Genomic DNA, 56437 nt, shown 5'->3' with positions numbered 1-56437 from the left:
GGCCCCGCACGAGCACGCGGAGTGAGGCCGTACCGGTCGCGCGTCCCACCGCAGGGCGGGCACGGAAACCTCCCAGCGGACGCCCGCACTCGACGGCGTCCGGCCGTCGAGGAACGTGAGCGCGTGGGCGGCCGCCAGTCCGGCGACGGTCGTGGCCAGCGTCAGGTCGCAGGCGCGCGCCGCACGCTTCCTCCCGGAGTGCCACTGGGCGACCAGTCGCGGCCAGGCCGGGTCCCGGTCCGTACGGGCCTGATGCAGACAGCCGGCACAACCCGTCTCGCCCGGCAGCACGAGCGGGCCGACGACGCCTGTTCCCTCCACGACCCCGGCGTAGAGGTGCGGTGTGCCCGAGGCGATCAGGGGCTCCGCGGCCGTGGGAGCGGGCGCGTGCACGGACACGTCGTCCCGCGGGGCGATGATCACCAGGGAGAAGCCGGGGGTCTCCGCCCCGGCCGGTGACCTCGGGCTACTGCGGGGTGCGGGGCCCGGGGCGGCCCGGCGCACGGCACGGCGGGCGGACTCGTCCCGGCGCTCTCCGACCGTCTCGGCGGGCAGGCCGCCCGGTGCGACGTCCCCCGGCTCCACGCGGCCGCCGTCCCGCACGTCGACCTCGCCGATGCCCGCGCCCGACAGCAGTGCGGCCAGCGCCGCGCCGACCCGTCCCGCGCCCCGCACCTGGATCCGCAGCCCGCGTCGGGCGGTCAGCTGTTCGATCGCGTCGCCTGGTTCCGCCGTCAGGAGAGACAGCGCGGCGAGGTCGGGGCGCAGCCGGTCCAGGACCTCCTTCCGCTCCCGCAGAGCGGTGGCCTCCGGTCCGCCGCCGCGCGCGTCGTCCAGCAGTCCCGCCCGCGTCAGCCGCTCCACCAGCCGGTCGACATGGCCGTCGGGCAGGTCCATGCGGCGGCCCTCGTCACGCAGCAGCGCGAGCCCGCGGGTGCCGTCCAGCAGGTCGAGGAAACTGCCCGTCGCCGTGTCCACCGGGCCGAGCGTCACCGCGTGCGCCGGTGTCATTCCGAACTGCACCGTGTTGAGGTCGCGCCAGCCGCGCCGCAGCGCGGGCTTCACCATCGGATGCATCAAGGCCCCCGTGTGTCTGGAAACTCGCCGTCACATCGGCGGAGCGGGGGCGTGGGGTGTCCTCGCTCCGCCGACGAGTGCCAGCATGCCCGGCCCCGCTCGAGCCCGCCCAAAGTTGTCCACAGGCAGAAGCATTCATCGTACAAATGCGTCGTACGAGGCAAAAACGGCAGGTCGGATCGGAACCGAACCGCCCCGGAGTCGGGACTTCTCCCATGCACAGCGGGTAACGTCGGGGCGTGTCCGCCGACCCACTGCACCGCGCCGGAACACCACAGCGCAGTACGACGAGCCAGCCGCCGAGCGGCTCACGGGCGAGCGCGATCGAGGTCCGCAGAAGCGCCCGTCGACGTCGGACGGTCTCCGCGTACCGCGAGGGCGATCGCACCATCGTGCTCATCCCTGCCCGGATGTCCGAGGCGGAGGAGCAACGCTGGGTGAGCGTCATGCTCGACAAGCTCGCCGCCCAGGAGAGCCGGCGCGTGCCGGGCGACGCCGAGCTGGCCGAGCGCGCCGAGCGGCTGTCGGCCCAGTGCTTCGGCGGCCGGGCGCGGCCCACCTCCGTCCGCTGGGTGACCAACCAGAACACCCGCTGGGGCTCGTGCACACCGGCCGAGGGCAGCATCCGCCTGTCGCACCGCCTGAAGGGCATGCCCGAGTACGTCATCGACTACGTCCTCGCCCACGAACTCGCGCACCTGCTCGTGCCCGGCCACGGCCCCGACTTCTGGCGGCTGCTCGAGGCGTACCCGCGCACCGAGCGAGCCCGCGGCTACCTCGAGGGCGTCGTCGCCGCCGAACGGCTGCCCCAGCCGCCCGGCACGGGCGAGGAGTGACGGCTGCCCCACCCGCCCGGGCACGAGCGAGGCGTGACCTGCGGCGCACGCGGTGAATCCGCCCCCAGGCGCGTGACGCGGGTTGTGTACCGGGTCTGTACCGACATCGTCCGTCGTCCGACTTTGCCGTTAGCCTGACGCGACGCATTCACAATCGGGATGGGGGACGGTCGTTACGCATGCCCAGGGAATTCCAGCGCGGCCACAAGGCCAGGATCAGTGACCTCACCGCGGGCACCGATCTGTACGTAGGCGTGCAGATCACCGCTCCCGGCCTGACCTTCGACATCAGCTGCTTCGGCCTCGACGCCGACGAGCGGCTCTCGGACGACCGGTACTTCATCTTCTTCAACCAGCCGAAGTCCCCGGAGGAGTCCATCCAGCTCCTGGGCGCCCAGGCGGGCGACACGGAGTCCTTCCGCATCACTCTCGACCGGATCCCGCCGCAGATCCAGAAGCTGTCCTTCACGGCGACCCTCGACGGCGCCGGGCAGATGTCGCAGATCAACCCCGGCTATCTCCGCATCGTCGCGGGCGGCGAGGAAGTGGCCCGCTACGCGTTCAACGGCTCCGAGTTCTCCAGCGAGCGGGCCGTGATGCTGGGTGACATCTACCTGAAGGACGTGTGGCGGTTCGCGGCCGTCGGACAGGGCTTCGACGGTGGCCTGGACGCGCTGCTGAAGAACTTCGGCGGCGAGGTCGCCGAGGACGAGGCGCCCGCGGCGCCGCAGCAGCCGCAGGCCGGCGCAGCGGCTCCCGGCTTCGCCCCGCCCGCGTTCGGCGCACCCTCCGTGCCCGCCCCGGCGCCCGCTCCGGCCCAGCCGCAGCCCGCCGTGCAGGGCTTCGCGCCCCCGCCGGGCGCGCCGCCGGCCCCGGCCCCCGCGCCCTCGGTGCACGCCGCGCCGACCATCGTCGCGCCCCTGGCCCCGCCCGGCGGCGGCCAGGTCCCGCCCCCCGCCCCGGCTCCGGCGCCGTACGGCCAGCCGCCCCAGCAGCAGCCGTACGGCCAGGGCCCCGCGCCGACCGCGCCCATGCCCCCCGGCTACGGCCAGCAGCCCCAGGCCCCGCAGGCCCCGCCCGGCTACGGGCAGCCGCCCCAGCCGCCCGGTTACGGTCAGCAGCCCGGCTACGGCCAGCAGCCCCCGTTCGGGCAGGTCCCGGGCCAGCAGGCGTACGGCGTACAGCAGGGCGCCCCCCAGGGCGGCGCCGGAGTGGCCGCCGCGCTCCAGCAGTTCAAGGAGACGCCCACCGGACAGCGCTGGACACAGCAGAACAAGAAGCTGATCCGCGTCGACCTCGGGATGGGTGGCCAGCCCGTGCTCGCCCGTCAGGGCAGCATGGTCCTCTACCAGGGCAAGGTCGACTTCAGTTACAAGGGCGCCGGGTTCGCCGGCCGGATCGTCGGCAACGCCACCGGTCAGGAGATGCAGCTGATGCGCTGTACCGGCCAGGGACAGGTGTTCCTCGCCGAGAACTCCACGATGCTGCATCCCATCGAGCTCCAGGGCGACGGCATCTGCGTCTCCGCGGAGAACGTCCTCGCCTTCGACGAGAGCCTCCAGTACGAGGTCCGGCGTATCGAGGGGCACGGAATCCCCGGCGGCGCCCTGTTCACCATGCAGTTCACGGGCACCGGCACGATCGTCGTGAAGACGCACGGCACGCCCGTCGTCCTGCCGGTCACCCCGACCACGTTCGCCGACTGCAACGCCGTCGTCGCCTGGTCGTCCGCCGCCCAGGTGGTCGTCTCCAGCCAGGTCCGGATGCGCCGCAACGCGTACCCCGGCGACACCGGGGAGAGCGTCAACCTCCAGTTCCGGGGCGCTCCCGGCAACTTCATCGTCGTCCAGCCGTACGAGGTCTGAGGGAGCCCGTCATGAACCAGCCACTCGCGGGCTATGCCCCCGCACCCGTCACCGCCCGGATGGAGAACCACGGCAACCACATGCTGAAGGTCGCCCTCCAGACCGGGAACGACCTCCTCGCGCGCGTGGGCTCCATGGTCGCCTACGAGGGCTTCGTGCAGTACGAGCCCAACCCGCCGGCCGTGCGCCAGATCGCCCGCGACTGGATGACCGGCGAGGGCGCGCCCCTGATGAAGTGCTCGGGCGACGGCCTGCTCTACCTCGCCGACTACGGCGCCAACGTCGTCGTGATCAACCTCAACGGCGACGGCATCTCCGTCAACGCGACCAACCTGCTCGCCTTCGACGCGCACCTCACCTGGGGCGTCGAGCGCGTCAAGGGGCTCGCGAAGTTCGCCGGCCAGGGCCTGTGGAACACGAAGATCTCCGGGCAGGGCTGGGTCGCGCTGACCTCCCGGGGCAAGCCGATCGTCGTCGACTGCGGCGGCGGGGAGGACGAGACGTACGTCGACCCCGACGCGCTCGTCGCCTGGTCCCCGAACCTCAAGGTGAAGGGCAAGCGCAGCTTCAAGGCGCAGTCGCTCATCGGCCGGGGCAGCGGCGAGGCCTACCAGATGGCCTTCTCCGGCCAGGGCATCGTCGTCGTCCAGCCCAGTGAGGACAGCACCGACCGCCTCCGGGTCCGGGGCTGAGGGGGAGCCAGAAAAGCCATGCAGAGCTCACTTTTCGCGCACAACGACTCGCAGACCCAGGAGCGCTGGAGTCTGCAGAACAAGCAGATGCTCCGGGTCACCCTGGAGGGCCACGACGACATCCTCGCCCGCAAGGGCACGATGGTCGCCTACCAGGGCCTGATGGAGTTCGACGCCGAGTTCCAGAACAACCAGCAGGGACGCGCGCGGGCATACACGGGCGAGGGCCTGGACCTGATGCGCTGCCACGGGCAGGGCACGGTCTACCTCGCGAACCTCGCCCAGCACGTCCATCTGATGGACGTGGAGCAGGACGGCCTGACCGTGGACAGCAGCTATGTCCTGGCCATGGACTCCTCGCTGCACCACGAGGTCATCGCGGTCGACAGCCTCTACGGCATCTCCGGCTCCGGGAAGTACCAGCTCAACATCACCGGGCGCGGCAAGGTCGCCCTGATGACCTCGGGCGCGCCGCTGATGATGCAGGTCACGCCGGACAAGTACGTCAACTGCGACGCCGACGCCATCGTCGCCTGGTCCACCGGGCTGAGGGTGCAGATGCAGGCCCAGACGCACTCCTCCGGGGTGTGGCGCCGGCGCGGTAACACGGGTGAGGGCTGGGAGCTCAGCTTCATGGGCACCGGCTACGCGCTCGTCCAGCCCAGCGAACTGCTGCCGCCGCAGCACGCCCAGGTGGGCACCGGCCTGGCCGCCCAGTACGGCATGGGACAGCAGGGCGTGCGGGCACAGAACCAGGGCAACGCCTGGAGCTGACCGTCCGGAAAACAGACGTAAGGGGCGGCCGCCAAGAAGGTCGCCCCTTACTCGTTCAAGTTCACAGCCGCGCGCGGGTCGCTTCCAGCAGCCGTACGACCGACTCGTCGGCCACGTCCGCCACCTCGTCGTAGTCGAACCAGCGCAGGTCGAGGGACTCGTCGCTGATGGCTTCCACGGCCCCGGCCGGAGCGAGCGCCGCGTACTGGACGTCGTAGTGCCAGGCGCACGGCGTGTGGTGCCGGTCCAGGCGCACCGGGCCGCCGGGGAGCAGGGTCAGCCCCCCGATGCCTGACTCCTCGGTCGCCTCGCGCAGTGCGGCGGCCCGCAGGGTCTCGTCGACCGGCTCGCAGTGGCCCCCCATCTGAAGCCACATCCGCATCTTCTTGTGCAGGGTCAGCAGCACCCGGCCGCGCTCCGGATCGATCACCAGCGCGCTCGCCGTGACGTGGCCGTCCCCACAGGCCTTCCACATGCCGTCCGGGTGCGCCGCGAGATGGTCCAGATAGGACTGGCGCAGCTCTTCCTGGCCCTCGTACCCCTTCAGGACGAGGACCGTGTCGTCGTACAGGCTCACTCGGTGCCGTCGTCCTCGGAGTCGGTGCCGTCGTCGTCCTTCTTGAGGTTCGGCTTCTCGCCGGAGGCGCCGCTCGCCGCCTCGCCGAGCATCTTGTCCAGCTCGGAGAAGTCCAGCTGCTCGCGGTGCACGAAGCCGTCCGGGTCGTCCAGGTCGGACGCCGTGGGCAGCATGTCCGGGTGGGCCCACAGGCCGTCGCGGCCGTCGACACCGCGCGCGTCCGTGAGGGACGCCCACAGACGGGAGGCGTCCCGCAGGCGGCGCGGACGCAGCTCGAGGCCGATCAGCGTCGCGAACGTCTGCTCCGCGGGACCGCCCGAGGCGCGGCGGCGGCGCAGCGTCTCACGCAGGGCGTCCGCGGACGACAGGCGCGGTTTCGCGGCCGCGTGGACCACCGCGTCCACCCAGCCCTCCACGAGCGCCAGAGCCGTCTCCAGGCGGGCCAGGGCGGCCTTCTGCGCCGGGGTGTCCTCCGGCTGGAACATGCCCTGCTGCAGCGCGTCCTGCAACTGCTCGGGGTTCTGCGGATCGAACTGACCGACGACGTCCTCCAGCTTGGCCGTGTCGACCTTGATCCCCCGCGCATAGCCTTCGACGGCGCCGAACAGGTGCGAGCGCAGCCACGGCACATGCGCGAACAGGCGCTGGTGGGCGGCCTCGCGCAGCGCGAGGTAGAGCCGCACCTCGTCCTTCGGTACGCCCAGGTCCTTGCCGAACGCCTCGATGTTCACCGGGAGCAGCGCGGCACGCCCGGCCGGGCCGAGCGGCAGACCGATGTCGGTCGAGCCGACGACCTCGCCCGCGAGCACGCCCACGGCCTGCCCGATCTGCGAGCCGAACATCGCGCCGCCCATCGAGCGCATCATGCCGATCAGCGGGCCGGCCATGGCCTGCATCTCCTCCGGCAGGACATCGCCCATGGCCGCGCCGACGCGTTCCGCGACCGGGTCGACGAGCTCCTTCCACGCGGGCAGGGTCGCCTCGACCCACTCCGCGCGGGACCACGCCACCGCCGTGCCCGCGCCGGACGGCAGGGACGTCGCGTCGTCCAGCCACAGGTCGGCCAGGCGGACGGCCTCCTGGACCGCGGTGCGCTCGGAGGGGCCGATGCTGGAGTCCTTCACGCCGTCGGCGGTGCCCTGGGCGACCGTCTGGCGGGCGATCTGCTTGGCCATGTCCCAGTTCACCGGGCCGCCCTCGTAGGAGAGCATCTGGCCCAGCTGCTGGAACGCGGCACCCAGGTCGTTGGGGTTCAGGGAACCGAACATGGCGGCGAGCGGGTTGTCGGCACCGGGACCGCCCGGGGCGCCGAAGCCTCCGGCGCCGGGCAGCCCGCCGAAACCGAACGGGTTGGCCGGTCCCTGACCACCGCCGCTCTGCGAGTCCTTCTTCTTGCCCTCGTCGCCGTCTTCCGGCTCCTCCGGCGGAAGGCCGAATCCGAATGGGGTGTCACTCACGGGGTTCCTCGGCTGGTAAGGCCACCGGTTCTCGGCCGGCGGCGACTGCCCTGCAACACCACCCAGCGTAGACACCCCGGCTCGATCGGGCCTCGGTGCTTCGCCGACTCCTTGCCTGCGGCAGGATGGATGCCACCTGGTACGTACGCTCTACTCGCGCCCGTATGCCAAGACAACCGCTGGAGACACCTGGTGAGTTCCCCAGATCCGCAGGTTCGCGCAGCGCGAAACCGCTCAACCCCGGGCGGTGCGCGCGGGCCCGTCGTCGCCGTGACCGGCGCCGCGACCGGGATCGGCGCGCTGCTCACCGAGCGGCTCGCCGCGTCGGAGGAGGTCAAGCAGGTCGTCGCCGTCGACGAGCGGCGGGGGGAGTGCGACGCGGCGCAGTGGCACATCCTCGACGTCCGTGATCCGGCGATCGCCGACAAGCTGCGCGGTGTGGACGTCGTGGTCCACCTCGCGCTCGACCTCGACCTGGGGAGTGAAGCCGCCGCCCGGACGGCCTACAACGTGCGCGGTACGCAGACCGTGCTGACGGCCGCCGCGGCGGCCGGGGTGCGCCGCGTGGTGCTGTGCACCTCCGCGATGGTCTACGGCGCGCTCGAGGACAACGAGCTGCCGCTCTCGGAGGACGCGGAGCTGCGGGCGACGGCGGAGGCGACCGGCGTCGGGGACCTGCTCGAGATCGAACGGCTCGCCCGGCGCGCGCCCCGGGCGCACCCGGGGCTCAATGTCACCGTCGTGCGGCCCGCGGTGCTGGTCGGCGGCACGGACACCGCGCTGACGCGCTACTTCGAGTCGCCGCGGCTGCTGGTCGTCGCGGGGTCGCGGCCGGCCTGGCAGTTCTGCCATGTCGAGGACCTGGTGAGCGCTCTGGAGTACGCCGTCCTGGAGAAGGTCGACGGCGAGCTGGCCGTCGGCTGCGACGGCTGGCTCGAGCAGGAGGAGGTCGAGGAACTCAGCGGGATCCGGCGCATGGAGCTGCCGTCGGCGGTCGCGCTGGGCGCCGCCGCCCGGCTGCACCGGATCGGGCTGACGCCGTCCCCGGCCGGGGACCTGGCCTACACGATGTACCCCTGGGTGGTGAGCGGGAGCCGGCTGCACGACGCGGGGTGGCGGCCGCGGTGGACCAACGAGGAGGTCCTCGCGGAGCTGCTGGCAGAGGTGTCCGGACGGCACACCGTGGTCGGCCGGCGACTCGGGCGGAAGGACGCGACGGCTGCGGGCGCGGCGGGTGCGACGGTCGCTCTGCTGGGTGCGGCGGCCGTGGTGCGGCGGGCTCGGAAGGCCCGGCGGCGGTGAGCGTGCGGCGGTGAGCGTGGGGCGGCGGCGGCTTTCTTCGCCCTCACCGACGGCCGACTTTGGAGGTCGCTCCAAAAGGTCACGCGCGTGTGCCGGGCGATCACGCTATTTCGCCCGTTCCCCGGCGTGCGGCACGATGGGGGTATGGCAGCCATCGACGACCATCCGGGTGAGCAGGCAGCGCAGGACCCCATCAAGCTGATCGCCGTTCGTGACACCGCGCTCTCCCTCGACGAGGTCTTCAGGGCTGTCGGGGACCACTCGGCCGGCGGGACGGCGCTGTTCGTGGGCACGGTGCGCAACCACGACGGGGGCGCCGACGTCGACGCGCTCGGGTACTCCTGCCATCCCAGCGCGGAGGCGGAGATGCGGCGGATCGCGGAGAAGGTCGTGGCCGAGTACCCGGTGCGGGCGCTGGCCGCGGTGCACCGGGTCGGGGACCTCGGGATCGGTGATCTCGCCGTCGTGGTCGCCGTCTCGTGTCCGCACCGCGGGGAGGCCTTCGAGGCCTGCCGGAAGCTGATCGACGACCTCAAGCACGAAGTGCCCATCTGGAAGCACCAGACGTTCTCGGACGGCACCGATGAGTGGGTGGGCGCCTGCTGAAAGCCTTCCGTCTCCCTTCCGTCGGCCGCCCGTTCGTCTGCCCGCCTCCGGTTGCGTAACCGCACCCCTGCCGTGAGCGTTGTCCGTGCGAATGGTTAATCTGCTGATCAGTCAGTTGCAGTGGCTCGATGGGGTTGGGAGGTCGGCATGGCTGCGCTCGCCTGGTTGCTGATTCCGCTGATCACCGGGATCGGCGCCGGTCTGTGGGGCAGTTGGGCCAGCAGGACCCGGAAGGCCCGCAGCGACGGCCCCGAGCTGGACGGATACGCCCGCTTCCGGGCGGCCATGGAGAAGCCCCACACGCGTACGTGACCCGGGTGGCAGCCCTGACGGTGCGCTGACAGACGCGTCCCGTACTGTCGAGTCATGCCACGCCGCACCGCGACGATGCTCGCCTCCACCCTGATGCTGATCGCGCTCCTGTGTGCGGGCGTACTCATCCCCGTGCCGTACGCGGAGATGTCCCCGGGGCCGACGGTGAACACACTCGGCGATCACGGCGGCGAGCCGGTGCTCCAGATCTCCGGGCGCAAGACCTACGCGACCAGCGGTCACCTGAACATGACCACTGTGCGGGTCACCAGCGCCGACTACCGGATGAACCTCGTCGAGGCCGTCTACGGATGGCTCGCGCACGACAACAAGGTCGTGCCGCACGACACGCTCTACCCGGACGGCAAGACCGAGGAGCAGTCCACCCAGGAGAACGCCGAGGAGTTCAGCCAGTCCCAGGAGAGCGCCAAGGTCGCCGCCCTGAAGGAGTTGGACGTCCCGGTGACGTCGTGGGTGATCGTCTCGACGGTGGTGAAGGGGTCCCCGGCGGAGGGCCGGCTGCACGCCGGTGACGTGATCAAGGCGGTGGACGGCACGGCGGTGAAGAAGCCGGGCGATGTCGCCAAGCTGGTGACCAAGCACAAGCCGGGGGAGAAGGTCGTCTTCCGTATCGTCCCGGCGAAGGAGCAGGCGGCCGCCGAGAAGGCGAACAAGGCGGCGACCAAGACCCAGGACGTCGCCATCACGACCGCGACCTCCGACGACACCGGCGAGAAGCGGGCCATCGTCGGCATCTCGGCCGGGACCGACCACACCTTCCCGTTCACGATCGACATCAAGCTCGCCGACGTGGGCGGTCCGAGCGCCGGTCTGATGTTCGCGCTCGGCATCTACGACAAGCTCACCCCGGGCAGCCTGACCGGCGGCAAGTTCGTCGCCGGCACCGGGACCATCGACGACGCCGGCAAGGTCGGGCCGATCGGCGGCATCGAGATGAAGACGGTCGGCGCGCGCAGCCAGGGCGCCCAGTACTTCCTGACCCCCGCCGAGAACTGCGCGGCCGCCGCCAAGGACACCCCCTCGGGCCTCAGGCTCGTCAAGGTGAAGACCATCGACGACGCCCTCACCGCCCTCGAGGACATCCGCGGCGGCGACACCGCGGACCTGCCGAAGTGCACGAAGTAGCCGGGAGGGCTACTCCGCGAAGGTCGCCGACAGCGCCTCGGCGAGACCGGGCACCAGTCCCGCTCCGGTGAGGACCTCGGTCGCGGCGTCCTTCTCGCGGAGTCGGAGGGCCGAGTCGCGCGTGCCGTCACGCAGGACGCCGACCGTCATCCGGACCTCCTGACGGTCGGGGTGGTCCGCCACCCACTTCGCGAGCTTCGCGTCGCTCAGGCCCTTGGGGACCTGAACCTCCGCGGACGGGGGCAGCATCAGCCGCTCCACGGTGAGGGCGCAGCCGACGACCGCGTCGGGCCAGGCGATCGTGGCGAGGAACTCGTCGAGCGGCTTGTCCGTTGGCACTTCGTCCTGCTCGATCGGGGTGAGACCGGTGGTCTCGGGCTCGTCCTGAAGGCCGAGTTGGGCGGCGAGCGACGGTTCCTGGGTGCGCAGCCGAGCGGTGTCTACGAGGGCGAAGAGGCGGGCGGGCTGGTCCCAGCCGAGGCCGGAGGCGTACTCGTCGATCTCGAGTACGGCCCGGGTGAGCGGGCTCGCCGCCATGGGAGTGTTGGACATGGTCACAATCCTGCCTCGTTCAGGGGTGGAATCGGGAACCGAGTAAACGGTGAGTAAGTTGCATAGGTGTGGGCCCGCGATCACGGGGGGCCACGAACGGTCCACGAACACGCGGGCCTGACGGATCAACTGCGACTTTCGAGGTGCGCACCTTGGCTTTCCAGATGCCGGACCGCGGCGGAGGCCCCACGGGGCCGCGGATCAGAGTGGGCCGCCCGTCCCGGCGCGTCCGGACCCTGCTCATGACGCTGGGCGTCCTAGCCGTACTCGGCATGGCGTTCACGATGTTCGCCGGGTTCTGGACCGACTGGCTCTGGTACCGCTCGGTGAACTACTCGTCGGTCTTCACGACCACGCTGTGGACCAAGATCGGGCTGTTCTTCGTGTTCGGCCTGCTGATGGCCCTCGCGGTCGGATTCAACATCTGGCTGGCCCACCGGCTGCGGCCGCCGCTCAGCGCGATGTCGGTGGAGCAGCAGAGCCTCGACCGCTACCGCATGGGCATCGCGCCGTACAAGACGTGGCTGCTGCTCGGCATCACCGCTCTGGTCGGCCTGATCGCGGGCGCCTCCGCGGCGGGCCAGTGGCGGACCTGGCTGATGTGGGTCAACGGGGTGCCCTTCCACCAGAAGGACCCGCAGTTCCACCTCGACGTGTCCTTCTTCGCCTTCGACCTGCCCTGGTACCGGTTCCTGCTCGGCTTCGGCTTCGCCGCCACGATCCTCTCGCTGATCGCCGCCGCGCTCACCCACTACCTGTACGGCGGGCTGCGCGTCACCAGCCCGGGCGCGCGCGCGACCGCCGCGGCCACCGGTCATCTGTCGGTGCTGCTGGGCATCTTCGTCACGCTGAAGGCGGTCGCCTACTGGCTCGACCGCTACGGCCTGGCGGTGAAGTCCAGTGACTTCAAGGCGACGGACAACTGGACGGGCCTGAGGTACGTCGACGCCAACGCCTACCTGCCGGCCAAGACGATCCTGTTCTGCATCGCCGTCATCTGCGCCCTGCTGTTCTTCGCCACCCTGTGGCGGCGCACCTGGCAGCTGCCGGTGATCGGCTTCGGCCTGATGGTGCTCTCGGCGATCCTCATCGGCGGGCTGTACCCGGCGATCGTCCAGAAGTTCCAGGTCCAGCCGAACGAGCAGGCCAAGGAAGCCCCGTACGTCGAGAAGAACCTCAAGGCGACCCGTGAGGCCTACGGCATCGACGGCGCGCAGGTCACGGAGTACTCGGGTACGAGCACCACCAAGGACAAGACGACGCTGCGCGACGACGTCGACGCCACGGCGAGCATCCGCGTCCTGGACCCGAACATCGTGTCCCCGACGTACCAGCAGCTCCAGCAGATGCGGAAGTACTACGCGTTCCCGACCAACCTGGACGTGGACCGCTACAACGTGAGCGGCTCCGACCAGGACACGGTCATCGGTCTGCGCGAGCTGAACCTCGCGGGCGTCGACAAGCAGAACTGGATCAACAACCACTTCCGCTACACCCACGGCTACGGCGTGGTCGCCGCCAAGGGCACCACCGCCGACGCCGAGGGCCGCCCGCTCTTCACCGAGTCCAACCTGCCCTCCGAGGGCGACCTGGGCACGTACCAGCAGCGGATCTACTACGGCGAGAAGACGACCTCGTACTCGATCGTCGGCGGTCCCCAGAAGGAGATCGACTACTCCGACGACGCGGGTGAGAAGACCACCAGCTACACCGGCAAGAGCGGGGTCAACCTCTCCAACCCGGTCAACCGGGCCGCGTACGCGGTGGCGTTCGGCGAACCGCAGATCCTGTACTCCGGCGCCATCGGCGAGGGTTCGCGGATCCTGTACAACCGCACGCCCAAGGAGCGCGTCGAGGCGGTCGCCCCGTGGCTGACCATCGACGGCGACGCCTACCCGGCCGTGGTCAACCACAAGATCCAGTGGATCGTCGACGCGTACACGACGACGAACGGCTACCCGTACGCCTCCCGTACGACCCTCGGTGACACGACGGCGGACTCGCTGACCGCGACCAACGACAACCGCGCGGTGGTGGCCCAGCAGAACCAGGTCAACTACATCCGCAACTCGGTGAAGGCGACCGTCGACGCGTACACCGGCGAGGTCAAGCTCTACCAGTGGGACACCGAGGACCCGGTCCTGAAGACCTGGATGAAGGCGTTCCCCGGCACGGTGAAGTCCAAGTCGTCCATCTCGGCCGACCTGATGGCCCATCTCCGTTACCCGCAGGACCTGTTCAAGGTCCAGCGCGAGCTGCTCACCCGCTACCACGTGAAGGACGCGACGACGTTCCTCAGCGGCAGCGAGGTGTGGCAGGTGCCGGACGACCCGTCGAACAAGTCGGGCGACGCCGTGCCGCCGTACTACCTGAGCATGAAGATGCCCGATCAGAAGGCGCAGGCGTTCTCGCTGACGACGACGTTCACGCCCAACGGGCGGGACAACCTCAGCGCGTTCATGGCGGTCGACTCCGAGGCGGGAACTCCCGACTACGGCAAGATCAGAGTCCTGAAGCTGCCGACCAGCACGACCGTCGACGGACCCAAACAGGTGCAGAGCCAGTTCAACTCCGAACAGGACATCGCCGAGTCCATCAGACTTCTGAAGGGCGGCGACTCCGACATCGAGTACGGCAACCTGCTGACGGTGCCGCTCGACGGTGGTCTGCTGTACGTGGAGCCCGTCTACGTACGCGGTGGCGGGCTCAAGTACCCGCTGCTGAAGAAGGTGTTGGTGACCTACGGCGGCAACACCGCCTTCGAGGACACCCTGGACGAGGCCCTCAACAAGGTCTTCGGCGCGGAAGGCACGACCCCGCCGCCGGCGGACGAGGGTGACGGCACGACCAAGCCGCCACCGACGTCCACCAACCCGACGGTCCGCGAGGCGCTGGCCGATGCCCAGAAGGCCTTCACCGCCGGCCAGGAGGCCCTGAAGAAGCCCGACTGGGACGCGTACGCCAAGGCGCAGCAGGATCTCGAAGCCGCTCTGAAGCGGGCCGAGGAGGCGCAGGCGACGGCCGACAAGGGCGCCAAGACCGGCAGTAGTCCGAGCCCGACCGGTTCGGCGAGTCCGAGCGGTGGCTCCGGCGGCTCCGCGGGCACTGGCAGTGGCAGTCCGAGCCCCAGCCCGAGCAGCGGCTGATCATCTCCACCCCGCGTCGTGATACGGTTGTGGAACACGACGCGGGGTGGAGCAGCTCGGTAGCTCGCTGGGCTCATAACCCAGAGGTCGCAGGTTCAAATCCTGTCCCCGCTACTGAAAACGAAGGCCCGGATCCTTTCAGGATCCGGGCCTTCGTGGTGTGCGAACGCATGTGCCGGGGGGCCTGATGGCCGCGCCGCCGTGGGGAGTTGAGCGATCTGTGTTTCACTTGTCTCTCTGTGGGCATGTCGACAAAACGCTGAAGTGACCTTACGGGCCGCGGTATACCAGGTGTACCCGGGTTGCGGGTGGTGCGACGATGGACGTTATGGGGGACAAGGCAACTCTGTTCGAGACAGGGCGGTTTGTGCAGCCTTCCGGTGAGGAAGCGACCCCGGACGAGAGCCGGGACGAGACGGCGGACGCCGTCGAGACGGGGGAGGCCGTCGAGGAGATGGGCCTGCGGCTCGCGGCGGAAGCCGGCGACGTCGAGGCCGTGAGTGTCCTCGGGGCCATGTTGCTGCGCCGCGGTGACCTCGACGGAGCCGAGCCCTATCTGCGTGCCGCCACCGCGGAGGGCGACCGGGCCGCCGCCAACAACCTGGGCGTCCTTCTCCACCAGCGCGGTTACCCCGACGAGGCGGCCGGATGGTGGCGGGTCGCCGCCGTCGCCGGCTCCGCCGCGGCCGCGCACGCCCTGGGGCGCCACCGTCGCGAGTGCGGCGACGAGCCGGCCGCCGAGTACTGGCTGCGCCAGGCCGCCGAGCAGGGGCACGCGCTGGGCGCGTACGCGCTCGCCGATCTGCTGGAGCACCGGGGGGACCCCGGAGCCGAGCAGTGGATGCGCGCCGCCGCCGAGCGCGGGCACCGCGAAGCGGCGTACCGGCTGGCCCGGGCCCTCGACCACAAGGATTGCGGGCAGGGCGAGGAGCACAAGGAGCGCCGGGGCTCCCGCGCGGACGGCGACGCGGACCGGTGCGGGCACGACTGCGGTGTCACCGCGCGGGCGGAGGCCGAGCAGTGGTACCGCCAGGCCGCCGCGCGCGGACACCGGCGGGCCGCGCTGCACCTCGGCACGATCCTGGAGGGCCGTGGCGACCTGAAGGAGGCCGGGCGCTGGTACCTGACGTCCGCCAAGGACGGCGAGGCGCGGGCCGCCTGCGCGCTCGGGTTCCTGCTGCGCGACGCCGGCGACACCGAGAACGCGGCCATCTGGTGGCTGCGGGCCGCACAGGAGGGCGACGGCAACGCGGCGAACGCGCTGGGCGCGCTGCACGCCGAGCGGGGACAGACCCAGACCGCCGAGCGGTGGTACCGGGCAGCGATGGACGCCGGTGACGACAACGGCGCCTACAACCTCGCCCTGCTCTGTGCCGAGCAGGGCCGCACCGCGCAGGCCGAGCAGTGGTACCGGCGCGCCGCCTACGCCGGGCACCGGGAGGCGGCCAACGCGCTCGCCGTCCTGCTGCTCCGGGGCGGCGACACGGCCGGGGCCGAGCCCTGGTTCTCCAAGGCCGCGGAGGCGGGCAGCGTCGACGCCGCGTTCAACCTCGGGATCCTGTTCGCGGGGCGGGGCGAGGCGTCCGTCGCGCTGCGCTGGTACGAGCGGGCGGCGGCCGCCGGGCACACCGAGGCCGCCCTGCAGGTCGGTATCGCGCGACTGCGCGACGGGGACGAGCGGGAGGCCGAACGGCATCTGCGCTGCGCCGCCGGCGGGGGGAGCGCGGAGGCGGCGTACCGGCTGGCGGCCGTGCTGGACGCGCGGCGGCCGCAGCAGCCCGCGCACGAGCTCGGGGAGATCGTGCACGAGAAGACCGAGTGCGAGGAGTGGTACGAGCGGGCGGCGACCCAGGGGCATCGGCGGGCACAGGTCCGGGTCGGGATGCTGGCCGCCGCGCGGGGTGACGTGGTGGAGGCGGCACGGTGGTACCGGACGGCCGCGGAGGCCGGGTCGCGCAACGGCGCCTTCAACCTCGGGCTGCTGCTCGCGCGGGAGGGAAGCGAGCCCGAGGCGGCTGTGTGGTGGACGCGGGCGGCTGACGCCGGGCACGGGCGGGCGGCGTTGCGGCTCGCCCTGGTCTACGCGCGTCGCGGTGAGCTGGCGGAGGGGCAGCGGTGGGCCGACCGGGCGGTGTCGCTGGGGCCTGCGGAGGTGGCCGAGCGGGCGGCCCGGTTGCGGGACGCGCTGCGGGAAGAGCTTTCCGCCTGACGGTGCCCTGTGCTGGGACGGTGCTCTGTGCGGTGAGGGTGCCCTGTGCTGGGACGGGTGCCTGTGCTGAGCGGGGCTGGCTGGAAGCCGTTGCCGCAGTCCCGCACGGTGAGTTCTGGCCGCCCGCAGCTCCCTGCCCACCGCTGGCCGCTCACTGCCCACGCGCTCACTGCCCACGGCTCACCGCCTGCTGGCCGCCGCCCACCGCTCCCTGCCCACCGCTCACCGCCTACTGCCCGCCGCTCCCACCCGTCCCGCTCCGGGGGCTGCCGTTCCCATGCCTCCGCCTCGTCCCCGACGGGCCTCGTCCCCGACGGGTCGTCCCCGACGGGCCTCGTCCCCGACGGGCCTCGTCCCCGACGGGCCTCGCCCTCGGTGGCCGGGCCGGTTGACGCGCCCTGACCTGCGTCAACAGGCGCTGCGCAATGGATTTGCCTTTGTCCTTCCCCTTCACGTAACGTTGCATTCAACGGCGCGGGGTGGAGCAGCTCGGTAGCTCGCTGGGCTCATAACCCAGAGGTCGCAGGTTCAAATCCTGTCCCCGCTACTGAAGATCGAGGGTCGGAACCCGAAAGGGTTCCGGCCCTCGGTCGTATGCCGTCACGACCTCGATGCCGGCACGGTTCGTGGCCCACGGCCTCCTCGTGCAGGCGCCGGTTCACCGTCTTCGGCTCGTGGGCGCAGGCCCGCCGCGATGCGCGGCTGGGTGGACTTGCCGCAGCCCAAGGGGCCGACGACGCAGGTGCACTCGCCGGGAGCGACGGTCGCTTCGAGGGGGCCGAGGGCGTCGACCGCGCCGGGCCCGGGCCGAAGGGTCGGGTCAGATCACGTGTGCCGCGTTTCGGATACGCAACTCCGGCAGCTCCGACGCCATGACGGACCGTCAGGTACGGGAACCCGTGTGCGGGATGGAAGTGGCCGGGATGGACGGCAGTGCGTGAGGGGCCGAGGGGGGAGTCTGCGAGGCCGGAGTCACGCCGCCGCGCAGTTCGGGCAGATCCCGCGGTACGTCACCTCGACGTCCGAGACCGAGAAGCCGAAGCGCTCCGAGTCCGGGAGGTCGGCCAGCGGGTTGCCGCTCGGGTGGACGTCCTTGATCGCGCCGCACCGGGCGCACACCAGGTGGTGGTGCGGGCGGTGCGCGTTCGGGTCGTACCGCTTGGCGCGCTTGTCGGTGGCGACCTCGAGGACCTCACCGAGGGAGACCAGTTCACCGAGCGTGTTGTAGACGGTCGCCCGGGAGATCTCGGGCAGCCGCACGACGGCCCTGGCGTGCACCTCGTCGGCGGTCAGGTGGACGTGTTCGCCCTCGAGCACCTCGGCCACGACGCGCCGCTGTGCGGTCATTCGCCAACCGCGTCCGCGCAGCCGCTCCAGAAGGTCGCTCATGGAGTCAGCCTAGCAGCTAGTGGGACCAGGTCACGAACAGGTGTGACTTTAGATCCTTGATTGACTTGGATGAAGTCCATTGTAGGACCAGGTCGAGTAGTCGGTTGCCGAGCCGGGCGAGTGGAGGTCGCGGTCGGTCGGTCGATGCCCTCTGCGGCCGACGGCACTGGACCGCTTGCCGTGAGTGGACGGGCCGGGTTCCCCTCGGGGCGTGTCCGGCCCGTCCGTGCGCTCAGGCCGGTACCTGCTGCCGCGCCGGGACCCAGCAGCGGATGATGTCGCGGACCGAGACGATGCCGGCCGGTTCGTCGCGGTCGAGGACGACCAGATGTCGGAAGCCGCCGTGGGTCATGGCCCGGGCCGCCTCCTCCAGGGTCCAGGTCGGGGTGGCGAAGACGACGTCGTTGGTCGTGTGGGCGTGGGTGCGTTCGATGTCCGGGTCCTGGCCCAGGCCCACCGAGTTGAGGATGTCCCGCTCGGTGAGGATGCCGATGCCGCCGGCGTCCGGATCCAGGACGACGGCCGCGCCGACCCGGCGGGCGGCCATCAGGGCTGCCGCCTGACGGAGGGTGTGTGCGGGGCCGATGGTGAGGACCACCGTGCTCATGGCGTCGCGGACGAGCATGGCTGGAGCCACCTCCTAAGAATCCACGGTTGTTCATGGATTCACAAGTTCACAAGTGGGGGGTGCTGCCAGCGTGGCAGGTAAAGCGGGGGTCAACAAGAGGGCGTGCGCAGCCAATTGAGGGCGCACGCGCTCATCTGTGAGTCACCGGCGGGCTATTCAGTGCCGCTCGTTCAGATAACCCAGCAGCTCCTCGTGGAGCAGCCCGTTCGACGCGGCCGCGTTGCCGCTGTGCGGACCCGGGCGGCCGTCGAGGCCCGTGAAGGTGCCGCCGGCCTCCGTCACGACGATCGCCGTGGCCGCCATGTCCCAGAGGGAGAGCTCGGGTTCGGCGCACAGGTCGACCGATCCCTCGGCGACCATCATGTACGGCCAGAAGTCGCCGTACGCGCGCGTGCGCCACACCTCACGGGTCAGGTCGAGGAAGCCGTTCAGGTGCCCGCGCTCCTCCCAGCCGGTCAGCGAGGAGTACGCGAAGGAGGCGTCCGAGAGCTCCGAGACCTTGGAGACGCGCAGGCGGGAGGCGGAGGTCAGGCTGCGGCCGGTGAAGGCGCCGTGCCCCTTCGCGGCCCACCAGCGACGGCCGAGCGCCGGCGCGGAGACGACGCCGACCACGGGCTGGTAACCCCCCTCGCCCGCCTCCATCAGCGAGATGAGGGTGGCCCACACGGGAACGCCCCGCACGTAGTTCTTCGTGCCGTCGATCGGGTCGATCACCCAGCGGCGGGGTCCGGTGCCCTGGATGCCGTACTCCTCACCGAGGATCGCGTCCCGCGGCCGGGCCCGCTGGAGCTGGCCGCGGATGAGTTCCTCGGCGGCCTTGTCGGCCTCGCTCACCGGGGTCATGTCCGGTTTGGTCTCGACCTTGAGGTCGAGGGCCTTGAAACGGTCCATGGTCACGGCGTCGGCGGCGTCCGCGAGGACGTGCGCGAGTCGGAGGTCGTCGTGGTAGTCCGGCATGGGACGAACCGTATCCGCCGAAGGTGAGAACGGGCCACAGCGGATCACGGGGTGGACCTGAAGGGCCGGGCGCGGCCCGCGAACCGTCGGGTCCCCCGCGAACCCTTGACAGTGCACCCGTGCGCGTCAAACCTGGGCGCAGAGTCGGCCCCAGGGAGGCGATGATGCCTGCAGCGCGGGAATCCCTACTGGACGCCGCCTTCAAGGCGCTCGGACGACGGCCGTGGGCCGCGGTGCGGATGGTGGACGTCGCCGCGGCGGCCGGGGTGTCCCGGCAGACGCTGTACAACGAGTTCGGCAGCAAGGAGGGCCTGGCCCGGGCACTCGTCAGACGCGAGGCCGACGGATACCTCGCCGGGGTCGAGCGGGCGTTGGCCGTGCACGGCGACGCACGGGAGAGGCTCACCGCCACCGCCGAGTGGACCACCTCCGCCGCCCGCGAGAACGTCCTCGTCCGAGCCGTCCTCACCGGGTTCTGGAGCGAGCGTCTGCCCTCGCCGACCCTCTCGGCGGTGCCGTCCTCCTCCGCCGTGCCGGCCCAGCGGCGGGCGGACGGGCCGCTGCCCTCGCCAGGCGACCTCGTGGGCGCCGTCCGCGACCGGGCCGTCGCCGCGCTCTCCGGTCCCGGCGCCGTCCGGGCCGACGCCGCCGACCTGGCCCGCTCCTGCGAACTCGCCGTCCGGCTCGCCCTGTCCTGCGTGGCCGCGCCGCCGCCGGGCGAGGACGGGGTCGCGCGGCTGGTGCGGGGAGCCCTGCAGCGACAGCCGGCCGACCGGCCGGGTCAGTGAGCCGAGCCCGACAGCTGGAGTCCGATCACTCCTATGATCACCAGGCTGATCGAGATGAGCTTCAGGGTCGACACCAGGTCGCCGAGGAAGACCATGCCGTAGATCGCGGTGCCCGCCGCGCCGATGCCGGTCCACACGGCGTAGGCGGGGCCCACGTCGAGCTTCTTCAGGGAGAGGGTCAGCAGACCGAAGCTCCCCAGCGCGAAGGCGCAGAACGCGATGGTCGGCCACAGCCTCGTGAAGCCGTGGGACAGCTTGAGGCATACGGCGAAACCGGTCTCGAGCAACCCGGCCACGACGACCAGCAGCCACGCCATGTGCTGTCCCTCCGTTTGCCCGGCCCGGTCAGGCTCGGTGCGATTATGCACTTACCGGGCTCGGGGGGACGCAAACAACGCGGTGGTCAGCCCGTGGATCAGTCGCCTTCGGTGCGTTCCCGCGTGGACAGCAGCCGGCGCAGTGAGTACAGCCGCGCCGGATCGGCGTGGCCGTCGGCGACCCACGCGTCCAGCGCGCAGTCCGGCTCGTCGTGACTGCACGCGCGCGGGCAGCCCTCCGTGCCCGGCACCAGGTCGGGGAAGGCGAGGATCACCCGGGACGGGTCGACGTGGTGCAGGCCGAAGGACCGTACGCCCGGGGTGTCGATCACCCAGTCGCCCGTGCCCGCCAGGGGCAGGGCCAGCGCCGAGGTCGTGGTGTGACGGCCGCGGCCGGTCACCGCGTTCACATGGCCGGTCACCCGCCGCCGCTCCTCCGGGACCAGCGCGTTGACCAGGGTGGTCTTCCCGACGCCCGAGTGACCGACGAACGCCGTGATCCGACCGGCCAGGAACTCGCGCACCCGGTCCGCCGAGTCGCCGTCCTCCAACTCCTCGCGGCTGGTGACGACATACGGGATGTCGAGGTGGCCGTACAGCTCCAGCAGCTTGTCCGGCGAGGCCAGGTCCGACTTCGTCATGACCAGCAGCGGGGTCAGACCGCCGTCGTAGGCCGCGACCAGGCAGCGGTCGATCAGGCGGGGGCGGGGCTCCGGGTCGGCCAGGGCGGTGACGACGGCGAGCTGGTCGGCGTTGGCCACGACCACCCGCTCGTACGGGTCGTCGTCGTCCGCGGTGCGGCGGAGCACCGATGTGCGCTCCCCGATCCGGACGATGCGGGCGAGGGTGTCCTTCTTGCCGGACAGGTCGCCGACCAGGGAGACCCGGTCGCCCACGACCGCGGCCTTGCGGCCCAGTTCACGGGCCTTCATCGCGAGGACGATCCGGTCCTCGACGAGGCAGGTCAACCGGCCCCGGTCGACGGTGAGGACCATGCCGTCGGCGGCGTCCTCGTGCTTGGGCCGGATGTGCGTACGAGGCCGGTTGCCCTTGCGGTTCGGGCGGCTGCGGATGTCGTCCTCGTCGGTGTGCTTGCCGTAGCGGCGCATGGCGAAAGTCCCTATACCCCGAGCATCCCGGTCCACAGTTCGGGAAAGTCCGGCAAGGTCTTCGCCGTCGTCGCCACGTTCTCGATCCGCACGCCCTCCACGGCCAGGCCGATGATCGCGCCGGCCGTCGCCATGCGGTGGTCGTCGTAGGTGTGGAAGATCCCGCCGTGCAGCCGGCGCGGACGGATGTGCAGACCGTCGGCGGTCTCCGTCACATCGCCGCCGAGCTCGTTGATCTCCTTCGTCAGCGCGGCCAGCCGGTCCGTCTCGTGCAGGCGCAGGTGGGACACGCCGCGCAGGGTGGAAGGGGAGTCCGCGAGGGCGGCGACGGCCGCGATGCCCGGGGTCAGCTCGCCGACGTCGCCCAGATCGACGTCGATGCCGTGGATCGAGCCCGAACCGGTGAAGACCAGGCCGTAGTCCGCCAGTTCGCAGGAGCCGCCCATCTCGGTGAAGATCTCGCGCAGCCGGTCACCCGGCTGGGTGGTGCGGGCCGGCCAGTCCGGGATCAGCACCCGGCCGCCCGTCACCAGCGCCGCCGCCAGGAACGGCTGGGCGTTGGACAGATCCGGCTCGATCGTCAGGTCCCGGCCCAGCAGAGCGCCCGGGGTGACCCGCCAGACGTTCGGTTCGCCCCCCGACTCCGGGGTGTCCACCTGCGCGCCGACCGCGCGCAGCATGTCGACCGTCATCCGGATGTGCGGCACGGAGGGCAGGGAGGAGCCGGTGTGGCGGACCTCCACCCCCTGGTTGAAGCGGGGGCCGGAGAGGAGCAGGGCCGACACGAACTGGGACGAGGACGAGGCGTCGATCTCCACCGTCCCGCCGTCCAGCGCGCCCGAGCCGTGCACGGTCAGCGGCAGCGCGCCGCGGCCGTCGTCGTCGATCCGGGCGCCGAGGACCCGCAGCGCGTCGACGACGCCGTTCAGGGGACGCTCGTAGGCGCGCGGGTCGCCGTCGAAGCGCACGGGGCCGTCGGCGAGGGCGGCGACCGGCGGCAGGAAGCGCATCACCGTGCCGGCGTTGCCGACGTCGATCGTGGCCGGTCCGCGCAGCCCCGCGGGGAGGATCCGCCAGGCCTCGCCGGTGCCGTCGGCGTTCCCCGCGCCGGAGGAGCTGGACGACACGGTCTCCTCGATGCCGACGCCCATCTCGCGCAGGGCGCCCGCCATCAGCAGGGTGTCGCGGGAGCGGAGGGGGCGGCGCAGCCAGCCGGGCTCGGACGCGAGCGAGGCGAGGACGAGGGCGCGGTTGGTGACGGACTTCGACCCCGGTACGTGGACCGTCGCGGCGACGGCCTCGCTCGCGTGCGGGGCGGGCCAGAGGGCGGTTTGTGCGGGGTTCGGGGCCATGGGCCCCACTTTAGTGGTCGGCCCAGTGGTCGGCCGTCGTTCGGGTGCGGAGCCGTCGGGGCCGGTCGGGCCCCGTGGCGGAGCCGGGGACGCCACGGTCCGCGCCCGTCCGACGCGCCCCTTCGGGGCCGCGTCACAGCCCCAGCAGCCACCTGCCCCCGCCCAGCAGCGCGCACAGGCTCACCGCGTGGAAGAGGAACAGCCACAGGCCCGCCGGCACATGGGTCAGGCGGGACAACTGGTCCGCGTCCGAGTCACCCGCGCCCCCGCGTGAGCGCTTCGCCTGGAGTTCGAAGGCGGGCCGTACACCGCCCAGCAGCAGGAACCACACCACCGCGTACGCGAAGGCCGCCTGCACCTGCGGTCCCGCCAGCCAGGACACCAGCAGGAAGGTGCCGCCGGTGAGGACCACCGTGAGGGCGCCGTACGCGTTGCGGATCATCACCAGCATCACCACCAGCAGCGCCGTGGCCACCCACAGCAGCAGGGTGATGCGGCCGGCCCCGAGGAGGGAGGCGCCGCCCAGTCCGAGCAGCGGGGGAGCGGTGTAGCCGGCGGCGGCGGTGAGGATCATGCCGAGGCCGTGCGGCTTGCCACGGCTGAGGGTCAGGCCGCTGGTGTCGGAGTGCAGCCGGATCCCGGTCAGCTGCCGGCCGGTCAACAGCGCGACCAGACCGTGACCGCCCTCGTGGGCGATGGTGATCGCGTTGCGCGATATCCGCCACAGGGTGTGCGGCACGACGACCGCGAGAGCCGCGACCGCGGTGGCCAGCACCACCCAGAGATCGGGGTCGGGCTGGGTGCCGACGAGACGGTCCCACAGATCGGGCAGCGCGAGGGCGGCGGTGCTCTCCATGTTTTCGGGTGGCTCCCTTGAGGGGTGGTGGCCGGGTGACGGGCGGGCCTGGCAGTGTGGCACGTATGTGCGGACGGTATGCAGCGAGTCGCAGCCCCGAGGATCTCGCAGGAGTCTTTGAAATCGAGCTGGGGGTCCCCCCGTCCCGAGCGGAGTCGGAAGCTCGGGGGAGGGAGCCCGGAGAGACCCTGGACCCCGATTACAACGTGGCGCCGACCAAGGAGGTCTACGCCGTCCTCGACCGTCCGTTGAAGGACGCCGACGACAGGCGCCCGGTTCGGCAACTGCGGAAACTGAAGTGGGGACTGGTCCCCTCCTGGTCGAAGACCCCCGAGGGAGGCGCGCGGATGATCAACGCGCGCGCCGAGACCGTCCACGAGAAGCCCTCGTACCGTCGGGCCTTCGCCACCCGGCGCTGCGTCCTGCCCGCCGACGGCTACTACGAGTGGGTCACCGGCGTCCAGGAGCGCGACCTGGAGGTCGAGGGGAAGAGGAAGCGGCCGCGCAAGCAGCCCTACTTCGTGCTCCCGGCCGACGGTTCTGTCTTCGCGATGGCCGGGCTCTACGAGTTCTGGCGGGACAGGACCCTGCCCGACGACCATCCCCAGGCCTGGTGGGCGACGTGCTCGGTGATCACCACCGAGGCGGAGACCTCCCCGCTCGCCGTGGCCCCCGCCGACGGCCCGCACGCCCTCGCCGACATCCACCCCCGGATGCCGCTCATGCTCACCCCGGACCGCTGGGACGCCTGGCTCGACCCGGCGCGCACGGACGTCGACGACCTCCGCTCCCTCCTCGAACCGCCGCCCGCCGGACTGATGCGCGCCTACCCGGTGTCCACGGCCGTCAGCAACGTCCGCAACAACGGCCCGGAGCTGCTGAAGGAGCTGGAAGGGCCCGAGGAGGGCACACTCTTCTGACGTGAGCACCGGAACGGTCGTGAGCACCGAGACAGCGGAGACCGAGGCGGGTACCGCCCGCATCACCTGGCACCACGCCGGGAAGCCGAGGCTCGTCCTCGCCGTGAGCCATGGCGCCGGGGGCGGTGTCGAGGCCCGGGACCTCCAGGCACTCGCCGCCGTGCTGCCCGGACGCGGGGTGAGCGTGGCACTGGTCGAGCAGCCCTGGCGGGTGGCCGGCAAGAAGGTCGCGCCCGCCCCGAGGACCCTCGACGTCGGCTGGCGCGGGATCTGGCCGGCCGTCGTCGCGCCGGGACTGCCGGTGATCTCGGGAGGACGGTCGGCGGGCGCGCGGGTGGCCTGCCGGACGGCCACCGAGCTCGGTGCGCACGCCGTGCTGGCGCTGAGTTTTCCGCTCCACCCGCCGGGCAGACCGGAGAGGTCCCGCGCCGGCGAGCTGCTCGGGGCAGGGGTGCCGACCCTGGTCGTCCAGGGCGGCAACGACCCCTTCGGCAGGCCCGACGAGTTTCCCGGGGGCGGGTTCGAACTCGTGGAAGTGCCGTACGGCGATCACGGGTTCGCCGTGCCCAAGCGGGCCGGGGTCACGCAGGAGGAGACGCTGGGAGTCGTCACCGCCGGAGTCCTCCGGTGGGTCGCGTCACTCGCGTGAACGGGTGGGGAATGTGGAGGGCCCGGGCGCTGTTGAGGCGGACAGAAGTGCTGAACGACAGGCACCGACGTCAGTGGGAGAGGAAGTCCGCCGCATGGGTTCGACCATCTGCCCGAGCCGCAGCAGCCGCACCGATCTGGACTGGACGGTCCTGCACGCGGCGAAGACCGCTCCGATTCGAGCGGCGGCAGCCTCGGGTAGTCGTCTATCCTCCGATTCGAGTGGGATCGGTTTCGGTTCCACCCGCGATCTTGAGGAGGTGGGTCCGGTCACCGGTACCGACGCAGGGACCGACAACGGCCAGGCGGAGCTGCCCGAGGGCCAGGGCGTGAGCGCGGAGACGGGCGCGGAGTCCACCGCGGAGCGCAGTGCGCGCTTCGAGCGGGACGCGCTCGAGTTCCTCGACCAGATGTACTCGGCCGCGCTGCGCATGACGCGCAACCCGGCGGACGCCGAGGACCTGGTGCAGGAGACGTATGCGAAGGCGTACGCGTCCTTCCACCAGTTCCGTGAGGGCACCAACCTCAAGGCCTGGCTGTACCGGATCCTCACCAACACCTTCATCAACTCGTACCGCAAGAAGCAGCGTGAACCCCAGCGCAGCGCGGCCGAGGAGATCGAGGACTGGCAGCTGGCGCGCGCCGAGTCGCACATGTCCACCGGTCTGCGCTCCGCGGAGTCGCAGGCCCTGGACCACCTGCCCGACTCGGACGTGAAGGCAGCGCTTCAGGCCATCCCCGAGGAGTTCCGGATCGCCGTGTATCTCGCGGACGTAGAGGGCTTTGCGTACAAGGAGATCGCGGACATCATGGGGACACCCATCGGTACGGTGATGTCCCGGCTGCACCGGGGTCGCCGTCAACTGCGCGGCATGCTCGAGGACTACGCCCGTGAGCGCGGGCTGGTCCCGGCCGGTGCCGGAGAGTCGAACGAAGTGAAAGGTTCGGGCTCATGAGCTGCGGAGATCCGCACGAGACGGACTGCAGTGAGGTCCTCGACCACCTGTACGAGTATCTCGACAGCGAGATGCCTCCTCTCGACCGGGACAAGTTCCAGCACCACTTCGAGGAGTGCTCCCCCTGCCTGGAGAAGTACGGGCTGGAGGAGGCCGTGAAGAAGCTGGTCAAGCGGTGCTGCGGGCGGGACGACGTGCCGACCGACCTGCGCGCCAAGGTCATGGGCCGGATCGACCTGATCCGCTCCGGCCAGGCCGTCCCCGAGCACGACGTGGCGGCGACGCCCCAGGAGACCTGAGCTCCCGTCACTCGAATGTGCTAATCCGCGGGTGATACGCCCGCAGACCCACCCCCGGCCGTCCTAGGCTCCTGAGCCCGGACAGGCACGGCTGGGGGAGGGTCATGGAGCGGATTCCGGGGCGGGCGCGCGCCTACGCCGCCTGTGTCGCCCTCGGCGCCCTGCTCTGCACGGCCCCGGCGCTCCCCGGTCCGCGTACTCCCTGGTGGGCCGTCGTCCTGCTCGCCGCCCTGTACGCCGGGGGCGAGCGGATCGCCCGGCGCAGGTTCGCCGGCACCCTCCACCCCGTGCTGCTGGCCGGGGCCTTCCTGCTCGCGCCGGCCGCGGCCGCCCTCGTCCCGCTGCCCGGGGCGCTGTTCTCGCACGTCGAGCGGCGCCCCTTTCTGCTGCGCCGGGTCTGGCGGGCCGCCCATGCGTCGCTCGCCGTGTGGGCCGCCGCCCGGGTGCACGGGGCGCTCGGCGGGCGGGACGCAGTGACCGGCTGCGACGTGCCGTACGCACTGGCGCCGGCGGGCGCGGCCGTGCTGGTGTTCTGCGTCGCGCTGGCCCTGCTCGACGGCGGCATGCTGGCGCTCGCCGAGGGGCTGCCGCTGCGCCGGGTCTGCCGGGGGCTGTTCCTGCGTTCCCTGGCGCCGCTGGCCGTGCACGGGCTCGCCGGGCTGATGATCGCCGTGCTGTGGCGCAGTCCGTACGGGCCCGTGGCCGCCCTGCTCGTACTGTTCCCGACGGCCGTGTCGTGGTGGGTGTTCGCGCAGTACCACCGGGAGCGCGCCGCCCATCAGGCGACGATCCGCGCCCTGGTGCAGGCCGTCGACATCAAGGACGGCTACACGCGCGGGCACAGCGAACGCGTCGGTCAGGCCTCGGTGCTGATCGGGCGTGAACTGGGGATGGACGAGGACCGGATCGAGATGCTCCGCTTCGCCGGTATCCTGCACGACGTCGGCAAACTCGGCGTCCCCACCCGGCTGTTGCGCAAGGACGGCCCGCTGACGCCGGAGGAGCGGCGGGTGATCGAACTGCACCCCGAGTACGGGCACGAGATCACCCGCGGGATCTCCTTCCTCGGCGAGGCCCGCTCGGCGATCCTCCACCACCACGAGCGCATCGACGGCAGGGGCTACCCGTACGGGCTGGTGGGCAGCCAGATCCCGGAGCCGGCCCGCGTGGTCGCCGTCGCGGACGCCTTCGACGCCATGACGTCCACCCGGTCCTACAGCAGGGCCCGGCCGGTGCACGTGGCCCTGGAGGAGCTGCGGCGGTGCGCGGGCGCCCAGTTCGACCCCCGGATGGTCGCGGCGCTGACACACGTCATCGCCCGGGACGGCTGGCATCCGGTCGTGACCGCCGAGGAGGCCCGGCCGGGCGTTCCCTCGCCGGTCCAGGCCCCCGACGACCGGTCCGGGGCGCGCCGATGACCGCCCGCCGCTCCCACGTCGCCCTCTCCGCCGTGGCCGCCCTCCTCGTCACCGTCTCCCTCCTCGTCACGTTCATGACGGGCGTCGAGGAACGCCCCGTCGCGCTCGCCTTCGGGATCCTCGTCGCCGCCGGTGAGCTGACCCGCCCGCAGAGCGGCCCCCTGCTGCGCGAGGCCGCGCCGCTCGGCGCCGCCGGGTCGCTGTCGTACGCGCTGGTCGGAGAGCACGCCGGACATCCCACGCACCACGGGGTCGCTCAGGTCGTGGCGGTCGTCGCCGCCGCCTCCCTGCTGGGCAGCGTGCCGCACCTGGCCCGCGGGCAGGGGCCCGTCCTCGACCACCTGGTCCGGCGGGTACTGGCCGTCGGGTTCGCCGCCGTCTGCTTCCAGCCCCTCTACAACCGGGGGGTGTTCGACGGCTGGAGCGGTCCCGCCTACGCGCTGCTGTTGCTGGCGCTGCTCGTGCTGACCGTCCTGTGCGACGCCGTGGTCGCCGCCGCGCTCGCACACTCCCGCACCGGCTGGCCGTTCACCCCGCTGCTGAGGGACGAGTTGCGGGCGGTGCCCGGGATCGGCTCCGCGGTGTGCGCGACGGGCGCGGTGATGGCGCTCGCGGTGGCCGTCGTCGGGCTGTGGGCGCTGCCGGTCTTCTCGGTGCCACTGCTGCTCACCCAGCTGTCCCTGCGCCGGTACGCGGCGGTGCGGGCCACCTACCGGCAGACCATCGCCTCCCTGGCCCGCGCCACCGAGATCGCCGGGTACACCCCGGCGGGCCACGCCCGCCGGGTCGCCGCCCTCAGCCAGGCCGTGGGCCGGGACCTGGGGCTGCCGGAGCCCGAGCTGACCGTTCTGGAGTACGCGGCCCTCATGCACGACATCGGCCAGCTCAGCCTCGTCGACCCGGTCCCGGCCGGAGCCACCGCCGGACTGCCGGCGGCGCAGCAGCGGCGGATCGCGCTGCTCGGCGGGGCCGTCGTCCGCCAGACCGGGGCGGGCGCCCGGGTCGCGACGGTCGTGGAGCGGCAGGCCGACCCCTACCCGGAGCAGCCGGTGGCCGCCCGCATAGTCCGGGTGGTGAACGCATACGAGGAGAAGGTGCAGGGAAGTGGTCCCGGCGGGCCCCTCACCGCCCTGGAGGAGCTGCGCCTCGGGACGGGCGGGGAATACGCGCCCGAGGTGGTGGAGGCGCTGGCCAGGGTGCTGTCGAGGGGTTGTCTGACCTTGGCTGTGGGTGGGTAACCCATGGGTAATGAGCGGCCCTCCGGCCACACGTGGTTGGATGCGAGGGAGAGAGTGTCCGGGGGCACTGGCCAGCCCACAGAACGGAACTGGCAGGCGGGAATCGTGAGGATCTTCGGCAAGGGACGGCACCGGCCCTCCGCCTCCTGGCGGCAGGCCACCGACCGCGCGTTCACGCTGATCGGCGACGGGCGGTACGAGGACGCGGGGGCGCTGCTGACACGTGCCGCCGACCTGGAACCCTGGCTGTCCGAGTCCTGGTTCAACCTCGCCCTGCTGCACAAGTTCCGGCACGACTGGGAGCAGGCCCGTACGGCCGGACTGCGTGCCGTCGCCCTCCTCGACCGCGAGGCCGGCGCCCCCGACTGGTGGAACGTCGGCATCGCCGCCACCGCCCTCCAGGACTGGCCGCTGGCCCGCCGCGCCTGGCAGGCGTACGGGCTGCGGGTGCCCGGCGACGCGACGGGCGCGGGCGAGCCCGTCGGCATGGAACTGGGCAGCGCGGCCGTACGGCTGTCGCCCGAGGGCGAGGCCGAGGTGGTGTGGGGACGGCGGCTGGACCCCGCCCGGATGGAGGTCCTGTCGATCCCGCTGCCCTCGTCCGGGCGGCGCTGGGGCGAGGTCGTGCTGCACGACGGTGTGCCGCACGGCGAGCGGACCACCTCGACGGGCCACTCCTACCCGGTCTTCGACGAGATCGAGCTGTGGGCGCCGTCGCCCGTGCCGACCTGGGTGGTCCTCCTGGAAGCGGCCACCGAGTCCGACCGGGACGCGCTGGAGCAGCTGGCGGCCGACGCGGGTTTCGCGGCGGAGGACTGGTCGTCGTCGGTGCGGCTGCTGTGCCGGATGTGCTCGGAGTCGCGGATGCCGTCCGACGAGGGTGACGGCGAGCATCTCGATCCGCACGACCACAGTGAGCCGGGGCACCCGGGTCCGCTCGGTCACCGGACCGACGGGCAGCTGTGGGTGCCGGAGCGGGAGTGTGGCGTGGCCGCCCCGGCCTCTCTCGTCCGAGGGCTGCTGGACGGGTGGGTCGCCGACAGCCCCGACTCCAGGGACTGGCGGGATCTGGAAGAGGTCTGCTGACTGCTTTCGGCCGCGTGTTCGTCGTGGCTGGTCGCGCCGTTCCCCGCGCCCCCGAGGGGGCGTGCTGCCCGTACCCTGTATCGAGCATTCACCCCCTGTCTGTTTGAGGAAGGCATCGTCGGTCATGGCGCAGCAGGACACCGATCAGCAGCACGCGGGCGTGCTCCCCGTGGACGACGAGGGCTTCGTCATCGACACCGAGGGGGCGGAGGCGCGCGAGCTGGCCTGGCGTGAGGCCGGCACCTCGCGGCCGATCACCGTCGTCGGGAACCCGGTGCTGCACAAGGAGTGCAGGGACGTCACCGAGTTCGGCGAGGAGCTGCGGCAGCTGGTCGCGGACATGTTCGCCTCGCAGCACACGGCCGAGGGCGTGGGCTTGGCCGCGAACCAGATCGGCGTCGACCTGAAGGTCTTCGTCTACGACTGCCCGGACGACGAGGGCGCCCGGCACACCGGTGTCGTCTGCAACCCCGAGCTCGTCGAGCTCCCCGCCGACCGGCGCCGGCTGGACGACAGCAACGAGGGCTGCCTCTCGGTGCCCACCGCCTACGCGCCGCTGGCCCGCCCCGACTACGCCGAGGTGACCGGGCAGGACGAGCGGGGAAACCCGATCAAGGTGCGCGGCACCGGGTACTTCGCTCGGTGTTTGCAGCACGAGACCGACCACCTGTACGGCTACCTGTACATCGACCGTCTGTCCAAGCGTGAGCGCAAGGACGCCCTGCGGCAGATGGCCGAGAACGAGCCCCGTTACCCCGTGGTCGCCAACGACTGAGCTCACCCGCACCACCACGACGCCCGGCCGGGATCCCTTCCCGCCGGGCGTCGTTCGTGTGTCCGACGGATGTTCGATCGCTTACGCACATCTACTACACATCTGCAGATCCGTAATCAGTCACGCAGGGGCGGATTCTCGGCATGTTGGGGTGGTGAATGAAGCAAATCCGTTCCCAGAGCGGTCAGTTGTAGTGCTGAATGGGATGTGCGGGGATACGCAACGGCGCACGCCCGGCACGGGAGGAGGGGTGTGTGCCCACTGGCGGCTGAGAGGGGTTGTTCGTGCCAGCTTTCCCATACAGCACCACATACAGCACCACGGCGACGGTGGCCGCGCCCGCGGTCCCTCCTTCGCTCTCTCTTCCGGTCATCGAGGCGGCGTTTTCCCGGCAACTGCATCCGTATTGGCCCCAGTTGCAGGAGAAGACACGCTCCTGGCTGCTGGAAAAGCGGTTGATGCCGGCGGACAAGGTCGCAGAATATGCCGACGGACTTTGCTACACCGATCTGATGGCGGGCTACTACCTCGGCGCACCCGACGAGGTCATGCAGGCCATCGCCGACTACAGCGCGTGGTTCTTCGTCTGGGACGACCGGCACGACCGTGACGTCGTGCACGGCCGGACATCCTCCTGGCGGCGGCTCAGGTTCCGTTTGCACGCGGCCCTGGACTCCCCGGCGGAGCATCTGTGCCACCCGGATCCGCTGGTCGCCGGGCTCGCGGACAGCGTGGGCCGACTGCACTCCTTCCTTCCCGGTACCTGGAACGCCCGGTTCGCCCGGCACTTCCACGCCGTGATCGACGCGTACGACCGGGAATTCCACAATCGAACCGAAGGGCGTATTCCCGGGGTCGAGGAATACCTGGCACTGCGTCGGCTCACCTTCGCGCACTGGATCTGGACGGACCTGCTGGAGCCGAGTGCCGGAGTCGAACTCCCGGAGCCGGTGCGTAAACACCCCGCATATCGACGTGCGGCCCTGCTGAGTCAAGAATTCGCCGCCTGGTACAACGACCTCTGCTCGCTTCCCAAGGAAATAGCGGGCGATGAGGTGCACAATCTCGGAATCAGTCTCATCACCCATGAGGGGCTGACTCTCGAAGAGGCGGTGGAAGAAGTCAGGCGACGCGTCGAGGAATGCATATCCGAGTTCCTCGTTGCCGAGAAGGACGTCCTACTGCTCGCCGAGCGGCTCACCGACGGCACGGTTCGCGGAAACCAACTCGGCGCTGCCGTGCGGGCCTGCCTCGGCAATATGCGGAACTGGTTCAGTTCCGTCTACTGGTTCCACCACGAGTCCGGCCGATACATGGTCGACAGCTGGGACGACCGGTCCACGCCCCCGTACGTCAACAACGAAGCGGCAGGTGAGAAATGACCGTCGAATCGGTGAACCTCGCGACCGGCGAGGCGCCAGAACTGCTTGAGCCACCGTTGGCCGGTGGCAGGGTTCCGCTCCTCGGGCACGGCTGGAAGCTGGTCCGCGATCCGCTGGCCTTCCTGGCCCGGCTCCGCGACCACGGCGACATCGTCCGTCTCAGGCTCGGCCCCAAGACGGTGTACGCCGTCACCGCGCCGGACCTCACCGGCGCCCTCGCGCTCAGTCCGGACTACATCATCTCCGGCCCCCTGTGGGAGTCGCTGGAGGGCCTGCTCGGCAAGGAGGGCGTGGCCACGGCCAACGGCCCGCTGCACCGCCGTCAGCGCCGCACGATCCAGCCCGCGTTCCGGCTCGACGCCATCCCCGGCTACGGGCCGATCATGGAGGAGGAGGCGTACGCGCTCGTCGAGCGCTGGCGTGACGGCGAGGTCCTCGACGTCACCGCGGAGGCCTTCCGGGTGTCCGTGCGCATCTCCGCCCGCTGTCTGATGCGCGGCAGCTATATGGACGCCCGGTCCGAGCGCATCACGTCCGCGCTCGCCACGCTGTTCGCCGGTATGTACCAGCGCATGGTGGTACCCCTCGGACCGCTTTATCGGGTACCGATTCCGGCCAACCGCGAATTCAATCGGGCGCTGGCCGATCTGCATCGGCTGGTGGACGAGATCGTCGCCGACCGCCGGGCATCCGGTCAAAAGCCGGACGATTTGCTGACAGCTTTGCTGGAGGCGAAGGACGAGAATGGCGACCCGATCGGGGAACAGGAGATCCACGACCAGGTCATCGCGATACTCACGCCGGGCAGCGAAACCGCAGGCTCCGTGGTCATGTCGCTGCTCAAGGTCCTCACCGAGCACCCCGACCAGGTGGACAAGATCCGCGAGGAGGTGAAAAACGTCGTCGGTGACCGGCCGGTCGCATTCGGCGACGTCCGAAAGCTCCAACACACCGCCAATGTCGTCGTCGAGACCATGCGGCTGTATCCCGCCGTATGGATATTGACCCGGCGCGCGGTGACCGAGACCGAGCTCGGCGGCTACCGCATTCCCGCCGGTGCCGACATCGTCTACAGCCCGTACGCCGTTCAGCGCGATCCGCGGTCGTACGAGCGGCACACGGAGTTCGAACCCGACCGCTGGCTGCCCGGCGGTTCCCCGGAGGTGCCGAAGTACGCCATGACGCCGTTCGGCGTCGGCAACCGCAAGTGCCCGAGCGACCACTTCTCGATGGCCGAGCTCACGCTGATCGCCGCGGTGGTGGCGTCCGCGTTCCGCTTCGAGCCGGCGCCCGGTTCGGACCCCCGGACGCACATCGGCATCACGCTCCGGCCGCGCCGGCTGCTGCTGCGAGCGATACCCGGGTGAGGGCCGCGGCTCAGGCGACGGCCTGCGGGCCGCGGAACGTGCGCCGATAGGCGTTGGGGGTCGTCCCCAGCGCCTGCACGAACTGGTGGCGCAGGGCGCCGGCCGTACCGAAGCCGGCGCGCCAGGCGATCGCGTCCACCGTCTCGTCCGTCGCCTCCAGCAGGTGCTGTGCGAGCAGCACCCGCTGGCGCAGCAGCCAACGGTAGGGGGTGGTGCCCGTCTCCTGCTGGAAACGGCGGGCGAAGGTGCGCGGTGACATGTGGGCGCGTTCCGCGAGCCGCTCGACCGTGACCTCCTGGTCGAGGTGCTGCTCCATCCACGCGAGCACCTCGCCCACGGTGTCGCACCGCGACCGGGGCAGCGGCCGCTCGATGTACTGCGCCTGGCCGCCGTCCCGGTGCGGCGGCACCACCATCCGCCGGGCGATCCGGTTGGCGACCTCGGGGCCCTGTTCCTTGCGGACCAGGTGCAGACAGGCGTCGATACCGGCGGCCGTGCCTGCCGAGGTGATCACCGGGTCCTCGTCGACGTAGAGCACGTCCGGCTCCACGGTCGTGCGCGGGTACTGCCGGGCCAGTTGCTCGGCGTGCCGCCAGTGCACCGCGCAGCGCCGCCCGTCCAGCAGCCCCGCGGCGCCCAGTACGAACACCCCGGAACAGACGCTGAGCACGCGTGTCCCCCGGTCCACGGCCCGGCGCAGCGCGTCGAGCAGCTCCGGCGGGAAGTCCCGCTTCCCGTAGGTGTCCCCGGCCGGTACGGCGATCAGGTCGGCGCTCTCCAGCCGCTCCAGACCGTGCTGCGTGCTCATGGTGAACCCGGCGTGGGTGGTCAGCGTCGGCCCCTCCGCCGAGGCGACGGCGAAGTCGTACACCGGCAGCCCCTCGTCACTGCGGTCGATCCCGAAGACCTCGCAGACGACGCCCAGTTCGAAGGGGTGCACACCGTCCAGGAGAATCGCGGCCACGTTGTTCAGCATGGTGCCAAGTGTGCCTCGGGAGTGGCAGTAATTTGAAGGTGTACGGCAGTCCTGCCACTGTCAGGAGTGTCTGCCGCGTACGAGGCTTACCTCATGAACGCACTCACCGGATACCTGACCGTCCTGGCCCTCTTCCTCCTCCTCACGGCTCCGGCGCTCGTGGGACTTCTCCACGAGCGCCGGACCGACCGTCAGCTGAAGGCTTCGAGGAAGGCTCCGGGAACGGTGCCTCAGAAGTCCTCGTCCAGGTCGACGGTGCCCTCCACCGCGACCTGGTACGCCGAAGGCCGGCGCTCGAAGAAGTTGGTCAGCTCCTGAACGCCCTGGAGCTCCATGAAGGAGAAGGGGTTCTCCGAGCCGTACACCGGGGCGAACCCGAGCCGCGACAGCCGCTGGTCGGCGACGCACTCGAGGTACTGCCGCATCGAGTCGGTGTTCATGCCCGGCAGTCCCTCACCGCACAGGTCGCGCCCGAACTGGAGCTCGGCCTCCACGGCCTCCCGCAGCATCGCCGTCACCTCCTCCTGCAGCTGGTCGTCGAAGAGGTCCGGCTCCTCCTTGCGCACGGTGTCGACCACCTCGAAGGCGAAGCTCATGTGCATCGTCTCGTCACGGAACACCCAGTTGGTGCCCGTGGCGAGGCCGTGCAGCAGACCCCGGCTGCGGAACCAGTAGACGTACGCGAAGGCGCCGTAGAAGAACAGGCCCTCGATGCACGCGGCGAAGCAGATCAGGTTGAGCAGGAAGCGTCGGCGGTCGGCCCTGGTCTCCAGCCGGTCCAGCTTCTCGACCTCGTTGATCCACTTGAAGCAGAACTCGGCCTTCTCGCGGATGGACGGGATGTTCTCCACGGCGTCGAAGGCGGCGGCGCGGTCCTCCGGGTCGGGGAGGTAGGTGTCCAGGAGCGTCAGATAGAACTGGACGTGGACGGCCTCCTCGAAGAGCTGCCTCGACAGGTAGAGGCGCGCCTCGGGGGAGTTGATGTGCTTGTAGAGCGTCAGCACGAGGTTGTTCGCCACGATCGAGTCGCCCGTCGCGAAGAACGCGACCAGCCGGCCGATCATGTGCTGTTCGCCCTCGGACAGCTTCGCCAGGTCGGCGACGTCCGAGTGGAGGTCGACCTCCTCGACGGTCCAGGTGTTCTTGATGGCGTCCCGGTACCGCTCGTAGAAGTCCGGGTAACGCATCGGACGCAGGGTCAGCTCGAAGCCCGGGTCGAGCAGGTTCTTGGCTTCGCTGGTCATTACTGGCAGGCCTCGCAGGACTCGGGGTTCTCAAGGGAGCAGGCGACGGCCTCTTCCGAGGTCACCTGCTGCACGGGGATGGCGGCGGGGGTCTGCGCCTGAGCCGCGCGGGCGATGCGGGTCGCCGGGCGGGAGCGCAGGTAGTACGTCGTCTTCAGGCCCGACTTCCAGGCGTACGCGTACATCGAGGAGAGCTTGCCGATGGTCGGCGTCTCCAGGAACAGGTTCAGGGACTGGGCCTGGTCCAGGTACGGGGTGCGGGCGGCGGCCATGTCGATCAGGCCGCGCTGCGGGATCTCCCACGCCGTGCGGTACAGGGCGCGGACTTCCTCCGGGATCCAGGCGAAGTCCTGCACCGAGCCGCTGGAGTCGCGCAGCGCCTCACGGGTGCGGGCGTCCCAGACGCCGAGCCCCTTCAGGTCCTGCACCAGGTAGGAGTTGACCTGGAGGAACTCGCCGGACAGCGTCTCGCGCTTGAACAGGTTGGACACCTGCGGCTCGATGCACTCGTACACGCCCGCGATGGACGCGATGGTGGCGGTGGGCGCGATGGCGAGCAACAGGGAGTTGCGCATGCCGGTCCGCGCGATCCGCTCCCGCAGGGCCGCCCAGCGCTCGGGCCAGGTGAACTCGACGCCGTAGTGGTCGGGGTGCAGCACGCCCCTGGCGGTACGGGTCTTCTCCCAGGCCGGCAGCGGGCCGTTGCGCTCGGCCAGATCGGCGGAGGCCTCGTACGCGGCGAGCATGACACGCTCGGCGATGCGGGTGGACAGGGCCTTGGCCTCGGGCGAGTCGAAGGGGACGCGCAGCTTGAAGAAGACGTCCTGCAGGCCCATCGCACCCAGCCCGACCGGGCGCCAGCGGGCGTTGGAACGGCCCGCCTGCTCGGTCGGGTAGAAGTTGATGTCGACGACCCGGTCGAGGAAGGTGACGGCCGTGCGGACGGTCTCGTCCAGCCGCTCCCAGTCGATCGTGCCGGCCGTGGTGTCGACGAACGCGCCCAGGTTCACCGAACCCAGGTTGCAGACCGCCGTCTCGCCGTCGTCCGTGACCTCCAGGATCTCCGTGCAGAGGTTGGAGGAGTGCACGACGTGGCCCGGCTCGGCCGTCTGGTTGGCGGTGCGGTTGGCCGCGTCCTTGAAGGTCATCCAGCCGTTGCCGGTCTGCGCGAGGGTGCGCATCATGCGGCCGTAGAGGTCACGGGCGGGGATGGTCTTCTTCGCCAGCCCCTTCGCCTCGGCCGACCGGTAGGCCGCGTCGAACTCCTCGCCCCACAGGTCGACCAGCTCGGGCACGTCGGCGGGGGAGAACAGCGACCACTGCTCGTCGGCGTTGACCCGGCGCATGAACTCGTCCGGGATCCAGTGCGCGAGGTTCAGGTTGTGCGTCCTGCGGGCGTCCTCACCGGTGTTGTCCCGCAGCTCCAGGAACTCCTCGATGTCGGAGTGCCAGGTCTCCAGGTAGACCGCGGCCGCGCCCTTGCGCCGGCCGCCCTGGTTCACCGCGGCGACCGAGGCGTCCAGGGTCTTCAGGAACGGCACGATGCCGTTGGAGTGCCCGTTGGTGCCACGGATCAGCGAACCGCGGGAACGGATCCGGGAGTACGACAGCCCGATGCCACCGGCGTGCTTCGACAGCCGCGCGACCTGGTGGTAGCGGTCGTAGATGGAGTCCAGCTCGTCCAGCGGGGAGTCGAGGAGGTAGCAGGACGACATCTGGGGGTGCCGGGTGCCGGAGTTGAAGAGCGTGGGGGACGACGGGAGGTAGTCCAGGCGGCTCATCAGCCGGTAGAGCGCGGCGACCTCGTCCACGGAACGGGGGGTGTCGTCCTCGGCGAGGCCGGAGGCGACGCGCAGCAGGAAGTGCTGGGGCGTCTCGACGACCTTGCGGGTGATCGGGTGCCGCAGGAGGTAGCGGCTGTGCAGGGTACGGAGCCCGAAGTAGCCGAACCGGTCGTCGGCCCGCTCGTCGATCAGGGCGTCGAGACGGACCGCGTGGACACGCACGAACTCGGCGGTGCGGTCGGCGATGAGACCCTCGCGGTGGCCGACGGCGACCGATCCGGTGAACGACGTGACGCCCTGGGAGGCGGCCTCCGCGGCGATGCTGATCGTCAGCAGCCGGGCGGCCAGCTTCGAGTAGGCGGGGTCCTCGGAGATCAGTCCCGCGGCCCCCTCCGTGGCCAGCTCGCGCAGCTCCGCCTCGTCGGCCCTGGCGGACCGGCCGCGCAGGGCGGCGGCGGCGACCCGGCCGGGGTCGGCGTCGGGCAGGTCGGCGGTCAGCTCGGTCAGGGTCCGCAGCAACGCGGTACCGGGACCGTCGGTCTCCAGCTCGGTGACTGAAACCGGTTCGGCTGGCGCGATGGTCACGTGGGGCTCTCCCTCGCTCGGCGGTGGGCCTTGCGCAGGGCAGGGGGCAGCACACGAGCGCGCGGGGCGTCGCGTCCACCGGCCCACTCCACGAGACCCGGACGTCAGGGCACCCGGACCGGACGGCCGGGCGCGCTGTCGGCAGGACCTCGGACTGAACACGCGTGCGCATACGGGTATGGATGCACGTGAGTACACCGTTGCGGGACAGTTCCGGATTCGCACCGGATTCCCCTGCGGCGACAGCGAGCATGAGCATACATCTTGTGCTCACCCGTCACGCCACCCCCAGATGTTGTGTCGGGGCGGTTTCAGAGCGTCAGCTGATGGGCGATCAGGGTGAGATCGTTCCGGTGTGGCACGGGATGCCCGTCCCGCTCGGGTGTCCGTACGAAACCCAGACGTTCGTGGATGCGGTGGACCGCGAACATCACGCCTCGGGTCGACAGGACGACGGCCGTGCGGCCCTCCGTGGCCCGGGCGCGGTCGAGGCAGGCGCGGTCGAGAGCTCCCCGGCACCCCGACCGCGGGCGGCCCGGTGGACCGCGAGCATACGGATCTCGGCCCCGCCGCGGCCCGCGAGTCGGACATGGGGCCGGGGCCGCGGGCGAAGGTGACGCCGCCGAGGATACGGCCGTTCTCCACGGCCACCCGGACCTCGGCGGTGGCCGCGCGCGCCCGGCCACCTCGCGCGGATGCACGTCGCTCTCACCGAAGTCGAGGAGGTCGCCCGCGGGGTAGGCGCGGGCGGTCGTGTCGCCGTGGGCCTCGTACGCGCCGCGCGCGACCCGCCGGATCACCAGGGCCATGGCCCCGAGTTGCCGGACGCCCGGGTTGCGGGGCCTGCCCGGAGTGATTCCATGGAAGTAGCCGTCGGCGCAGTGCGAATCCTTTGCCCCGCGAGTCCTCCGTCCCGGGAACCGCTCCCGGAACTCGCAAGGAGAACGCCATGACGAGGGTTGTCCGCCATCCGCCCGGCAAGGAGCGACCGCGCGACGCGCCGATGGCCACACTGGTCTTCCGACGGGCGGGACACCGCGTCGGGCACGTGTTCGTCGGCCACTGGCACGCCCTGACGATCCGTCTGGAGGCCCGCCGCGGCGCCACCCACCCCAAGAAATGGCGCCGATGGGTCTCCTACGCCAACGTCACCAGGGTGATCTGGCTGGTCGCCGTGCTCGCGCTGCTCGCCTGGGTCGGTGAGGGCCTGTTCATCCTCGTCACGCAGGACACGACCGGCTTCGAGCAGTGGCGGCAGGGCAACGACGGGTTCGAGACCGTATTCAAGTTCGTCGGCCCGATCCTTGCCGCCTCGATCGCCGCCGCGCTCTTCCTGTTCTGGTGGTACCGCTGGACCAAACGGCGCTATCTCACCAAGGCACTGCGCGATCCGCGTCGGCTGGTGCCCACCGCCGGATACGACACCGCCGAGATCGTGGGCCGCGAGGACATCGCCCAGGTCATCGCCGAGCGGCTGCGGGAGCGCGACACCCGGCGGCCGTATCTGCTCGTCGGCGGCGTCGGAGCGGGAAAGACCGCCGTCCTCGTACGGCTCACCGAACTCCTGGCCCGCCAGAACGCCGTACCCGTGCCGATCAGACTGCGGGACGTGGCGGACGGCACCGACCTGAACTTCGAACGCCTGGCGAGGCAGCGCTTCGCACAGGAGGCGCCCAAGGGCATTCTGGCGCGCGGCAAGACCGACCGGGTGTGGCAACAACTCCTCGCCGACGACAAGCCGGTCGTCCTCGCCGACGGCCTGGAGGAGGCCCTTCTCGACGACGGCCGGCAGCAGAACCGGGACAACGTCATCCGCCGGGCCATCGAGCGCGCCCGCGAGGAGAAGCTGCCCCTGGTCATCGCCTCCCGGCCGCACAGCCCGCTGGAGACCACCTCCGCCGCGATCGTGGTGCTGGAACCGCTCAGCGAGGAGGAGGCGCTGCGCTTCGTCGAGGCGGACGTACCGGAGACCGACGAGCGCCGGGTGGACTGGATCGTGGAGACGGCGGAGGTGACGGAGTCGCCGATCTACCTCCAGATCGCCCGCGAACTCCACCGGCGGGGAATCCTGGAGCACTACCGCCCGGACGACGATCGGCGGCACATGAACATCCGCAGCCGCGACCGCGCCACCCTGCGGTACTGGCTGCTCGAGACCTGGGCCGAGGCGCTGTGCGAGGGGAAGCTGCGCGAGGACGTCGCGCTGGCCCCGCAGGAGCGCCGCGACACGCTCGAAGTGGTCTCGGCCCTGGCCTGTGTCGGACTGCTCCAGGACAAGCTGGAGGTCGGCTTCGCGGAGCTGCTCGACCCGGACATCCTGCACCCCGGCCCGGCGCGGCGCGCGCGGGCCCGAGCCGAGCACCTGTGGACCGGCCGCGGCTTCGACCGGTACGGCAAGCGCGGTAACACCCTCTCCGACTGGCACCGGCGCCAGATCTGGAACGCGCTGTGCGAGCGGCTCGGCGACGCGGAACGCAGGCGGCTGCGCGAGGGCAACATGGACCAGTGTCATGCCGTCCTCGCCCGCTTCGCGGCCCACGCGAGCAAGCTCAGACTGGTGGAGGGACACGAGCACAGGGTCCGTTTCCCGCACAGCATCTTCCAGGCCTACTTCGGCTGTCGCCTGCTCGACCAGCTGGGGGAGCGGGGCGCCGGGGACCTGGCCGAGCAGGCGCTTCAGCCGCCCGGCCCCAGCCGTGAGCTGCTCATCGCCCTCGTCCTGCTGTCCCGGGGCCGGGCGGCGAACCCTGCGGGCCGGGGGCACGGTCTGCGGGCCGGGATACGGAAGGAGATCGCGGAACTGGTACGGCAGGCGCCAGTGCGGGGCCGCCCGCTCGCCCTCCGGCTGTGCGCCGCCGCGGGCCGCCGCACCGACGACCCCAAGGCCCTGGACCTCTACGCGGCCGCCCTGGAGATCGAGAGCGCCGAGGACGACCCGGGACAGCTGAGCGGGATCGTCACCGCGGTGCGCGAACACTGGGCCGGTATCAAGGGGGACCGGCGCACCCTGAGGGACGCCAAGCGCAGAGTGCTCAAACAGCTGGGTGCCGCGTTGCGGAAGGTCTCCGACCGGATCGACACCACCCCGCTGTACTGGGAGCTCTTCCGGCTGGGCATCCAAGAACCCTCCTACTCCATCCGCCTGGTCGTAGCCCAGGAGTTCGGCACCGGCGGCAACGCGGCGTTCGCCGTGATCCGGGAACGGGTCGGCCTGAACAGCGACCCCGTGAAGGAGTACAACGACCGGCTGGACAGGCTGAAGGCCTGGAAGAGACAGGAGTACGAGGCATGGGCCGCGCGGATGGGGAGGGCGCGGTCGGACCGCGCGTCCCCGGGGGGCGCGTCGGCCGAGGACATCGGGCGGTTGCAGGAGGACCGCAAGGCGCTGAATCGGCGCTACCGTGAGCAACGGGTCGATCTCTTCCGGGAGTTCGTGATGCGGGCCTGGATGCTCCCGATGCTCCTGGGCTCCGTCGACGAGGCCCATCGCGACGAGGCCCGGGAACGCCTCACCAAGTGGCTGCGCCACCTCGACCCGGAGTTCACCGGCGGGACCCCCGATCTGCCGCTCGCCCTGGAGGCCGCGCTGGCCCAGGGCTTCAAGTACGCGGCCAACCGGCGCCACCGGCACCCGCACACCTTCCTGGGGGGCCGGAACGACCTGATCCGCCAGGCGGAGACCGTGCTCCAGCAGTCACGCTGCTGGTACGCGCAGCTCAGCCTGCTCCAGGCGCTGTGCCTGTGGGAGCTCCCGGACGGCGCCGGCGGCCGCCCCGACGGGCAACAGCCGTTGCAGCGGCTCGGCGGGGCCACCGCCGTGCAGACGGTGAAGCGCTGGCTGTCGATGGCGGGCACGGTGAACGCGGCGCCGGGTCACCCGGACCAGCCCGGCGAACCGGCCAGGCGGCGCCTGCACCCGTTCGTCGCCGAGGCCGGCGACCTGGTCGCCCTCGCCCTGGAGACCGGACAGCCCGAGCGGTTCCTGTGGATCGACGAGAAGGGGGTCGCCGACAACATCGGCGCCCGCGCGGGCGGCACCGGCGGATACCGCAGGCACAGCCTGTGGATTCCCCCCTCGGTCGGCTGGAGCACCCTCGACCCACGCGCCCAACGTCTCGTCGCCGACGTACTGGTGATGCTGAACCTCATCGAACGGGACGGGCACCCGGACGAGGTCGAGGAACGCCTGGCCCGTATGGAGCAGCCCGGAATGTCGTTGCCGCCGTGCATCTGCAAGGACCGGGAGCCGCTGCGGCCCGGACTGCGCATCGGCACGTCCACCCCGCCCGCACCGGGCACGACCTGTCTGCCCGACTGCAAGTTCCAGCTCTGCCCGTACCCTCCCCGGGGCGGTGTGCCCCGGGGAGAGATCCGCGAGCCGTTCTGCCGCCAGCAACAGGCCCTGCTGCCCGGCAGCGTCCGGCGCTGGCTGCCCCGGGGGCTGCGCAGAAAGACCCCGCACTGGGTCGGCATGCGGGTCCGCGAACTGGACCGCTTCTGGGACGCGATGGCCAGACGGACGCGGGACTGAGGGCCGTCGGGACAACCCTTGGGCCGGGTCCGCGAAGTCGCGCCCGGCGCCGCTTCGCGGACCCGGCCCAGGCCCGAGCCGGTCCATCGTGCATCCCTAGTGGGACGTGCCCGCCGTCGCCGGCGGCAGCTCCACCTGGACGCCCGGGTCGCCGGCGTCCGCCGTGTAGTCCTCCGGCTTGGTCTCGTCGATGCCCTCGGGAGCCTTGGCGGCCTTCAGGACGAAGGTCAGCACCACCGTGACGACGACGTTGATCACGAACGCCGTGAGACCGATGTAGCCGATCTCGCCGATGCCCGGGATCTCCTTCGACGAGCCGCCGAAGTGCTTCTGGGTCGGGGAGGCGACGCCGTACGCGGCGAAGGTGCCGTAGACCATGCCGACCGCCCAGCCGGCCAGCAGGGCCCAGCGGTGGAACCAGCGGGTGAAGAGGCCGCCGACCAGGGCCGGGAACGTCTGGAGGATCCAGATGCCGCCCAGCAGCTGGAAGTTGATGGCGACCGTCTTGTCCATGGTGAGGACGAAGACCAGGGCGCCCACCTTCACCAGGAGGGAGACCAGTTTGGAAACCTTCATCTCCTGCGCGGGCGTGGCGTCCGGCTTGATGAAGTCCTTGTAGATGTTGCGGGTGAAGAGGTTCGCGGCCGCGATCGACATGATGGCCGCGGGCACGAGCGCGCCGATGCCGATCGCCGCGAACGCCACACCCGCGAACCAGGACGGGAACATGTCCTCGAACAGCTGCGGGATCGCCAGCTGCCCGTTGGTGACCTTGACCCCGGCCGCGATCGCCATGAAGCCCAGCAGCGCGAGCAGGCCCAGCATCAGGGAGTACAGCGGCAGGATCGTCGTGTTGCGGCGGATCACCTCACGGCTGCGGGACGACAGCGTCGCCGTGATGGAGTGGGGGTACATGAACAGCGCGAGCGCCGAGCCCAGCGCCAGCGTGGCGTACGTCCACTGGCCCGGGTCCGCCGGTGCCAGCGCGCCGCGCGGCTTGCCCGTCGCAGGGTTGGTCTGGCTGAACGCCTCGCCCGCCTTGGCGAAGATGTCGTCGAACCCGCCGAGCTTGATCGGGATGTAGATGATCGCCACCGCGATGACGATGTAGATCAGCGTGTCCTTCACGAACGCGATCAGTGCGGGGGCCCGCAGACCCGAGGAGTAGGTGTAGGCCGCCAGCACGCCGAACGCGATCAGCAACGGCAGGTCCTTCACGAACCAGTTGGTGTCCTCGCCGCCGCCGACGCCCATCACGTCGAGCACGGCCTGGATGCCGACCAACTGGAGGGCGATGTAAGGCATCGTCGCCAGGATGCCGGTGACGGCGACCGCCAACGACAGGCCCTTCGAGCCGAACCGGCCGCGGACGAAGTCCGAGGTGGTCACATAGCCGTGCTTGTGGGACACCGACCACAGGCGGGGCAGGAACGTGAAGATCAGCGGGTAGACGAGGATCGTGTACGGCACCGCGAAGAATCCGGCCGCGCCCGCCGCGTAGATCGCCGCGGGTACCGCGACGAAGGTGTACGCGGTGTACAGGTCGCCGCCGAGCAGGAACCAGGTGACCCAGGTGCCGAACGACCGGCCGCCGAGGCCCCATTCGTCGAGGCTGTCGTTCTCTGCCCTGCGCCAGCGCGCGGCCAGGAAGCCCATGACCGTGACGGCCAGGAAGAAGAAGATGAAGACGGCGAGTGCCACGCCGTTCACGCCGTCCTTCACTCCGACGCACCACCCTTCGCGGAAGAGGAGTCCGCGCGGCCGCGCTGGTCACGCTGCCAGAGCTTGTACGCGGTCACGGTGAGCGCGGCGGAAAGGGGCACCCACAGCATCTGGTACCAGTAGAAGAAGGGGATCCCGATGAACGCCGGATCCACCTTCGCGTACGAACCCACCCACAGCATCGCCACGAAGGGCGCGAGCAGACAGAGGGCGATGGCCACGCGCACAGGCGTCACCACCGGCCCCCTGGTCGCTTCCGGGGTCTCTGACATCGGCGGTTCCGTCCCCTCGTCGATCGCCACTGCGTTGATCACCAAAGCAACGCGCTGGAAATGTAGGTGACGGATAAAGGGCAGCGGAAGACCCCGTCCGCATATCGGTACCCGATTGTCGCTCCTACTCCGCGGGTCTCTTCAGCCGCGCCACGAACTTGTACCGGTCGCCCCGGTACACCGAGCGCACCCACTCCACCGGCCGTCCCTCCTGGTCCAGCGAGTGGCGGGAGAGCATCAGCATCGGCAGGCCCACGTCGGTGCCGAGCTGGCCCGCCTCGCGCGGAGTGGCCAGCGAGGTCTCGATGGTCTCCTCGGCCTCGGCGAGCCGGACGTCGTAGACCTCGGCGAGGGCGGTGTACAGCGAGGTGTACTTGACCAGCGACCTGCGCAGGGCCGGGAAGCGCTTCGCCGACAGGTGGGTCGTCTCGATGGCCATCGGTTCGCCGTTGGCCATGCGCAGGCGCTCGATGCGCAGCACCCGTCCGCCGGCCGTTATGTCGAGCAGCTCGGCGAGGCGGTCGTCGGCGGTGATGTAGCCGATGTCCAGGAGCTGCGAGGTCGGTTCGAGTCCCTGGGCGCGCATGTCCTCGGTGTACGAGGTGAGTTGGAGGGCCTGGGACACCTTCGGCTTGGCGACGAAGGTGCCCTTGCCCTGGATGCGCTCGAGGCGGCCCTCGACGACCAGTTCCTGGAGGGCCTGGCGGACGGTGGTGCGCGAGGTGTCGAACTCGGCCGCCAGGGTGCGCTCCGGCGGGACCGGGGTGCCCGGAGACTGCGTCTCCGTGATGTCGAGCAGGTGCTTCTTCAGGCGGTAGTACTTGGGCACACGCGCGGTACGCACGGTCGCCCCACCCTCGTTCTCCGCACTGCTGACATCGGTGCTCATGGCCTGCCTTCCCGGCTGCGGGTGCCGAAATGGCCGACACGCCGTCGGCCGCGGCTCACATCGTGGCACGGCTCGGTGTGTGGAGTGTCCCCCGTGGGTGACCTCGCACGTGCCGTGACCTCCTCTGTATACCGTCGGGACCCGCGTTGGTCTAGTCCAACATGACACTCCGTGATGCGCGCCCGCGCGATTGGTATACCCGCGCGCGAGACCCCGAACTGGCGCCCAGAAATTGAAAAGTCCCTGCATATCGCGGTCCCGTAACGGACGACTCAAGCGTGCTTTAACACCCTTGACAGCCCTATTGGTCTGAGCCAAGCTCCCCCTACTGGTCTACACCAATGGTCCAGGTCCTGGCCCCACGGACGGTACGCGTTGACGCTCGACCGCGAAGGGGAGGCAGGGGGGTCTGTGGCATCCCTGAGGAGGATGGCGTGAAGCGCAAGCTGATAGCCGCGATCGGTATCGCGGGCATGATGGTCTCCATCGCGGCGTGCGGGGACGACAGCGGCAGTGGGGACTCGAAGGGCACCGACGCCAAGGAGCTGACCGTCTGGCTCACCGTCGACGCGCAGAACAACTGGCCGGAGCTGGTGAAGGCAGCCGACGCGGCGGTACAGAAGGCGCACCCCGGCGTCAAGATCAACCACGAGTACTACGGCTGGCCGGACAAGAACGCCAAGCTCGACGCGGTCCTCGCCACCGACAAGGCCCCCGACGTCGTCGAGATGGGCAACACCGAGATGCTCGGTTACATGGTCAAGGGTGCCTTCGCCTCCCTCGACACCTCCAAGTTCGACAACTCCTCCGCCTGGCTCGACGGCCTCAAGGCCTCGGTGACCTACGACGGCAAGACCTACGGCGTGCCGTACTACGCCGGCGGCCGCGTCGCCAACTGGCGCAAGGACCTCTTCGCCTCGGCGGGAGTCAAGTCGACGCCGAAGACCTACGCCGAGCTGACCGCCGCCCTGGACAAGGTCCAGAAGAAAGAGGGCGGCAAGTTCTCCGCCTGGTACCAGCCCACCCGCGACTGGTACGCGGCCATGTCCTTCGTCTACGACGCCGGCGGCTCGATCGCCAAGGAGGACGGCGGCCAGTGGAAGGCCAACCTCTCCTCGCCCGAGTCCGTCAAGGGTCTCAACGAGTTCAAGACCGTCGTCGACAAGTACATGCACGGTGACAAGACCAAGGACGAGTCCGACCGTTACATCGTGTACGGCCAGGGCAAGTCCGGCATGATCTTCGCCCCCGCCTGGGAGGGCGCGACCGCCGCGGCGAAGGAGAACGACAAGACCGGCAAGCTCGCCGGCAACGTCGAGAACTTCGTGATGCCCGGCCCGTCCGGCAAGAACCTTCCCGTCTTCCTGGGCGGCTCCGACCTCGCCGTCCCGGTGAAGTCGGACGCGCAGGCCCTCGCCGCCGAGTGGATCAACGCGTTCACCGGCCCGGCCGGCCAGAAGGGCCTGATCGCCAAGGGCAACCTGCCCAACAACAAGACCGACCTCGCGACCCTCAAGAGCGATCCGGCCACCGCGGTCCCGGCCACCGCCGCCGAGTCCAACTGGTTCGTCCCGATGGCTCCCGGCTGGGGCCAGGTCGAGAAGGCCCAGGTGCTCCAGACCATGCTCCAGAGCATCGGCACCGGCAAGAAGACGGTCGAGGCCGCCGCGAAGGACGCGGACGCCGCGATCGACAAGGTCATCAACAACAAGTGACCTGAGGGCAGGGCCCCGCAGACCCCGGAGGGCTTCATCGGGGCGGGGCCCTGCCTCCCGTACGACCCGTACGGGGCTCGCCTTCGTACGACCCGAGGGACCGCTGAGGAGCGCGCGGATGAGTGCCGCAGACACGACCACTGCCAAAGTGCCGCCGACGCGGCAGTCGCCACCACCACCGCCCGCGGGCGAACCCGGCGCGAAGAGACCACGCGGCGGCCGCAGTTCCGGCGGGGCCGCGACCCCCTGGCTGCTCCTCGCCCCCTGCCTGCTGGTCCTCGCCCTGGTCATGGGCTATCCGCTGATCCGCCTGGTCACCCTCTCCTTCCAGAAGTTCGGACAGTCCCAGCTGTGGGGCTTCCAGCCGGCCGAGTCCGTCGGGTTCGACAACTTCACGGGCGTACTGGGCGACGGCGAGTTCTGGCAGGTCGTCGTCCGCACGATCTTCTTCGCGGCCGGCTGCGTGATCTTCACGATGGTCATCGGCATGTTGATCGCGCTGCTGCTCCAGCGGGTCTCCGGCTGGGTGAAGACCCTCGTCAACATCGCGCTCGTGGCGAGCTGGGGCATGCCGGTCATCGTCGCCACCACCGTCTTCAAGTGGCTGTTCGACGCCGACTACGGCATCCTCAACGCGGTCCTGAGCAGGCTGCCGGGCGTCGAGCTGATCGGCCACAACTGGTTCGCCAGCGGACCGCAGGGACTCGCGGTCATCATGCTCCTCGTGGTCTGGGGAGCCGTGCCCTTCGTGGTCATCACCCTCAGCGCCGGCCTCACCCAGGTCCCGGCCGAACTGGAGGAGGCCGCCCGCCTCGACGGCGCGGGCGCCTGGGGCGTCTTCCGGTACGTCACCCTGCCCATCCTCAAGCCGATCATCGTGATGCTCACGACCCTGTCGGTCATCTGGGACATGGGCGTCTTCCCCCAGGTCTTCGTCATGCGCAACGGACACCCGGAAGCCGAGTTCCAGATCCTGACGACGTACTCCTACGACCGCGCCTTCGTCGTCAACGACTACGGACAGGGTTCGGCGATCGCCCTGATCACCGTGCTGCTGCTGCTCGGGGTGGTCGCCGTCTACATGCGCCAGATGCTGAAGATCGGAGAGGTCGAATGAGCGCCATTGCCTCCGAGGCGAGCCGGGCGGGAAGCCGGTCCGGGCGCCGCAAGTCGAAGTTCGGCTGGAACCTCCTCGGCCTGCTCGTCTTCGCCGTCGCGGGATTCCCCGTCTACTGGATGCTCAACACGGCGTTCAAGCCGGCCAAGGACGCGATCGACCCCGACCCGAGCCTGCTGCCGACGGGAATCACCCTCGACAACTTCAGCCGCGCGCTGCACATCGCCGACTTCTGGGGTCCGGTGGGCCGCAGCCTGCTCGTCTCCCTGGCGGTCGTCGCGATCGGCGTCGTCGTCGGCCTGCTGGCCGCCCTGGCCATCTCCCGCTTCGCCTTCCGCGGCCGCAAGATCGTGATCGTGGGCATCCTGGCCGTCCAGATGGTCCCGCTCGTCGCCATGATCATCCCGGTCTTCCTGCTCCTGAACGACCTGGGCCAGTACGACAAGCTCTCCGGCCTGATCCTCACGTACCTGACCTTCATCCTCCCCTTCACGGTGTGGACGCTGCGCGGCTTCATCGTCAACATCCCGAAGGAGCTGGAGGAGGCCGCGATGGTCGACGGCTGCTCCCGCACCGGGGCCTTCATCCGCGTGGTCTTCCCGCTGCTGGCCCCCGGCATGGTCGCCACCTCGGTCTACGGCTTCATCCAGGCCTGGAACGAGTACCTCTACGCCCTGATGCTGCTCAGCCAGAAGAACCAGACGGCCACCGTGTGGCTCAGCAACTTCTCCACCAAGCACGGCACCGAGTACGCCCCGATGATGGCCGGCGCCACGATGATGGCCCTACCGATCGTCGCCCTGTTCCTCCTCGTCCAGCGCAAGATGGCCGCGGGGCTGACCGCGGGCGCCGTGAAGGGATAACGCCCCCGATGACGACAATCGCCAGCGGCACCGACACTCTCACCCGTGACGCCCTGACGGTCCTGCAACCCGGATTCCCCGGCACCACCGCCCCCGACTGGCTGCTGCGCCGTCTGGGCGAAGGACTGGCATCGGTGGGTCTGTTCGGCCGGAACATCGCCTCGCCCGGGCAACTCGCCTCGCTGACGGCCCAGCTGCGGGCGGAGCGGGACGACGTCCTGGTCGCGATCGACGAGGAGGGCGGAGACGTCACGCGCCTGGAGGTGCGCACCGGCTCCAGCTTCCCCGGCAACCACGCGCTGGGCGCGGTGGACGACGTCGCGCTCACCCTGGAGGTCGCCGCGGAGCTGGGCCGACGCCTCGCGGAGTGCGGCGTCAACCTCAACTGGGCCCCCTCCGCCGACGTGAACTCCAACCCCGCGAACCCGGTCATCGGGGTCCGCTCCTTCGGCGCCGACCCAGCCCTGGTCGCCCGGCACACCGCCGCCTACGTCACCGGCCTCCAGTCGGCGGGTGTGGCGGCCTGCACCAAGCACTTCCCGGGGCACGGCGACACAGCCGTCGACTCCCACCACGCGCTCCCGCGCATCGACGCCGACCCGGCGGTCCTGGCCGAGCGCGAACTGGCCCCGTTCCGCGCCGCCATCGCCGCCGGCACCCGCGCGGTGATGAGCGCGCACATCCTGGTCCCCGCCCTGGACCCGGCCCGTCCGGCAACGTTGTCCCCTCGCATCCTGACCACGCTGCTGCGCGAGGAACTCGGCTACGACGGCCTGATCGTCACCGACGGCATGGAGATGCAGGCCGTCGCCGCGACCTACGGCATCGAACGCGGCAGCGTCCTCGCCATCGCGGCCGGCGCCGACGCCATCTGCGTGGGCGGCGGCCTGGCGGACGACGAGACGGTACGCCGCCTGCGCGACGCCCTGATCACCGCCGTCCGCACGGGCGAACTCCCCGAGCAACGCCTCGCGGACGCTGCGGAACGGGTACGGGAACTCGCCCGCTGGACGGCTCCGGGGCGCACGGCCGCCGTCGGCACCGGCGACGGAGCGGGGCAGGCCGGCCGGAGCGCCGTGCGCGCCGACGTCGGGCTGATCGCCGCCCGTCGGGCGCTGCGCCTCACCGGCGAGGCCGTCTTCACCCCGCTCACCGACCCGCCGTACGTCGCGGCCCTCACCCCGGTCGCGAACTTCGCCGTCGGTGACGAGACCCCCTGGGGCGTGGCGGCGGAGCTGGTCAGGCTGCTGCCGGGGACGGAGACGGACAGCTTCGCGGGCGCCGACGCGGGACACGCGGCGCTGGTGGCGGCGGGGGAGCGGCGGATCGTCGCCGTGGTCCGCGACGAGCACCGGCACCCCTGGATGGCGGCGGCGCTCGGCACGCTCCTGGCGGCCCGCCCGGACACGGTCGTCGTGGAGATGGGCGTCCCCCAGGCCCCGCCCCGGGGCGCCCTGCACATCGCCACCCACGGCGCGGCCCGGGTCTGCGGCCGCGCGGCGGCGGAGGTCATCGCGGCCGGCCCGCACGCCTGAACGCTCCGACGACGAAGGCGCCGGGCTCCTGATCAGGAGCCCGGCGCCTTCGTCGTCGTACGAGGTGGCTCCCTCAGACGCCCTGCCACTCCGGCTTGTTGGCGAACGTGTGCCGGAAGTACTCCGCGAGCTTCAACTTGGACGCGGCGGCCTCGTCGACGACGACCGTCGCGTGCGGGTGCAGCTGGAGCGCGGAGGCCGGGCACACCGCGGCGACCGGACCCTCGACGGTGGCCGCGACGGCGTCCGCCTTGCCCTCCCCGGTGGCGAGCAGCACCAGGTGCCGCGCCTCCAGGATCGTCCCGATCCCCTGGGTGATGACGTGATGCGGCACCTGCTCGATGTCCCCGTCGAAGAACCTCGCGTTGTCCACCCGGGTCTGCTCGGTCAACGTCTTGATCCGGGTGCGCGAGGCCAGGGAGGAACACGGTTCGTTGAACCCGATGTGTCCGTCGGTGCCGATCCCGAGCAGCTGCAGGTCCACCCCGCCGGCCGCGGCCAGCGCGCGGTCGTAGGCCTCGCACGCGGCCTGCACGTCCGTCGCCGTGCCGTCCGGGCCGAGGAACGCCTCCATGCCGATGCCCAGCGGCTCGAGCACCTCCCGCCGCAGCACCGAACGGTAGGACTCGGGGTGCTCGGCGGGCAGACCCACGTACTCGTCGAGCTGGGCGATCCGGGCCCGCGTGGTGTCCACGGCGCCGGAACGCACCTCGGCCGCCAGCGCCTGGTAGATGGGCAGCGGGGTGGAGCCGGTGGCCACGCCGAGCAGCGCGTCCGGCTTGCGCCGCAGGAGCTTCGCCATGGCCTCGGCGATCAGCTCGCCGCCCGACCGGGCGTCCGCAACGATGACAACTTCCACGCTGGCCTGCCGTTCTGAGAGGGGCTCGGGGGACCCGGAAGGGCTATGTGGTTTAGACCAATCTATGGAGTCAATCTAACAGAGTCGGCCACGTCCGTCTTCGGGTGCGTCAAGGCGTGGGGCGGTCGGATCCGGAGTGGATCGAGGAAAATGCCCCGCGCATCCGGCCCGCACGGGAACCCGCACAGGCTAGGCTGCGTTATGGATGTCAGAGCGTCCGCATACCCACAACAACGAACAACCTTCCACGCATGGACACCCCTAGTGGTCTAGTCCACAATGGCAAGGACGAGTCACAGAACTTCCGTCTTCCCCGCACAGGAAGGCGGACCGAGGACCCGGAGCTCTCTGCCCTGACTGCCCCGGCTCCTCACCCTTCGGTCGACGGGACCGCACACCCCGCGGCCGATATTGCTCCGGGCTGCGGTGCCGGGAGGGCTGAGGGTCCCTCTCAGGCGCCGCGGCCCGCGGGTGTTTCCGGGCCCCCCGCGCCGATCGCGCACCGTCGGCGGGTTTAGGCCACGCCCAGCCCCACGGGTACGCTCGCAGACGTGCCCTCCATGAACGAACTCGTACGCCAGCACACCGCACTCGACGACTCCGACCTCGAGTGGCTCCACCTGCTGGTCTCGGAGTGGCAGCTGCTCTCCGACCTCTCCTTCGCCGACCTGGTCCTGTGGGTCCCCACCCGCGACGGCACCCGTTATGTCTCCGTCGCCCAGATGCGGCCCAACACGGGCCCCACCTCGTACCAGGACGACATGGTCGGCCACCTCGTCCCGCGCGGCCGCAGGCCCCTCCTCGACGCCGCCCTGGACGAGGGCCGGATCGTGCGCGAGGGCGACCCGGAGTGGCGCGAGGAGGTCCCCGTCCGGGTCGAGTCGATCCCCGTACGGCGGGAGGGCCGGGTCCTCGGGGTCATCGCCCGCAACACCAACCTGCTCACCGTGCGCACCCCGAGCCGTCTGGAGCTCACCTACCTCCAGAGCGCCTCCGACCTCGCGCAGATGATCGCGGCGGGCTCCTTCCCGTTCCCCAACCAGCAGATGGACATGGACGCGGCCCCGCGTGTCGGCGACGGCCTGATCCGGGTGGACGGCGACGGAATCGTCCAGTACGCCTCCCCGAACGCGCTCTCGGCCTATCACCGCATGGGCCTGGCCTCCGACCTGGTCGGCCAGCACCTCGGCCTGATCACCGCCGAACTCGCCCCGACCAGGGGTCCGGTGGACGAGGCGCTCGCCAAGGTCGCCAGCGGCTGGGCGCCCCGCGAGTTCGAGATGGAGGCCAGGGACGGGGTCATCCAGTTCCGGGCGATCCCGCTCAAGCCCAAGGGCACCCGCATCGGCGCGCTCGTGCTGCTCCGCGACGTCACCGAACTGCGCCGCCGTGAGCGCGAGTTGATCACCAAGGACGCAACCATCCGGGAGATCCACCACCGGGTGAAGAACAACCTCCAGACGGTGGCGGCCCTGTTGCGGCTCCAGGCCCGGCGCATCGAGTCCGAGCGCGGCCGGGAGGCCCTGGAGGAGGCGGTCCGCCGGGTCGGCTCGATCGCCATCGTGCATGAGACGCTGTCTCAGAACCTGGACGAGCGGGTGGAGTTCGACGAGATCGCCGACCGCGTGCTGGCGATGGTCGCGGAGATCTCCCCGGGCAAGGTCGCCGGCCGGCGCGGCGGACGTTTCGGCATCCTGGACGCCGAGGTCGCCACCCCGCTGTCCATGGTCCTCACCGAGATCCTCCAGAACGCCTTCGAGCACGGCTTCGGCGAGGGTGACACCGGGACGGTCGAGGTCTCCGCGATCCGCGGCGGCACCACGAAGGAGGGCCGCCTCCTGGTCACCGTCCAGGACGACGGCGTCGGCCTGCCCGAGGGCTTCGACCCGCACACCTCCGGCAACCTCGGCCTCCAGATCGTACGGACGCTGGTGGAGGGCGAGTTGGGCGGAACCTTCGACATGGTCCCGGCGCCGGAGCGCGGCACGCAGGTGATTCTCGACATCCCGGTGAGCGTGCGGAAGTAGCGGGTGGCGGACGGCGCGGGCGCACAGCAAGAAGCCCCGGACCGTTCAGGGGTCCGGGGCTCGAATGCTCGTTGCCAGCGTGTGCTGCGCATCGGGGGTACTGCGCGCTGCGGCTCGGGGGCGGGAGATGCGTACTCGCTGTACGCGCCGCCAAGCTCAGGCTTGCGGGGCGGGTGTTGTCAGGCGGTTGCCTGGCGGGCCCGGTTGCGGGCGGCGCGGCGCTTCATGGCGCGACGCTCGTCCTCGCTGAGGCCACCCCAGACGCCGGAGTCCTGGCCGGACTCGAGCGCCCACTGCAGACACTGCTCCATAACCGGGCAGCGACGGCAGACGGCCTTGGCTTCCTCGATCTGCAGCAGCGCAGGACCGGTGTTGCCGATGGGGAAGAAGAGCTCGGGGTCTTCCTCGCGGCAAACGGCGTTGTGACGCCAGTCCATGGCTGCTACCTCTCCTTGGTATTACGTGCGGGTTGCTTGTGAATGTGAACGCTTTCACGAATCCCTCAACAAGTGAAGGGCCACCAGCCAGCTTCCTGGCGTGGTCCTTGTGTGTGAAGAGGGGTTCCGGTGATCAGTGGATGCCGGTGTTGCGGGCTGTCCCGATCGCCACGTAGAGACTCGCAAACCTCAGCGGCGGATACAACCCCTACCGGAAAGTTTTTTTTGATTCCTCGGTGTCGACTAGGTCACAGCCGTACTTCCATGGGGTGGATCCTGGCCTAAACGTTCGAGTGAAAGGAGTTCAGCCCTTTCTGCTCACACAATCACACGCAGTGCACGGCGTACGCCTGTGAACGTCACGCTTGTTCGCAGCCCCAGGTGGTCACCGTCCATCTGAAGGGGCAGAGGGACCTTCGAATGCAAGGTGAACCGGTCCAGATCGTGCAGTGAGACCGCATGCTTGCCGTGCGGTCCCCGCTCGGGGGACGAAGTGAGCAACTGGGTGCCATATCGGGCAACCGAGGCCGTGGACAGACGGCTGAGACCGAGTACGTCGAGCCCTGTATCGAACGAGGCCTTAGGCGACGCGTACACCGGGCGATTGCCCAGATAGGTCCACGGAGCCGTGTTGCAGACTATGGACAGCACCAAATCGGTCACCGGATCCGCTCCCGGCCGCTCCAGGGTGATCGTCCCGTGCCGGCGCTGTGACTCACCCAACAACTGGCGCACGGCCTGACGGATGTAAAGAGCGTGGGTGGATCTCCTGCCGCGCTCGCGCTGCTGCTCCACCCGGCCCACCACCCCGGCGTCGAAGCCCAGCCCGGCGTTGAACGTGAACCAGCGCGAGGGCACCGCCTCGTCCTCCGTGCCCGGCGTACCCGCGGCCAGGCCGAGCCCGACCGTGCGCTCCCGGTCCTCACGCAGGGCGTCCAGCAGCGCGCCCGTGGCCTCCACCGGGTCGTTGGGCAGATCGAGGGCACGGGCGAAGACGTTGGTGGAGCCGCCGGGGACCACGGCGAGGCCGGGCAGGTTCTCCGGATCGGGGCCGGCGTGCAGAAGACCGTTGACGACCTCGTTGACCGTGCCGTCGCCGCCGAGGGCCACGACCAGGTCGACGTTTCCGCTGTCCGCCGCCTGCCGGCCCAGGTCGCGCGCGTGCCCGCGGTACTCGGTGGTGACCGCATCGAGCTTCATCTCGCTCGCGAGCGCGTGGATGAGGACGTCGCGCGTCCGTGCACTGGTAGTGGTTGCCGCCGGATTGACCACGAGAAGTGCACGCATGAGTTGCAGCGTACCTACTGGGTGGTACCGGGCACAGGCCGAGGTGGGGATCGGGTAAGAGATCACGGAGTGAGCCTCGACACGAGCGCCGCGGCCCCGCGCGCGCGGGGCCCGCACCCCGGATCGGGCCCCGCGCGCGCGGGCGGCCCGGGGCCCGATCCGGGGTGCGGGCTACCCTTCAGGGGTGAGCAGTGACCAGACCCCCGCCGCCCCGGAAACCGCAGACTCCCGCCCGCGCCGGCTGACGTACGCGGCCGCGCTCGTCGCCCTGGAGGGGCTGGCGCTGGTCGTCGGCGGGGTGTGGATGCTCGCCCTGGGGATCGGCGGCGACCCGGACGACCGTCAGCAGGCCGTGACCGGCGGGGTCACGCTGATCGTGCTCGCGCTGCTGCCGCTGCTCGCCGCGCGCGGGCTGCTGGGCCTGCGCAGCTGGAGCCGGGGACCCGCCGTCATCACCCAGATCATGGCGCTGCCGGTGGCCTACAACCTGCTGCAGGCCGACAGCATGGCGATCCCGGCGGGCATCGCGCTCGCGGCCGTCGCCGTCGCGTCGCTCGT

The 56437-nt window shown here is 70.7% G+C and carries 48 protein-coding genes, 2 tRNA genes, 1 pseudogene and 1 riboswitch (2 of these 52 cut by a window edge); of the genes and pseudogenes, 30 read left to right on the top strand and 21 right to left on the bottom strand.

Annotated features, from left to right (window positions below):
- Nucleotides 1-1077, bottom strand: the 5' portion of a protein-coding gene (locus ACIPFH_RS09040) for a TOMM precursor leader peptide-binding protein (RefSeq protein WP_401824506.1). It extends 135 nt beyond the left edge of the window; only the first 1077 of its 1212 coding nucleotides appear in the window; the start codon lies at nt 1075-1077; the stop codon falls past the left edge of the window.
- A 239-nt stretch (nt 1078-1316) separates the two neighbouring features.
- Between ACIPFH_RS09040 and ACIPFH_RS09035 the strand changes: the two genes are divergently transcribed.
- The 4 genes from ACIPFH_RS09035 to ACIPFH_RS09020 all read left to right on the top strand — a co-directional run bounded on the left by ACIPFH_RS09035 (nt 1317) and on the right by ACIPFH_RS09020 (nt 5244).
- Nucleotides 1317-1913, top strand: coding sequence for a M48 family metallopeptidase (locus ACIPFH_RS09035; protein ID WP_401824504.1), 597 nt, complete (start codon nt 1317-1319; stop codon nt 1911-1913).
- Nucleotides 1914-2092: 179 nt separating this feature from the next.
- Nucleotides 2093-3778 carry a TerD family protein gene (locus ACIPFH_RS09030; protein WP_401824502.1) on the top strand — a complete coding sequence of 562 codons (1686 nt, stop codon included), beginning with the start codon at nt 2093-2095 and terminating at the stop codon, nt 3776-3778.
- A gap of 11 nt (nt 3779-3789) precedes the next feature.
- Nucleotides 3790-4470, top strand: a complete 681-nt coding sequence (locus tag ACIPFH_RS09025; protein WP_020130800.1) for an AIM24 family protein — start codon at nt 3790-3792, stop codon at nt 4468-4470.
- A gap of 18 nt (nt 4471-4488) precedes the next feature.
- Complete coding sequence (locus ACIPFH_RS09020) at nt 4489-5244, top strand: AIM24 family protein (protein WP_359122956.1); 756 nt, start codon at nt 4489-4491, stop codon at nt 5242-5244.
- A 61-nt stretch (nt 5245-5305) separates the two neighbouring features.
- Here ACIPFH_RS09020 and ACIPFH_RS09015 read toward each other — a convergent pair whose 3' ends face one another.
- On the bottom strand, nt 5306-5821 hold the full coding sequence (locus ACIPFH_RS09015; RefSeq protein ID WP_401824500.1) for an NUDIX hydrolase: 516 nt from the start codon (nt 5819-5821) through the stop codon (nt 5306-5308).
- The gene (locus tag ACIPFH_RS09010) at nt 5818-7278 is read right to left on the bottom strand and encodes a zinc-dependent metalloprotease (RefSeq protein WP_401824498.1); all 1461 of its coding nucleotides are present in this window, start codon (nt 7276-7278) and stop codon (nt 5818-5820) included. The genes ACIPFH_RS09015 and ACIPFH_RS09010 overlap by 4 nt, the downstream gene beginning before the upstream one ends.
- Nucleotides 7279-7470: 192 nt before the next feature.
- Between ACIPFH_RS09010 and ACIPFH_RS09005 the strand changes: the two genes are divergently transcribed.
- The 4 genes from ACIPFH_RS09005 to ACIPFH_RS08990 all read left to right on the top strand — a co-directional run bounded on the left by ACIPFH_RS09005 (nt 7471) and on the right by ACIPFH_RS08990 (nt 10644).
- Nucleotides 7471-8580 carry an SDR family oxidoreductase gene (locus ACIPFH_RS09005; protein WP_401824496.1) on the top strand — a complete coding sequence of 370 codons (1110 nt, stop codon included), beginning with the start codon at nt 7471-7473 and terminating at the stop codon, nt 8578-8580.
- Nucleotides 8581-8724: 144 nt separating this feature from the next.
- Nucleotides 8725-9186, top strand: a complete 462-nt coding sequence (locus ACIPFH_RS09000) for a molybdenum cofactor biosynthesis protein MoaE (protein WP_401824495.1) — start codon at nt 8725-8727, stop codon at nt 9184-9186.
- 147 nt (nt 9187-9333) lie between these two features.
- Nucleotides 9334-9498, top strand: coding sequence for a hypothetical protein (locus ACIPFH_RS08995; protein ID WP_356260185.1), 165 nt, complete (start codon nt 9334-9336; stop codon nt 9496-9498).
- Nucleotides 9499-9552: 54 nt separating this feature from the next.
- Nucleotides 9553-10644, top strand: coding sequence for a PDZ domain-containing protein (locus ACIPFH_RS08990; RefSeq protein ID WP_401824493.1), 1092 nt, complete (start codon nt 9553-9555; stop codon nt 10642-10644).
- A gap of 9 nt (nt 10645-10653) precedes the next feature.
- Here the strand turns inward: ACIPFH_RS08990 and ACIPFH_RS08985 are convergent, their stop codons facing one another.
- Nucleotides 10654-11196 carry a PPA1309 family protein gene (locus ACIPFH_RS08985; RefSeq protein ID WP_356260180.1) on the bottom strand — a complete coding sequence of 181 codons (543 nt, stop codon included), beginning with the start codon at nt 11194-11196 and terminating at the stop codon, nt 10654-10656.
- A 164-nt stretch (nt 11197-11360) separates the two neighbouring features.
- Between ACIPFH_RS08985 and ACIPFH_RS08980 the strand changes: the two genes are divergently transcribed.
- From ACIPFH_RS08980 to ACIPFH_RS08965, 4 genes are all read left to right on the top strand, one after another.
- Entirely contained in the window at nt 11361-14342 is a 2982-nt protein-coding gene (locus ACIPFH_RS08980) for a UPF0182 family protein (protein WP_401825116.1), read from the top strand.
- Between the two features lie 40 nt (nt 14343-14382).
- Nucleotides 14383-14456 (top strand) — tRNA-Met (locus ACIPFH_RS08975).
- Nucleotides 14457-14661: 205 nt separating this feature from the next.
- Nucleotides 14662-16551, top strand: a complete 1890-nt coding sequence (locus tag ACIPFH_RS08970) for a tetratricopeptide repeat protein (protein WP_401824491.1) — start codon at nt 14662-14664, stop codon at nt 16549-16551.
- 473 nt (nt 16552-17024) lie between these two features.
- Nucleotides 17025-17098: transfer RNA gene (locus tag ACIPFH_RS08965), tRNA-Met, on the top strand.
- Between the two features lie 425 nt (nt 17099-17523).
- Here the strand turns inward: ACIPFH_RS08965 and ACIPFH_RS08960 are convergent.
- The 3 genes from ACIPFH_RS08960 to hisN all read right to left on the bottom strand — a co-directional run bounded on the left by ACIPFH_RS08960 (nt 17524) and on the right by hisN (nt 19525).
- Nucleotides 17524-17940: a Fur family transcriptional regulator gene (locus ACIPFH_RS08960; protein ID WP_356259347.1), complete on the bottom strand. Its 417-nt coding sequence runs from the start codon at nt 17938-17940 to the stop codon at nt 17524-17526.
- Nucleotides 17941-18172: 232 nt separating this feature from the next.
- On the bottom strand, nt 18173-18565 hold the full coding sequence (locus ACIPFH_RS08955) for a cyclic nucleotide-binding/CBS domain-containing protein (RefSeq protein ID WP_401824490.1): 393 nt from the start codon (nt 18563-18565) through the stop codon (nt 18173-18175).
- Nucleotides 18566-18724: 159 nt separating this feature from the next.
- Nucleotides 18725-19525, bottom strand: a complete 801-nt coding sequence (hisN, locus tag ACIPFH_RS08950; RefSeq protein ID WP_401824488.1) for a histidinol-phosphatase — start codon at nt 19523-19525, stop codon at nt 18725-18727.
- A gap of 161 nt (nt 19526-19686) precedes the next feature.
- On the opposite strand from hisN, the gene ACIPFH_RS08945 reads away from it, so the two are divergent.
- Nucleotides 19687-20313 carry a TetR/AcrR family transcriptional regulator gene (locus tag ACIPFH_RS08945; RefSeq protein WP_401824487.1) on the top strand — a complete coding sequence of 209 codons (627 nt, stop codon included), beginning with the start codon at nt 19687-19689 and terminating at the stop codon, nt 20311-20313.
- Here ACIPFH_RS08945 and ACIPFH_RS08940 read toward each other — a convergent pair.
- From ACIPFH_RS08940 to ACIPFH_RS08925, 4 genes are all read right to left on the bottom strand, one after another.
- Complete coding sequence (locus ACIPFH_RS08940; protein ID WP_057584290.1) at nt 20307-20630, bottom strand: multidrug efflux SMR transporter; 324 nt, start codon at nt 20628-20630, stop codon at nt 20307-20309. The two genes, ACIPFH_RS08945 and ACIPFH_RS08940, sit on opposite strands and share 7 nt — an antisense overlap.
- A 98-nt stretch (nt 20631-20728) precedes the next feature.
- Nucleotides 20729-21739: a ribosome small subunit-dependent GTPase A gene (gene rsgA / locus ACIPFH_RS08935; protein ID WP_356259335.1), complete on the bottom strand. Its 1011-nt coding sequence runs from the start codon at nt 21737-21739 to the stop codon at nt 20729-20731.
- 11 nt (nt 21740-21750) lie between these two features.
- Nucleotides 21751-23091, bottom strand: a complete 1341-nt coding sequence (gene aroA, locus ACIPFH_RS08930; RefSeq protein ID WP_401824485.1) for a 3-phosphoshikimate 1-carboxyvinyltransferase — start codon at nt 23089-23091, stop codon at nt 21751-21753.
- Between the two features lie 133 nt (nt 23092-23224).
- A complete protein-coding gene (locus ACIPFH_RS08925; RefSeq protein ID WP_401824483.1) occupies nt 23225-23947 on the bottom strand; it encodes a M50 family metallopeptidase in 723 nt (240 codons plus the stop codon).
- A 65-nt stretch (nt 23948-24012) separates the two neighbouring features.
- Here ACIPFH_RS08925 and ACIPFH_RS08920 point away from each other — a divergent pair, with 65 nt between their 5' ends.
- The 10 genes from ACIPFH_RS08920 to ACIPFH_RS08875 all read left to right on the top strand — a co-directional run bounded on the left by ACIPFH_RS08920 (nt 24013) and on the right by ACIPFH_RS08875 (nt 34036).
- Nucleotides 24013-24867, top strand: a complete 855-nt coding sequence (locus ACIPFH_RS08920) for an SOS response-associated peptidase (protein WP_401824481.1) — start codon at nt 24013-24015, stop codon at nt 24865-24867.
- Between the two features lies 1 nt (nt 24868).
- A complete protein-coding gene (locus ACIPFH_RS08915) occupies nt 24869-25516 on the top strand; it encodes an alpha/beta family hydrolase (RefSeq protein ID WP_401824479.1) in 648 nt (215 codons plus the stop codon).
- Nucleotides 25517-25610: 94 nt separating this feature from the next.
- The gene (locus ACIPFH_RS08910) at nt 25611-26471 is read left to right on the top strand and encodes a sigma-70 family RNA polymerase sigma factor (RefSeq protein ID WP_401824477.1); all 861 of its coding nucleotides are present in this window, start codon (nt 25611-25613) and stop codon (nt 26469-26471) included.
- Complete coding sequence (gene rsrA / locus ACIPFH_RS08905) at nt 26468-26770, top strand: mycothiol system anti-sigma-R factor (RefSeq protein WP_401824475.1); 303 nt, start codon at nt 26468-26470, stop codon at nt 26768-26770. The genes ACIPFH_RS08910 and rsrA overlap by 4 nt, the downstream gene beginning before the upstream one ends.
- A 104-nt stretch (nt 26771-26874) precedes the next feature.
- The gene (locus ACIPFH_RS08900) at nt 26875-28188 is read left to right on the top strand and encodes an HD-GYP domain-containing protein (RefSeq protein WP_401824473.1); all 1314 of its coding nucleotides are present in this window, start codon (nt 26875-26877) and stop codon (nt 28186-28188) included.
- Nucleotides 28185-29426: an HD-GYP domain-containing protein gene (locus ACIPFH_RS08895; RefSeq protein ID WP_401824471.1), complete on the top strand. Its 1242-nt coding sequence runs from the start codon at nt 28185-28187 to the stop codon at nt 29424-29426. The genes ACIPFH_RS08900 and ACIPFH_RS08895 overlap by 4 nt, the downstream gene beginning before the upstream one ends.
- Nucleotides 29427-29531: 105 nt before the next feature.
- Complete coding sequence (locus tag ACIPFH_RS08890; RefSeq protein WP_328479791.1) at nt 29532-30512, top strand: hypothetical protein; 981 nt, start codon at nt 29532-29534, stop codon at nt 30510-30512.
- Nucleotides 30513-30636: 124 nt separating this feature from the next.
- A complete protein-coding gene (gene def, locus ACIPFH_RS08885) occupies nt 30637-31287 on the top strand; it encodes a peptide deformylase (protein WP_401824469.1) in 651 nt (216 codons plus the stop codon).
- A gap of 329 nt (nt 31288-31616) precedes the next feature.
- Nucleotides 31617-32669, top strand: a complete 1053-nt coding sequence (cyc1, locus tag ACIPFH_RS08880; RefSeq protein WP_401824467.1) for an epi-isozizaene synthase — start codon at nt 31617-31619, stop codon at nt 32667-32669.
- Entirely contained in the window at nt 32666-34036 is a 1371-nt protein-coding gene (locus tag ACIPFH_RS08875) for a cytochrome P450 (RefSeq protein WP_401824465.1), read from the top strand. The genes cyc1 and ACIPFH_RS08875 overlap by 4 nt, the downstream gene beginning before the upstream one ends.
- 10 nt (nt 34037-34046) lie before the next feature.
- On the opposite strand, the gene ACIPFH_RS08870 is transcribed toward ACIPFH_RS08875, so the two are convergent.
- The 4 genes and pseudogenes from ACIPFH_RS08870 to ACIPFH_RS08855 form a co-directional block, all read right to left on the bottom strand.
- Nucleotides 34047-35012, bottom strand: coding sequence for a GlxA family transcriptional regulator (locus ACIPFH_RS08870; RefSeq protein WP_401824464.1), 966 nt, complete (start codon nt 35010-35012; stop codon nt 34047-34049).
- A 230-nt stretch (nt 35013-35242) separates the two neighbouring features.
- Nucleotides 35243-36256: a ribonucleotide-diphosphate reductase subunit beta gene (locus ACIPFH_RS08865; RefSeq protein WP_356251541.1), complete on the bottom strand. Its 1014-nt coding sequence runs from the start codon at nt 36254-36256 to the stop codon at nt 35243-35245.
- On the bottom strand, nt 36256-38625 hold the full coding sequence (locus tag ACIPFH_RS08860) for a ribonucleoside-diphosphate reductase subunit alpha (protein WP_356251544.1): 2370 nt from the start codon (nt 38623-38625) through the stop codon (nt 36256-36258). Before ACIPFH_RS08860 ends, ACIPFH_RS08865 begins: the two co-directional genes overlap by 1 nt.
- 144 nt (nt 38626-38769) lie before the next feature.
- Nucleotides 38770-38859, bottom strand: a riboswitch (cobalamin riboswitch).
- A gap of 77 nt (nt 38860-38936) precedes the next feature.
- Nucleotides 38937-39434, bottom strand: a pseudogene (locus tag ACIPFH_RS08855) (GNAT family N-acetyltransferase).
- A gap of 140 nt (nt 39435-39574) precedes the next feature.
- Here ACIPFH_RS08855 and ACIPFH_RS08850 point away from each other — a divergent pair.
- Nucleotides 39575-43156, top strand: coding sequence for an ATP-binding protein (locus ACIPFH_RS08850; RefSeq protein ID WP_401824461.1), 3582 nt, complete (start codon nt 39575-39577; stop codon nt 43154-43156).
- Nucleotides 43157-43252: 96 nt separating this feature from the next.
- On the opposite strand, the gene mctP is transcribed toward ACIPFH_RS08850, so the two are convergent.
- From mctP to ACIPFH_RS08835, 3 genes are all read right to left on the bottom strand, one after another.
- Nucleotides 43253-44878, bottom strand: a complete 1626-nt coding sequence (gene mctP / locus ACIPFH_RS08845; protein ID WP_401824460.1) for a monocarboxylate uptake permease MctP — start codon at nt 44876-44878, stop codon at nt 43253-43255.
- Nucleotides 44875-45150 (bottom strand): DUF3311 domain-containing protein, encoded by a 276-nt coding sequence (locus ACIPFH_RS08840; RefSeq protein ID WP_356251553.1) that lies wholly within the window; start codon nt 45148-45150, stop codon nt 44875-44877. The genes mctP and ACIPFH_RS08840 overlap by 4 nt, the downstream gene beginning before the upstream one ends.
- A gap of 124 nt (nt 45151-45274) precedes the next feature.
- A complete protein-coding gene (locus tag ACIPFH_RS08835) occupies nt 45275-46039 on the bottom strand; it encodes a GntR family transcriptional regulator (protein ID WP_356251555.1) in 765 nt (254 codons plus the stop codon).
- A gap of 434 nt (nt 46040-46473) precedes the next feature.
- Here ACIPFH_RS08835 and ACIPFH_RS08830 point away from each other — a divergent pair, with 434 nt between their 5' ends.
- The 4 genes from ACIPFH_RS08830 (at nt 46474) to ACIPFH_RS08815 (ending at nt 51269) form a co-directional block, all read left to right on the top strand.
- Nucleotides 46474-47754 carry an extracellular solute-binding protein gene (locus ACIPFH_RS08830; protein ID WP_401824457.1) on the top strand — a complete coding sequence of 427 codons (1281 nt, stop codon included), beginning with the start codon at nt 46474-46476 and terminating at the stop codon, nt 47752-47754.
- A 118-nt stretch (nt 47755-47872) separates the two neighbouring features.
- Nucleotides 47873-48871 carry a carbohydrate ABC transporter permease gene (locus ACIPFH_RS08825; protein WP_401824455.1) on the top strand — a complete coding sequence of 333 codons (999 nt, stop codon included), beginning with the start codon at nt 47873-47875 and terminating at the stop codon, nt 48869-48871.
- Nucleotides 48868-49734, top strand: a complete 867-nt coding sequence (locus ACIPFH_RS08820; protein ID WP_401824453.1) for a carbohydrate ABC transporter permease — start codon at nt 48868-48870, stop codon at nt 49732-49734. Before ACIPFH_RS08825 ends, ACIPFH_RS08820 begins: the two co-directional genes overlap by 4 nt.
- Nucleotides 49735-49742: 8 nt before the next feature.
- On the top strand, nt 49743-51269 hold the full coding sequence (locus ACIPFH_RS08815; RefSeq protein ID WP_401824452.1) for a glycoside hydrolase family 3 protein: 1527 nt from the start codon (nt 49743-49745) through the stop codon (nt 51267-51269).
- Between the two features lie 73 nt (nt 51270-51342).
- Here the strand turns inward: ACIPFH_RS08815 and nagB are convergent, their stop codons facing one another.
- Entirely contained in the window at nt 51343-52128 is a 786-nt protein-coding gene (gene nagB / locus ACIPFH_RS08810; RefSeq protein WP_359122994.1) for a glucosamine-6-phosphate deaminase, read from the bottom strand.
- A gap of 560 nt (nt 52129-52688) precedes the next feature.
- On the opposite strand from nagB, the gene ACIPFH_RS08805 reads away from it, so the two are divergent.
- A complete protein-coding gene (locus ACIPFH_RS08805) occupies nt 52689-54155 on the top strand; it encodes a PAS domain-containing sensor histidine kinase (RefSeq protein WP_356258342.1) in 1467 nt (488 codons plus the stop codon).
- Nucleotides 54156-54334: 179 nt separating this feature from the next.
- On the opposite strand, the gene ACIPFH_RS08800 is transcribed toward ACIPFH_RS08805, so the two are convergent.
- Complete coding sequence (locus ACIPFH_RS08800) at nt 54335-54592, bottom strand: WhiB family transcriptional regulator (protein WP_006380970.1); 258 nt, start codon at nt 54590-54592, stop codon at nt 54335-54337.
- A 318-nt stretch (nt 54593-54910) separates the two neighbouring features.
- Entirely contained in the window at nt 54911-55879 is a 969-nt protein-coding gene (locus ACIPFH_RS08795) for a diacylglycerol/lipid kinase family protein (protein ID WP_401824450.1), read from the bottom strand.
- Nucleotides 55880-56063: 184 nt separating this feature from the next.
- Here ACIPFH_RS08795 and ACIPFH_RS08790 point away from each other — a divergent pair, with 184 nt between their 5' ends.
- Nucleotides 56064-56437 carry the 5' portion of a hypothetical protein gene (locus tag ACIPFH_RS08790; protein WP_401824449.1) on the top strand. It continues 67 nt past the right edge of the window, so the window shows 374 of its 441 coding nt (coding positions 1-374); the start codon lies at nt 56064-56066; the stop codon falls past the right edge of the window.

Origin of the sequence: Streptomyces sp. NPDC088157 (assembly GCF_044741545.1) — a bacterium.
Classification (GTDB): Bacteria; Actinomycetota; Actinomycetes; order Streptomycetales; family Streptomycetaceae; genus Streptomyces.
The sequence above is the reverse complement of the archived record's forward strand: the minus strand, read 5'-3'. Positions and strand labels throughout refer to the sequence as shown.

Excerpts from the sequence above, each read along its gene's own strand:
- ACIPFH_RS09025 (WP_020130800.1), top strand. The coding sequence starts at position 3,790 with ATGAACCAGCCACTCGCGGGCTATGCCCCCGCACCCGTCACCGCCCGG.
- ACIPFH_RS08995 (WP_356260185.1), top strand. The coding sequence starts at position 9,334 with ATGGCTGCGCTCGCCTGGTTGCTGATTCCGCTGATCACCGGGATCGGC.
- ACIPFH_RS08825 (WP_401824455.1), top strand. The coding sequence starts at position 47,873 with ATGAGTGCCGCAGACACGACCACTGCCAAAGTGCCGCCGACGCGGCAG.
- ACIPFH_RS08940 (WP_057584290.1), bottom strand. The coding sequence starts at position 20,630 with ATGGCGTGGCTGCTGGTCGTCGTGGCCGGGTTGCTCGAGACCGGTTTC.
- ACIPFH_RS08925 (WP_401824483.1), bottom strand. The coding sequence starts at position 23,947 with ATGGAGAGCACCGCCGCCCTCGCGCTGCCCGATCTGTGGGACCGTCTC.
- ACIPFH_RS09030 (WP_401824502.1), top strand. The coding sequence starts at position 2,093 with ATGCCCAGGGAATTCCAGCGCGGCCACAAGGCCAGGATCAGTGACCTC.
- ACIPFH_RS08875 (WP_401824465.1), top strand. The coding sequence starts at position 32,666 with ATGACCGTCGAATCGGTGAACCTCGCGACCGGCGAGGCGCCAGAACTG.
- ACIPFH_RS08960 (WP_356259347.1), bottom strand. The coding sequence starts at position 17,940 with ATGAGCGACCTTCTGGAGCGGCTGCGCGGACGCGGTTGGCGAATGACC.
- def (WP_401824469.1), top strand. The coding sequence starts at position 30,637 with ATGGCGCAGCAGGACACCGATCAGCAGCACGCGGGCGTGCTCCCCGTG.
- ACIPFH_RS08900 (WP_401824473.1), top strand. The coding sequence starts at position 26,875 with ATGGAGCGGATTCCGGGGCGGGCGCGCGCCTACGCCGCCTGTGTCGCC.
- ACIPFH_RS08910 (WP_401824477.1), top strand. The coding sequence starts at position 25,611 with ATGGGTTCGACCATCTGCCCGAGCCGCAGCAGCCGCACCGATCTGGAC.
- ACIPFH_RS08815 (WP_401824452.1), top strand. The coding sequence starts at position 49,743 with ATGACGACAATCGCCAGCGGCACCGACACTCTCACCCGTGACGCCCTG.
- ACIPFH_RS08895 (WP_401824471.1), top strand. The coding sequence starts at position 28,185 with ATGACCGCCCGCCGCTCCCACGTCGCCCTCTCCGCCGTGGCCGCCCTC.
- ACIPFH_RS08990 (WP_401824493.1), top strand. The coding sequence starts at position 9,553 with ATGCCACGCCGCACCGCGACGATGCTCGCCTCCACCCTGATGCTGATC.
- rsrA (WP_401824475.1), top strand. The coding sequence starts at position 26,468 with ATGAGCTGCGGAGATCCGCACGAGACGGACTGCAGTGAGGTCCTCGAC.
- ACIPFH_RS09020 (WP_359122956.1), top strand. The coding sequence starts at position 4,489 with ATGCAGAGCTCACTTTTCGCGCACAACGACTCGCAGACCCAGGAGCGC.
- ACIPFH_RS08795 (WP_401824450.1), bottom strand. The coding sequence starts at position 55,879 with ATGCGTGCACTTCTCGTGGTCAATCCGGCGGCAACCACTACCAGTGCA.
- ACIPFH_RS08840 (WP_356251553.1), bottom strand. The coding sequence starts at position 45,150 with ATGTCAGAGACCCCGGAAGCGACCAGGGGGCCGGTGGTGACGCCTGTG.
- ACIPFH_RS08970 (WP_401824491.1), top strand. The coding sequence starts at position 14,662 with ATGGACGTTATGGGGGACAAGGCAACTCTGTTCGAGACAGGGCGGTTT.
- ACIPFH_RS08835 (WP_356251555.1), bottom strand. The coding sequence starts at position 46,039 with ATGAGCACCGATGTCAGCAGTGCGGAGAACGAGGGTGGGGCGACCGTG.
- ACIPFH_RS08985 (WP_356260180.1), bottom strand. The coding sequence starts at position 11,196 with ATGTCCAACACTCCCATGGCGGCGAGCCCGCTCACCCGGGCCGTACTC.
- ACIPFH_RS08850 (WP_401824461.1), top strand. The coding sequence starts at position 39,575 with ATGACGAGGGTTGTCCGCCATCCGCCCGGCAAGGAGCGACCGCGCGAC.
- ACIPFH_RS08955 (WP_401824490.1), bottom strand. The coding sequence starts at position 18,565 with ATGCTCGTCCGCGACGCCATGAGCACGGTGGTCCTCACCATCGGCCCC.
- ACIPFH_RS08805 (WP_356258342.1), top strand. The coding sequence starts at position 52,689 with ATGAACGAACTCGTACGCCAGCACACCGCACTCGACGACTCCGACCTC.
- ACIPFH_RS08820 (WP_401824453.1), top strand. The coding sequence starts at position 48,868 with ATGAGCGCCATTGCCTCCGAGGCGAGCCGGGCGGGAAGCCGGTCCGGG.
- aroA (WP_401824485.1), bottom strand. The coding sequence starts at position 23,091 with ATGGCCCCGAACCCCGCACAAACCGCCCTCTGGCCCGCCCCGCACGCG.
- ACIPFH_RS08945 (WP_401824487.1), top strand. The coding sequence starts at position 19,687 with ATGATGCCTGCAGCGCGGGAATCCCTACTGGACGCCGCCTTCAAGGCG.
- ACIPFH_RS08870 (WP_401824464.1), bottom strand. The coding sequence starts at position 35,012 with ATGCTGAACAACGTGGCCGCGATTCTCCTGGACGGTGTGCACCCCTTC.
- rsgA (WP_356259335.1), bottom strand. The coding sequence starts at position 21,739 with ATGCGCCGCTACGGCAAGCACACCGACGAGGACGACATCCGCAGCCGC.
- ACIPFH_RS08865 (WP_356251541.1), bottom strand. The coding sequence starts at position 36,256 with ATGACCAGCGAAGCCAAGAACCTGCTCGACCCGGGCTTCGAGCTGACC.
- ACIPFH_RS09000 (WP_401824495.1), top strand. The coding sequence starts at position 8,725 with ATGGCAGCCATCGACGACCATCCGGGTGAGCAGGCAGCGCAGGACCCC.
- ACIPFH_RS08920 (WP_401824481.1), top strand. The coding sequence starts at position 24,013 with ATGTGCGGACGGTATGCAGCGAGTCGCAGCCCCGAGGATCTCGCAGGA.
- ACIPFH_RS08980 (WP_401825116.1), top strand. The coding sequence starts at position 11,361 with ATGCCGGACCGCGGCGGAGGCCCCACGGGGCCGCGGATCAGAGTGGGC.
- hisN (WP_401824488.1), bottom strand. The coding sequence starts at position 19,525 with ATGCCGGACTACCACGACGACCTCCGACTCGCGCACGTCCTCGCGGAC.
- ACIPFH_RS08800 (WP_006380970.1), bottom strand. The coding sequence starts at position 54,592 with ATGGACTGGCGTCACAACGCCGTTTGCCGCGAGGAAGACCCCGAGCTC.